Source organism: Rhodococcus sp. I2R (assembly GCF_020889545.1).
Classification (GTDB): domain Bacteria; phylum Actinomycetota; class Actinomycetes; order Mycobacteriales; family Mycobacteriaceae; genus Rhodococcoides.
This window is the reverse complement of record NZ_JAHUTG010000016.1, coordinates 57,672-105,151: the sequence shown is the minus strand read 5'-3', so window position 1 is coordinate 105,151 and position 47,480 is coordinate 57,672. Positions and strand designations below refer to the sequence as shown.

The 47,480-nt window shown below is 62.4% G+C and carries 43 protein-coding genes and 1 pseudogene (1 of these 44 only partly in view); 17 read left to right on the top strand and 27 right to left on the bottom strand.

Annotated features, from left to right (window positions below):
* Together KVY23_RS17310 and KVY23_RS17305 are read right to left on the bottom strand one after the other, a co-directional pair.
* Positions 1-558 (bottom strand): biotin carboxylase N-terminal domain-containing protein (locus tag KVY23_RS17310; RefSeq protein ID WP_308071096.1); only part of this gene is annotated, 558 nt, incomplete at its 3' end.
* A gap of 109 nt (positions 559-667) precedes the next feature.
* Entirely contained in the window at positions 668-1,609 is a 942-nt protein-coding gene (locus tag KVY23_RS17305) for a PDR/VanB family oxidoreductase (protein WP_230557583.1), read from the bottom strand.
* A gap of 165 nt (positions 1,610-1,774) precedes the next feature.
* Between KVY23_RS17305 and KVY23_RS17300 the strand changes: the two genes are divergently transcribed.
* The 3 genes from KVY23_RS17300 to KVY23_RS17290 are packed head-to-tail and all read left to right on the top strand — an operon-like array spanning position 1,775 to position 4,474.
* Complete coding sequence (locus KVY23_RS17300; RefSeq protein WP_230557582.1) at positions 1,775-3,004, top strand: acyl-CoA dehydrogenase family protein; 1,230 nt, start codon at positions 1,775-1,777, stop codon at positions 3,002-3,004.
* 31 nt (positions 3,005-3,035) lie between these two features.
* On the top strand, positions 3,036-3,572 hold the full coding sequence (locus KVY23_RS17295; protein WP_230557581.1) for a YiiD C-terminal domain-containing protein: 537 nt from the start codon (positions 3,036-3,038) through the stop codon (positions 3,570-3,572).
* Between the two features lie 5 nt (positions 3,573-3,577).
* Entirely contained in the window at positions 3,578-4,474 is an 897-nt protein-coding gene (locus KVY23_RS17290) for an alpha/beta fold hydrolase (protein ID WP_230557580.1), read from the top strand.
* Here KVY23_RS17290 and KVY23_RS17285 read toward each other — a convergent pair.
* Positions 4,462-5,811: an MFS transporter gene (locus KVY23_RS17285; RefSeq protein ID WP_268995212.1), complete on the bottom strand. Its 1,350-nt coding sequence runs from the start codon at positions 5,809-5,811 to the stop codon at positions 4,462-4,464. The genes KVY23_RS17290 and KVY23_RS17285 overlap by 13 nt on opposite strands.
* A 351-nt stretch (positions 5,812-6,162) precedes the next feature.
* On the opposite strand from KVY23_RS17285, the gene KVY23_RS17280 reads away from it, so the two are divergent.
* Genes KVY23_RS17280 through KVY23_RS17260 form a run of 5 tightly spaced genes read left to right on the top strand, consistent with a single transcriptional unit; the run spans position 6,163 to position 11,496 of the window.
* On the top strand, positions 6,163-7,338 hold the full coding sequence (locus KVY23_RS17280; RefSeq protein ID WP_230557578.1) for an ABC transporter ATP-binding protein: 1,176 nt from the start codon (positions 6,163-6,165) through the stop codon (positions 7,336-7,338).
* Positions 7,339-7,384: 46 nt separating this feature from the next.
* Positions 7,385-8,758, top strand: coding sequence for an ABC transporter substrate-binding protein (locus tag KVY23_RS17275; protein WP_230557577.1), 1,374 nt, complete (start codon positions 7,385-7,387; stop codon positions 8,756-8,758).
* Between the two features lie 55 nt (positions 8,759-8,813).
* Complete coding sequence (locus tag KVY23_RS17270) at positions 8,814-9,683, top strand: metallophosphoesterase (RefSeq protein WP_230557576.1); 870 nt, start codon at positions 8,814-8,816, stop codon at positions 9,681-9,683.
* 54 nt (positions 9,684-9,737) lie between these two features.
* Positions 9,738-10,652: a carbohydrate ABC transporter permease gene (locus KVY23_RS17265; protein ID WP_230557575.1), complete on the top strand. Its 915-nt coding sequence runs from the start codon at positions 9,738-9,740 to the stop codon at positions 10,650-10,652.
* Complete coding sequence (locus tag KVY23_RS17260; RefSeq protein ID WP_230557574.1) at positions 10,642-11,496, top strand: carbohydrate ABC transporter permease; 855 nt, start codon at positions 10,642-10,644, stop codon at positions 11,494-11,496. The genes KVY23_RS17265 and KVY23_RS17260 overlap by 11 nt, the downstream gene beginning before the upstream one ends.
* 201 nt (positions 11,497-11,697) lie before the next feature.
* Here the strand turns inward: KVY23_RS17260 and KVY23_RS17255 are convergent, their stop codons facing one another.
* From KVY23_RS17255 to KVY23_RS17220, 8 genes are all read right to left on the bottom strand, one after another.
* On the bottom strand, positions 11,698-13,248 hold the full coding sequence (locus KVY23_RS17255) for a PfaD family polyunsaturated fatty acid/polyketide biosynthesis protein (RefSeq protein WP_075837262.1): 1,551 nt from the start codon (positions 13,246-13,248) through the stop codon (positions 11,698-11,700).
* A complete protein-coding gene (locus KVY23_RS17250; RefSeq protein WP_230557573.1) occupies positions 13,245-15,239 on the bottom strand; it encodes a beta-ketoacyl synthase in 1,995 nt (664 codons plus the stop codon). Before KVY23_RS17250 ends, KVY23_RS17255 begins: the two co-directional genes overlap by 4 nt.
* Positions 15,236-21,679, bottom strand: coding sequence for a type I polyketide synthase (locus tag KVY23_RS17245; protein WP_230557572.1), 6,444 nt, complete (start codon positions 21,677-21,679; stop codon positions 15,236-15,238). The genes KVY23_RS17250 and KVY23_RS17245 overlap by 4 nt, the downstream gene beginning before the upstream one ends.
* 45 nt (positions 21,680-21,724) lie before the next feature.
* Positions 21,725-22,330 (bottom strand): SGNH/GDSL hydrolase family protein, encoded by a 606-nt coding sequence (locus KVY23_RS17240; RefSeq protein WP_230557571.1) that lies wholly within the window; start codon positions 22,328-22,330, stop codon positions 21,725-21,727.
* The gene (locus KVY23_RS17235; protein WP_206510159.1) at positions 22,327-23,562 is read right to left on the bottom strand and encodes an NAD(P)/FAD-dependent oxidoreductase; all 1,236 of its coding nucleotides are present in this window, start codon (positions 23,560-23,562) and stop codon (positions 22,327-22,329) included. The genes KVY23_RS17240 and KVY23_RS17235 overlap by 4 nt, the downstream gene beginning before the upstream one ends.
* Positions 23,563-23,715: 153 nt before the next feature.
* Positions 23,716-25,404 carry a long-chain fatty acid--CoA ligase gene (locus tag KVY23_RS17230; RefSeq protein ID WP_230557570.1) on the bottom strand — a complete coding sequence of 563 codons (1,689 nt, stop codon included), beginning with the start codon at positions 25,402-25,404 and terminating at the stop codon, positions 23,716-23,718.
* A gap of 81 nt (positions 25,405-25,485) precedes the next feature.
* Entirely contained in the window at positions 25,486-26,418 is a 933-nt protein-coding gene (locus tag KVY23_RS17225; RefSeq protein ID WP_206510157.1) for a LysR family transcriptional regulator, read from the bottom strand.
* 123 nt (positions 26,419-26,541) lie between these two features.
* Entirely contained in the window at positions 26,542-26,976 is a 435-nt protein-coding gene (locus tag KVY23_RS17220) for a VOC family protein (RefSeq protein ID WP_230557569.1), read from the bottom strand.
* A 78-nt stretch (positions 26,977-27,054) separates the two neighbouring features.
* On the opposite strand from KVY23_RS17220, the gene KVY23_RS17215 reads away from it, so the two are divergent.
* Entirely contained in the window at positions 27,055-28,071 is a 1,017-nt protein-coding gene (locus KVY23_RS17215; RefSeq protein WP_230557568.1) for a magnesium and cobalt transport protein CorA, read from the top strand.
* A gap of 11 nt (positions 28,072-28,082) precedes the next feature.
* Here KVY23_RS17215 and KVY23_RS17210 read toward each other — a convergent pair whose 3' ends face one another.
* The 7 genes and pseudogenes from KVY23_RS17210 to mrf form a co-directional block, all read right to left on the bottom strand.
* Entirely contained in the window at positions 28,083-28,232 is a 150-nt protein-coding gene (locus KVY23_RS17210; RefSeq protein ID WP_230557567.1) for an RtcB family protein, read from the bottom strand.
* Between the two features lie 4 nt (positions 28,233-28,236).
* Positions 28,237-28,518 (bottom strand): annotated as a pseudogene (locus tag KVY23_RS17205) (RtcB family protein); the annotation flags it as partial.
* Positions 28,519-28,552: 34 nt separating this feature from the next.
* A complete protein-coding gene (locus tag KVY23_RS17200) occupies positions 28,553-29,692 on the bottom strand; it encodes a lipase family protein (protein WP_230557566.1) in 1,140 nt (379 codons plus the stop codon).
* A gap of 45 nt (positions 29,693-29,737) precedes the next feature.
* Positions 29,738-30,802 carry a VIT1/CCC1 family protein gene (locus tag KVY23_RS17195; RefSeq protein ID WP_075837269.1) on the bottom strand — a complete coding sequence of 355 codons (1,065 nt, stop codon included), beginning with the start codon at positions 30,800-30,802 and terminating at the stop codon, positions 29,738-29,740.
* A gap of 239 nt (positions 30,803-31,041) precedes the next feature.
* On the bottom strand, positions 31,042-31,209 hold the full coding sequence (gene rpmF / locus KVY23_RS17190) for a 50S ribosomal protein L32 (RefSeq protein ID WP_075837270.1): 168 nt from the start codon (positions 31,207-31,209) through the stop codon (positions 31,042-31,044).
* Between the two features lie 4 nt (positions 31,210-31,213).
* Positions 31,214-31,474: a type B 50S ribosomal protein L31 gene (locus tag KVY23_RS17185; RefSeq protein ID WP_075837271.1), complete on the bottom strand. Its 261-nt coding sequence runs from the start codon at positions 31,472-31,474 to the stop codon at positions 31,214-31,216.
* Positions 31,471-32,721 (bottom strand): ribosome hibernation factor-recruiting GTPase MRF, encoded by a 1,251-nt coding sequence (gene mrf, locus KVY23_RS17180; protein ID WP_371829828.1) that lies wholly within the window; start codon positions 32,719-32,721, stop codon positions 31,471-31,473. The genes KVY23_RS17185 and mrf overlap by 4 nt, the downstream gene beginning before the upstream one ends.
* 118 nt (positions 32,722-32,839) lie before the next feature.
* Here mrf and rpmB point away from each other — a divergent pair, with 118 nt between their 5' ends.
* The 6 genes from rpmB (at position 32,840) to KVY23_RS17150 (ending at position 35,793) form a co-directional block, all read left to right on the top strand.
* Entirely contained in the window at positions 32,840-33,076 is a 237-nt protein-coding gene (rpmB, locus tag KVY23_RS17175) for a 50S ribosomal protein L28 (RefSeq protein ID WP_075837272.1), read from the top strand.
* Complete coding sequence (gene rpmG / locus KVY23_RS17170) at positions 33,073-33,243, top strand: 50S ribosomal protein L33 (protein ID WP_187346656.1); 171 nt, start codon at positions 33,073-33,075, stop codon at positions 33,241-33,243. The genes rpmB and rpmG overlap by 4 nt, the downstream gene beginning before the upstream one ends.
* Positions 33,244-33,549, top strand: coding sequence for a 30S ribosomal protein S14 (gene rpsN / locus KVY23_RS17165; RefSeq protein WP_075837274.1), 306 nt, complete (start codon positions 33,244-33,246; stop codon positions 33,547-33,549).
* A gap of 15 nt (positions 33,550-33,564) precedes the next feature.
* Complete coding sequence (rpsR, locus tag KVY23_RS17160) at positions 33,565-33,819, top strand: 30S ribosomal protein S18 (RefSeq protein WP_008719028.1); 255 nt, start codon at positions 33,565-33,567, stop codon at positions 33,817-33,819.
* Between the two features lie 110 nt (positions 33,820-33,929).
* Positions 33,930-34,853, top strand: coding sequence for an AEC family transporter (locus KVY23_RS17155; RefSeq protein WP_206510153.1), 924 nt, complete (start codon positions 33,930-33,932; stop codon positions 34,851-34,853).
* A gap of 196 nt (positions 34,854-35,049) precedes the next feature.
* Positions 35,050-35,793 carry a GntR family transcriptional regulator gene (locus KVY23_RS17150; RefSeq protein ID WP_206510152.1) on the top strand — a complete coding sequence of 248 codons (744 nt, stop codon included), beginning with the start codon at positions 35,050-35,052 and terminating at the stop codon, positions 35,791-35,793.
* 74 nt (positions 35,794-35,867) lie between these two features.
* Here the strand turns inward: KVY23_RS17150 and KVY23_RS17145 are convergent, their stop codons facing one another.
* The 9 genes from KVY23_RS17145 to KVY23_RS17105 form a co-directional block, all read right to left on the bottom strand.
* Positions 35,868-37,523: an ABC transporter substrate-binding protein gene (locus tag KVY23_RS17145; RefSeq protein WP_230557564.1), complete on the bottom strand. Its 1,656-nt coding sequence runs from the start codon at positions 37,521-37,523 to the stop codon at positions 35,868-35,870.
* A gap of 67 nt (positions 37,524-37,590) precedes the next feature.
* Positions 37,591-38,496, bottom strand: a complete 906-nt coding sequence (locus tag KVY23_RS17140) for an ABC transporter permease (RefSeq protein WP_230557563.1) — start codon at positions 38,494-38,496, stop codon at positions 37,591-37,593.
* A gap of 1 nt (position 38,497) precedes the next feature.
* A complete protein-coding gene (locus tag KVY23_RS17135) occupies positions 38,498-39,544 on the bottom strand; it encodes an ABC transporter permease (protein WP_230557562.1) in 1,047 nt (348 codons plus the stop codon).
* Complete coding sequence (locus KVY23_RS17130; RefSeq protein WP_206510149.1) at positions 39,541-40,329, bottom strand: ABC transporter ATP-binding protein; 789 nt, start codon at positions 40,327-40,329, stop codon at positions 39,541-39,543. The genes KVY23_RS17135 and KVY23_RS17130 overlap by 4 nt, the downstream gene beginning before the upstream one ends.
* Positions 40,326-41,222 (bottom strand): ABC transporter ATP-binding protein, encoded by an 897-nt coding sequence (locus KVY23_RS17125; protein WP_075837279.1) that lies wholly within the window; start codon positions 41,220-41,222, stop codon positions 40,326-40,328. Before KVY23_RS17125 ends, KVY23_RS17130 begins: the two co-directional genes overlap by 4 nt.
* Positions 41,223-41,330: 108 nt before the next feature.
* A complete protein-coding gene (locus tag KVY23_RS17120) occupies positions 41,331-42,638 on the bottom strand; it encodes an NtaA/DmoA family FMN-dependent monooxygenase (RefSeq protein ID WP_075837280.1) in 1,308 nt (435 codons plus the stop codon).
* Between the two features lie 23 nt (positions 42,639-42,661).
* The gene (locus KVY23_RS17115; RefSeq protein ID WP_075837376.1) at positions 42,662-43,966 is read right to left on the bottom strand and encodes an NtaA/DmoA family FMN-dependent monooxygenase; all 1,305 of its coding nucleotides are present in this window, start codon (positions 43,964-43,966) and stop codon (positions 42,662-42,664) included.
* 78 nt (positions 43,967-44,044) lie between these two features.
* Complete coding sequence (locus KVY23_RS17110) at positions 44,045-45,277, bottom strand: MFS transporter (protein ID WP_075837281.1); 1,233 nt, start codon at positions 45,275-45,277, stop codon at positions 44,045-44,047.
* Between the two features lie 34 nt (positions 45,278-45,311).
* Positions 45,312-46,616 (bottom strand): NtaA/DmoA family FMN-dependent monooxygenase, encoded by a 1,305-nt coding sequence (locus KVY23_RS17105; protein WP_075837377.1) that lies wholly within the window; start codon positions 46,614-46,616, stop codon positions 45,312-45,314.
* A 274-nt stretch (positions 46,617-46,890) separates the two neighbouring features.
* On the opposite strand from KVY23_RS17105, the gene KVY23_RS17100 reads away from it, so the two are divergent.
* Both KVY23_RS17100 and KVY23_RS17095 read left to right on the top strand, forming a co-directional pair.
* Positions 46,891-47,364 carry a hypothetical protein gene (locus KVY23_RS17100; protein ID WP_230557561.1) on the top strand — a complete coding sequence of 158 codons (474 nt, stop codon included), beginning with the start codon at positions 46,891-46,893 and terminating at the stop codon, positions 47,362-47,364.
* Positions 47,365-47,377: 13 nt separating this feature from the next.
* Positions 47,378-47,480, top strand: partial view of a DUF1707 domain-containing protein gene (locus KVY23_RS17095; protein WP_075837283.1) — the start only. It continues 467 nt past the right edge of the window; only the first 103 of its 570 coding nucleotides appear in the window; its start codon is at positions 47,378-47,380; its stop codon lies off the right edge, out of view.

Genomic DNA, 47,480 nt, shown 5'->3' with positions numbered 1-47,480 from the left:
AGCGAGTTCGAGTTCGTCCTCGGCGAAGACCTTGCGGATTCCTCTCCCGCCGCCGCCGGAGCGGGCCTTGATGATCAACGGATACCCGATCGCCGCCGCGTGACGGCGGGCATCGGAGCGGGTGTGCACCGGACCACCGGACCACGGTGCGACCGGGACACCGACCTTCTCCGCCAAAAGCTTCGCCTCGACCTTGTCCCCCAACAGACGCATCGCATCAGCGCAAGGCCCGATGAAGGTGATGTTCAACCGGGCCACCAGATCGGCGAACGCCGGATCCTCCGCCACGAAACCCCAGCCCACCCACACCGCGTCCGCACCGGACTCGACCAACGCACGCTCGAGCTCACCATGATCGAGATACGCCGAACCCACCTCCGGCTTACGCAACACCACCGCCTCATCCGCAGCACGCACGAACATCGCCCGCCGCTCGGAATCGGTATGCAACGCCACCGTCCGGATACCGTAGTCGTACTCGGCGTTGAGTTCCTTCACAGCCCTGATCAGGCGAACCGCCGCCTCACCCCTGTTGACTACTGCAATCCGCTTGAACACCGTGGCTCCTCGATAGGTATAAGTTCTACGGTCGATACGCTTCGGGCGCTCGCAGGGTGTGACCGATCTGAAATGGTCAGCAAAGTCGAACGCAAGGAAAGAGGAAAGCTCAAAGATCAAGCAAGAGAACGGACGATGCCGAGGCGCGAGAGACGCACACCATCATCGACTCCCCACGAGCGCGTTCCTCGTCGGAGAGCACGGAGTCACGATGAATCGGAACGCCATCGAGAACTTTGATCTCGCAAGTGGAACAGGTGCCCTCTCGGCATGACGTCGACACCGACACACCCGATCGCTCCAGCGCGTCTGCCAACGTCTGTTCGGACTCGACGCGAATCACTTTGCCAGTGCTCGCGATCCGAACGTCGAACGGGACATCCGGCCCGTCGAATGCGTTCGCTCGGGGAGCGAATCGTTCGACATGCAAGCTGCCCTCGGCGATACTCTCGACCGCCGCAAGTAGCGGTTCCGGTCCACAGCAGTAGATCTCCGTCTGCGGACCCACTCCGGTCACGATCTCCGCCAGCGGAAGGAGTCCGACCTCGTCCTGCGGGAGAATGGCCACGCGATCCCCGTACGCTGACAGTTCCTCGGTGAACCCCATTGTCGCGCGGGACCGTCCGCCATAGAACAAGCGCCAGTCAGCACCGGCCCGCTCCACCGCTGCGATCATCGGGATCAGTGGGGTGATTCCAATACCCCCGGCAACGAACGCATACCGTGCAGCTTCGACAAGCGGAAAGTTGTTGCGCGGCATCGACACCGACAGCGTAGCGCCGGGATGCGCGTGCTCGTGCAAGAACCTCGAACCACCCCGGCCGCCTTGCTCGTTCAGTACGCCGATTCGCCACCGCTGCCTGCTCTCCGGCGATCCGCACAGGGAGTACTGCCGAACCTCGTCGACGCCGACTCCGACATCGATATGCGCTCCTGCGTGCCACTCGGGAAGAACGCCTCCCTCAGGAAGCTCGAGCTCGAGCGAGACTACGTCGGTGGCCTCGAGCGTTCGTTCGACGACGATCACAGTGAATCGGCCGGCTTCCAACATAGGTCTCGAACTCCTTCGATTGCTCACAGCAGCAAGTAGTGGATGCAGCTCGAGTCTGATGCGGTCGCCGCGCATGTCGCACAGCGACTCTCTTCATCCGATTCAAACGATCGGCATCAGCTATCACGGCGGCCCTCGAGGACAGGCCCAACGAGACTCGGGGCCATGAGCACTCTCGAGAGCGGAACAATACCCCGAAGCGAACTTCCAGAACCCGAAGCCGCACCCAGCATCGACCGTCCCGCGGCCGCTCACCTGGCCACCAAGACCTCGGCGTTCATTGCCGAACATGTAATCCCGGTTGAACGGGAGGTTATCGTCGACGGACGGATCGTGGACGATGCCCTGCGACTCGACCTGCAGCGCAAAGCGAAGGCTGCGGGAGTTTTCGGCCCCCTGTCCGAAACTCGATACGGTGGACTCGGACTCGACATGCGGGCGCAGGCACTCGTCCTCGAGGCCGCAGGCGCAAGCCTCCTCGGCCCCCTCTCCGTGAACGGTTCCGCACCGGACGACGGGAACATCCACCTGCTGCGAGATGCCGGCACGACCGAACAGAAAGAGCGCTACCTCGCGCCACTCGCGGCCGGCGAGACTCGATCTGCGATCGCTATGACAGAGCCGGCTCCTGGGACCGGATCGGACCCATCGATGCTCCAAACCACAGCGCGGCAAACCGATTCCGGGTGGGTCATCACAGGCGACAAGCACTTCACCACCGGAGCTGACGGCGCAGATTTCATCATCGTCGTTGCTGCCACACCTGCTGGCCCAACGATGTTCCTGGTCGACCACGACAACCCGGGCTTCCAGGTCGGCCGTCGTATGCCCACTCTCGACCACAGCATCCCTGGGGGTCACTGTGAAGTCACCTTCACGGACTGCGAGGTTGCTGCCGACGCCGTGCTCGGAGAGGTTGGCAAGGGCATGCTCTACGCCGGCGTTCGGCTCGCGCCGTCTCGTCTGGTGTTCTGCATGAACTGGCTGGGTCTTGCCGTGCGGGCACACGAAATGGCAGCACGCCACATCGTCGGCCGATCATCGTTCGGCGTTCCGATCGCCGATCACGGAATGGCGCAGGCACACGTTGCCGACAGTGAGATCGATATCGAAGCATCCAGGGGCCTCATTCGCTGGGCCGCCGAGATCATCGATACTCAAGGGGCTGACTCCTCGAATGCGCGTCACAGCGCATCGATTGCCAAGACCTTCGTATCCGAGGCAGTGTGGCGGATCCTCGACCGATCAGTGCAGTTGCACGGCGGTCTCGGCGTGTGCGAAGACCACCTTGTCGCGAGATTTCTGGTGGAAGCACGCGCATTTCGGATCTACGAGGGGCCATCGGAGGTCCTCCGCTGGTCGATCGCACGGCGAGTATTGCGCCCGTTCCGCTGACGTTCAGCCAACACAAGAAAAGGAGCACACCATGTCCCTGTCCACTGCCGACCGAAACGTCGGAAGGTTCGCAGCCGCGTTCGGCGCCATCGATTACGATTCCCCCGACTACGAGCTACTCCGATCCGTCGCCGATACGCTGGTTCCGTTCGGCGCTCATATCGGTACGTCCATCACCGAAATAAGCCCGGACCGCGCCGTCGTCGAGATTCCCAACGCTCCACATGTGGTCAACCACATGGGCACCGTGCACGCGGGGGCGCTGTTCACAGCAGCTGACATCGCAGGAGCTGCTGCCGTTGCCGGCGCAGCTGCCACCGGCCTGCACCTCATCGACAGTCTCGTGGTGCGCGGGGCGACCGCGTCCTACCGAAAGCCAGCCAGCGGGCACATCCGAGCAATTGCGACGGTCGACGAGCGCGAGTTGAGGGCGATTCTCGGGGCCACATCCAACCAACGATTCGAACTCACCGGCAAGGTCACGGTCTTGAACGACGAGGACACAACCGTCGCCAAGTTCACGTTCGACTACGTGTGCGACGTCGTCGTCACCGACGGGCAGGGGTGAGCAAGATGTCTGCAACCTCGGGAACCCGTCGTCCGTCGGAGTACTCCACGCTCGAGGCGCTGCCTGTCACCGTCTCGGGAGACATCAACTTCACCGTCCGAATTCTGCGGGCTGTCGATCCGTCGGCACCGGTCGTGTTGATTCTTCCTGCCATGGTCATGAAGGCGAAGCACTACATGCACCTTGCCAAAGCATTTCATGGTCAGGGTTTTTCGGTGGCACTGTGCGATCTGCGCGGGCAGGGCGAGAGCAAGCCCCCACTGCTCGAGCAGCCGAACTTCGGCTACCGCGAGATGATAGAGACCGACCTCCCGGCAATCAATGCGGTGATTCGAGAGACATTCGTAGACAGCGACATTCATCTGTTCGGCCACAGCCTCGGCGGGCAACTCGCGCTGCTCTATTCAGCTGCCGAACCTGGGGCTGTCGATAGCGTCACTGTGATCGGCACCGGAACGGTCTACTGGCGCGCTTTCGGTATGCGTCGCTGGTTCGAGGCACTACGCGACATTCAGTGGATCGGACTCGTTGCACGATTCAAAGGGCATTGGCCGGGGGGAGTTCTCATCCCCGGAGCCATGGCAGGGCGCGTCATGGTCGATTGGTCTCGACATTCGCTGACCAGCCGGTACCGTCCAGCTGGCTCGTCTCGCAACTACGACCGCCTGCTTGCGGCGATGACGACACCTGTTTTCGCAATATCGCTGGAAGAGGACCTCCTCGGGCCCAAGTCGAACGTCGACTTCCTCGAATCCAGGATGACTTCGTCACCGGTCACACGCTGGCACATCGACGGAGATTCTCCGGTAACCCATCGCGACCACTTCGAATGGATCAAGGACTCCGGGGCAATCGCAGCGGTCGCATCCGACTGGATCCGGACCGGCGACTACGTCGCTTGACCTCGACGCTCCTTCGCCTTTGACGGTCGAAGCGCTACAACGGTCATGATGACCCCTGCCAATGCTCCCAACGCAGCGATTGCGAATGTCGCGGACATCGACGTCACCTCGCTACCCACGCGAGGTGACGCGATGGCCGCGATGGCGACCCCGAACACAGCGCCGAACTGTCTGAAGGTGTTCATTGCGCCAGATGCGGCGCCCACCCACTCCGTCGGTACTGCGTTCACCATCGCGGCGATGGCTACCACGCCACCGGACAACGGGATTCCGATGCCGAGCAGTGCGAGCGCTACGCCGTACACCGCGAACGGCATCCCCGCCGGAATAGACATCAGCCCGAGCAGTCCGACACAGATCGAACCGAGCCCCACCAGCATCGTCGCCCTGATTCCGAGGCGACCGGCGACGTACGATGCCCCGAGCGAGCCGGCCCCGATGGCACCGAAGAGCGGAAGGAACTGCAGTCCTGTCTCCATCGGACTCAGTCCCAAGGCGCCTTGTAGATGCAGAGTCAGTATGAACAGCACGCCGTAGAGGCCGAAAAGCCCGAAGAAATTGACAGCGCAGGCAACGAACACTTCGGGGATGCGCAACAACCCGGGGGGCAGCATCGGCGTCTCGGTGCGACGTTCCCACCAGACGAAAAGCATGAGCGCTGCGGCGGCCACCGCCGTAGCGAACAGGACGAAGGGGTGCGTCCAACCCTGATGCGGACCCTCTACGAGTGCCAGCGTCGCCCCGGCACCGACCGCAACGAAGAAGACTTGTCCGATCACGTCGACTTTTCCTCTGCGCGCGACTGATTCGACGCGACTCGACATGCGCAGCGCGATCCAGGCGCCCAGCGCAATCGGGGCGTTTATCCAGAACAGTGACTGCCATCCCGCAGAGGACACCAACACCCCACCGACCAGAGGCCCGAGGGCGAGCGCGACTCCCGCGGTTCCGCCCCAAATCCCTATGGCCTTGGCACGGGCACGTGGGTCGGGGAAATTCTCTGTCAACGCAGCGATGGACAGCGGAACTACAACCGCAGCGCACGCACCTTGCAGTCCACGTCCAGCGATCAGCACATCCATCGTCGGTGCGATGGCACACGCAACCGACGCGAGGCCGAATGCAGCGGTCCCGCCCAACAGAATTCTGCGCGTACCGAACCGCGCGCCCAGCAACCCACCCGACAAGAGCAAGCAAGCGAACGCCAAGGTGTACGAGTCCAAAATCCACTGGGCAGCAGTATCGCCGCCGCCGAGGCGATCAGTGATTGTCGGAATTGCCACTGGCGCGATACTGGTATCGAGGTAGATGATGAATGTGATTGCGCAGATTCCCATGAGGAGGGTGCGCTGTCGAGATCTATCTGAATATTGGGTTCTTCCGTCGCGTGTAGTGCTATCCGAAGTCACTCGAACATCGTAGGTTCAAGCTACTCAGCTCAATAGCTGATAAACGCTTTCAGGGCACTTGATAGCAGATTTCTATACTCGCAGATGGCGGCGGCAAAGAGTCGACCAGCCGTGGCCGGAAGATCTCGATCGCAACTACGCCGAATCCTATCGAAGCAGATCAGAGCGTCCGAGCATTGTGTCTTCCGGTGATGCGGGGAATCGGTGTTCACCTGGACGACATGACCGGGTGTTGTCATATTCCGTACTGATCACACGCACGGCTTGGGAGATAAACTGGTGAGTCGCATAAATATCACTTCGGTGTCGAAGAAATTCGGGGACACGCATGCGATTGCCGACCTCACCCTCGATATCGCGGATGGCGAATTCATGGTCCTCTTGGGACCGAGTGGGTGCGGCAAATCTACGCTTCTTCGCATGGTGGCGGGGTTGACTCAGCCATCGACCGGCCGAATTATGCTGGATCGAACAGATATAACGTCAGCCCCTCCACGTCAGCGCAATCTCGCAATGGTCTTCCAGAGTTATGCGCTCTACCCCCACCTGACGGTTGCGAAGAACATAGCGTTCCCGCTCCGCACTCAAAAGAAATCACGAAAGTCCATAGCGGAGAGCGTCTCCTCGGTCGCAACGATGCTCGGTCTCACCGAACTGTTGGGTCGCCGACCCGCCGAGCTGTCAGGAGGCCAACGGCAGCGAGTTGCGTTGGCTAGAGCAATGGTTCGTGAACCTGGCGCATTTCTCATGGACGAACCACTGTCGAATCTCGATGCGAAGCTGCGCAGCGCAACCCGCAGCGAACTCATCGAGTTGCATCGCAAGCTCGGCACCACCTTCCTCTACGTCACCCACGATCAGGTCGAAGCCATGACCATGGCTACGCGCATAGCACTGATGAACGCCGGTCGTATCGAGCAGGTGGGTACGCCCGCCGAACTCTATGACACCCCTCGATCGACGTTCGTCGCAGGCTTTCTGGGTGCGCCGCCGATGAACCTGATGGACGCCGACGTGGTGCACCGCGGTCACGAGCTGTACGCGGAAGCGACGGACTTCTCGGCAGCCCTGGGCATCGCGAACCAGAGCGTAGTCGATCGCCGCGCAGTAATCTTCGGTGTCCGACCAGAGCGTGTTCGACTTCGTCCCAATGCGATCGACTGCGCTGAGAGTGACGGTGCTGCCGGCATTACCGGCACAGTCGCGACCGTGGAGTATCTGGGCGGCGAGGAGCTCGTGCACGTCGCAGTGGGTCCGAACACCCTGTGCGCGAAGGTCACCAGCCCCAGTGGTGTCAAGGCCGGCGATCGGGTCCAGCTCGAGCTGGATCCTTCCGACATTCACCTGTTCGACCGAGATACCCGCCGTCGGTTGGTCTGGCAACACGACGACGAGGTCACCGAGTTCGACCAAGACTTGCACGTGAATGCAAACACACCTGTGTTCACGGCTTGAAGCTGTCCATCCCTCTTACCGTCCAACCTCTCTCAGGAGCAAAACAGTGAGCAAAACCTTTCTGGGTGTGAGTGCCCTCATCACGAGCGCACTCCTCCTTACCGCATGTGGGGGTCTCGGCAGCACAACCACGGAGGAGACGTCTGCTTCCGCGGCGGTGCCGGAACTGGCCGATGATCAGTCGGTGTCGATCGTGTTCGAGAGCTACAACTATGGCCTCGCCGGTGCGTGGACCGACACGTTCAACACGCTCATCGACGAGTTCCACGAGCAGCACCCGAATATCGAGGTCATCGCGCAGAAGCCGCAGGGCAACAGCCCGAACCCGGCGACGGACACGGTATCGAGCATTCAGAACCAGACGGTCGCGGGTACGCCCCCGGACGTTGCGCAGCTCGGCTTCAGCGACTTGGACTTCACGATCAACCAGCTCGGCGCCAAGTCGCTCGACGACCTCTTCGGCAAAGACGAAGTACAGAAGAACTTCGACGGAACGGAGCACGCATACGCTCCCAAGGCGCGCGTTCTCGCCGATTGGAACGGGGCCACATACGGAATCCCGTTCGTGTTCTCCACACCTGTGTTCTATTACAATGCAACTCTTTTCGAGCAGGCCGGGCTCGACCCGGATTCCCCGCCCGAGACGTGGGAGCAGGTCGCCGACGCGGCGAAGGCGATCGCCGAGCGCACCGGCAAGGGCGGCGTCTACCTCGATTGCCTCACCAAGTCCGCGAAGGACTGGTGCTACCAGAGCCTGGTCCGGTCGAACGGGGGGCGCGTGATCTCCGAGGATCGGAAGACGCTCGAGTTCGCGGATGAAGCAGCGGTCGAAGCGACAACCATGGCCCAGCAGCTTGTGGCCGACGGGGCGACACCGGTGTTGAGCCAGAAGCAGGGCTACGAGGCGTTCGCCCGCGGTGACATGGGCATGCTTCTCGAGACCAGTGCAATCCAGGGGATGTTCGTCAAGGGTGCCACCGGCAACTGGGATCTGCGCTCCACCACGATGCCGTCGTTCGGAGACAAGCCGGTCGTCCCGACCAATTCGGGTGCCTCGCTGTTCACCTTCGCATCCGATCCAGCCAAGCAGCGCGCGTCGTGGGAGTTGATGAAGTTCCTCACCAGCGAGGAGTCCTACATCACGATCTCCCAGGGGATCGGCTACCTCCCGCTGCGCACCGGACTCGTCGACGATCCTGACGGCCTTGCGGACTGGGCAGCGAGCAGCCCGTTGAACGAACCGAACCTCGAGCAGCTCGAGAACATGGAGCCGTGGGTGTCGATGCCTGGCAACAACTATCTGCAGATCCGCGACGGAATGATGGACGCCGTCGAGTCGATTGTCTACCAGGGTGCGGACCCCAGCTCCACGCTGAAGGCAGCACAGGACCAGGGCACAGAGCTTCTTCCGACCTCGTAGCCGGGCCTCACAGCCCGACCGACCAATCCGACGCCCGCCCACGAAAGGACGCGAAATGCCCGGACCAGACTTCACAGTCGTTCACATCACCGACACCCACATCGGCCGCGAAGGCGAAAAGGTGCACGGTATCGTCGACACGCTCGACAACCTGCAGACAGTGCTCGATCGTCTGGTTTCGTCCGGGCACCGCGTCGACGCGCTCGTTTTATCCGGTGACCTTACCGACAACGGCGATCCGGACGCCTACCGCCGACTGCGCGAGGCAATCGCGCCTGCCGCAGACGAACTCGGTGCCGAGGTCGTTTACGCGATGGGCAATCACGACGACAGGGAGAGCTTCGCACACGCGCTGCTCGACCTGTCGCCGTCGGATCTTCCCGTCGATGCGCACCGGCCGATCGACACCGTTGTTCACCTGCGGGGCGTCCGTATCGTCGTCTTGGACAGCACCACTGCAGGACGGCACGACGGGCGGCTCGAGCCAGGCCAGCTGAAGTGGCTGACCGAGGTACTGGCCGAACCGGCGCCCAACGGGACGCTTCTGGTCCTGCACCATCCACCGATCCCGTCACCGGTGACATCGGTCGATTCGCTCAAGCTGCAGAACTCCGAACACCTCGAGGCCGTGCTTCTCGGGACGGACGTACGCATGGTCCTCTGCGGACACTCCCACCACACCTGTTCGGGCTCGATCGCGGGCATTCCGGTGTGGGTGGGGCCGGCGATGTCCTACCGAGTCGATCCGGTCCCGCCGGTCGGTCGCCATCGCGGCGTGGTCGGATTCGGTTTCACCCGTGTAGACATGTTCGGCTCGTCCGTCGTCGCCACTGCGGTAGAGGCCACGCCGGCGCCTGCGGTGTACGACGAATCGATGCAGGACGTCCTCGACAAGCTGGCCGCACTGTCACTCCGGGCGGGGTAAGCGGTGTTCGTCACGGCTCTGGACCATCCCCAGCCTTCGTCCGAGACCGTAGGAATGCCTGCAGAACCTGTTCTCACGCTGCGGGAACCGGTTCTCGAACGTCTTCTTCGTTCGGCTCAGCCCTACCTGTACCTGGCGCCGGCCATATTCTTCCTCGTCGTGTGGACGTATCGCCCACTCGTGCAGGCCGCCCAGTTGTCGACATACTCGTGGAATCTTCTTCCCACGTCACCGATGACGGCAGTGGGCGCGGACAACTACCGCCGGTTGCTCGAACTACCGGCCGTCGGAGACTCCATCTGGCGCACAGTTGTTCTGATCCTCGCTCTGTTGCCGTTCTCGATAGTCCTCCCGGTCGTGGTCGCCTTCTCGACCCGTGGTGTGCGCGGCCGTTCGCGGGTGGTGTATCAAGCCATCATCTTCGCGCCGTTTCTCATCGCGCCTGTCGCGGGGGCCGCGGTGTGGCAGTGGTTGCTCGATCCGAGCGCCGGGATGGTCAACCGTGTCCTGGGTTCGGACCGCAACTGGATCCAGGACACGAGCACGGCCCACTTGGTGATCATCATCATCACCGGATGGCATTTCCTCGGATTCGCGGTGCTCGTGGTCTCCGCCGGAATGGCTGGTGTGAACAGCGACTATTCCGAGGCGGCGCAGATGGACGGTGCGTCGCGGTGGCAGATCGATCGCTGGATCACGTTTCCGCTGCTCTCCCCCACGTTGGTCTTTCTCACCCTCATGACCGTGCTGCTCAGCGCGCAGTGGACGTTCCCCTTGATCGACACGCTGACCCAGGGTGGACCGTCCCAATCCACGACGAACATCTACTACCTGCTTTGGGACTACGGATTCAACAGCTTCGACGCTGGACTGAGCGCCGCGGCGGGCATCGTGTTGTTCGTGGGATTCGGCGCAGTGGCCGGCATGCTGGTCTGGCTATCGGAACGGGTGACCTTTCATGACAACTGACGCCCAGGAGGAATCCGGGACGGCGGTCCGGCAGACCGGGACGGTGATACAGCGCATTCGGGGACATGCAGTTCTGATCGTGATCGCCTTCCTCTGCGCGGTCCCGATCTACTGGCTGTTCGCGACATCGCTGCGCAGGCCAGAGGACATCTACTCGCTGTCACCGTTCCCGTGGCCCCTGTCGATCGAGAACTACACCGATGCCGCCGCCAAGGTGGACATCCTCGGCCTTCTGTTGAACACTCTCGGGGTCGCGGTCGCCTCTGCGACAGCGCAGCTACTCATTGCACTGCTCGCCTCGTACGCGTTCGCCATGTACACCTTTCGGTTTCAGAAGGTCCTGTACCTCGCGTTCGTCGGAACGTGGCTGGTGCCGTTCCAGGTCACCATGCTGCCCAATTATGTTCTGCTGTACCAACTGGGGCTGATCAACACACTCGCTGGTGTGGTGGTACCGACACTCTCCTCGGTTCTCGCCGTGTTGATGCTGCGCCAGCACATGACCAGCTTCCCCAAGGAACTGTTGGCGGCCGCGCGGATGGATGGAAGGTCGTCGTGGTCGATCCTGTGGACGGTCGTGGTGCCGAATCTGCGTCCGGCGCTGGCAGCGTTATCCATCCTTCTTTTCATCAACTCGTGGAACGAGTACTTCTGGCCCGCAGTGGTGCTACAACGCAGCAACTCGGTTCTCCAGCTGGGATTGCGAAGCTTCATGGGAACAGAGGGCGATGACTGGGGCCCGATGATGGCGGTGGCCGGCATGGCATGCTTGCCGGTCTTCGTGCTCTACATCGTGCTGCAACGCCACATCGTCAACGCGTTCGTACGATCCGGCCTCAAGTAAAGACACAAGCACGGAGTTCGGGCAGGCTGCTCATCGCTCAGCGGTGTTCAGCCTGCCCGAACTTGTCTTTGCGCCCTGATCTGCACGGCCGTGCAGATCAGGGCCGTGCGCCCTACACGCGCACTGTCGAATCTTGGATGCAGAAAGTCCGGGTGGCTTTGCAGCACACCCGGACTCCCACACCTTGCCTGCCTACGGCACCTACTGTCGCAACTCCGGTATGTAGTGGCTGGCATGCGCCGGCAAGCGCAGTCCAGAGCTACGCAGCGCCGCCACGCGCGTGGCGTAGGCACCGCCGAACATCAGATTGTGTGCGATGTCCGCGACGTGGCGGTTGGTCGGGGCGGCGAGATAGGTTCCCGCCACCCAGCTGTTGAAGGCGCCCATCGCCGGACCGCACCATATTTGATAGTCGGCAGTTCGGTCGGACTCTCCGCGAATGCTCCACCCGGACGACAGCCCTAGGTACCAACGAAAGATCAGCGCCATCTTGCGCTTGGGATCCCGCTCGGCACCAGCTAGCTGACCTGGATCACGTTCGGTGAAGTAGTCGACGCATCCTGTCCACACCTCGTCCAACGACCGCCCGAAGATGGAGCGCTCCAGATCCGAGCGACGCTCGGGGGGTATGGACTCGATGCCGTCGTACTCACGATAGGCCTCGTACAACCGATGCGCGCGTGCGGCGAACATCGTTCCGCGACGCAGAACTTGCACCTGAACACCGAGTTCGAACATGTCCGATGACGGGGCCATGGTGCAATCGGCGACTCCGGACGACGCCAGAAGCGCCTTCGTGGTCTCGGACTGATCGGCCTCCACCGAGGACTGGTTGATCGACCCAGTCACCACGTACGCAGCGCCCATAGCGAACGCAGCGGCGACCGCCTGCGGGGTGCCGATACCTCCCGCCGCACCAATCCGCACTTCGGTGGGGCCCTGCCATTCACGAGCCATTCTGTCGCGCTGCGCGATCAAGTCCGGCAACAGCACCGTCAAGGGCCGGCGGTCCGTATGACCTCCAGAATCGGCTTCGGCGGTGATGTCGTCGGCCATCGGAATGCTCTCGGCCCAACGTGCTTGATCGGCGGTGATCTCCCCCGTCTCGACCAACGCCCGAACCATTGCCGCGGGCGCCGGGCGAAGGAACAGCTCGGCCACTTCGGCGCGCGAAACTTTGGCGATCACGCGGTGCCGTGGGTGCACTCGACCATCACTGCCGAGCGTCAGTCCACCGACTCGGTAGCGAACCAGTTCTGGGCTGAGATTCATGAACGCCGATGCTTCGATACAGGTGACTCCGTGCCGCAGGCATGCATCGACGATAGCCTTCTCGAGCGCGGGTTCCGTCGGACTGTGGATGAGGTTGCATGCGAACGGGATATCGCCCAGCGCCTGACGAATAGTGGTCAACGCCGCATCGATCCGCGTTGGAACCACTCCTGCGGCGCCATAGGACGCGAGGTATCCGGCTCGCGCCAGCGCGATGACCATGTCCGGGGACGCAATCCCATTGGCCATCGCGCCCGCGGCATAGCAGTAGCGAACCCCGTGGAACTTGCGAAACAGGCTGTCGCCCAATTGTGTCGGCGGCAGTGGTGCGACAGCGCTGAGGACGCGAGCGCCCACAACGGCCGCAGGGTCCGACGTCGCACCGATACCGTCCGCATCAGCAACGATCCAGCATGGCGAATCGAGATCGAGCAGGATCGAACGCACGTCGCTCACTGCACGTGCCAGCGCGCGCGTCATCCGAGAACCTGCCCGTCGCGCAGTTCGACGGCGAGGTCGATCAACTCGTAGATCCGTAGACCGGGCTTCCACAGGGATGCGTCGACGGTGACGACCACGGAACCAGGCCGCCGCTCCACCGTCTTGATGTGGACTTCCAACTCGCACTGACGGTCGGTGGGCAGGAACTGGCCACGATACTTCCACGTCAGCTCGATATCGGCTGGAATCAGGAAGCGCGGATCGGCCATTCCCGAATCCATTCGGGAGTTCAACATCCACTCCTGCACGGCCTGAATCGCCGTTTCGACACCGAGCGATCCGGGGATCACCGGGTCGAGGTGGAAGTGTCGGGCGAAGAACCAGTCGTCCGGATCGATACGACGGAGCGCGTGCAGGTATCCCTGATCGTGATCACCGCCACCGTCTACGACTTCGATCAGATCGAGCAGCGCCAACGTACCGCGCGAACACAACCGCGATCCCGGGGCGCTCCTTCGCGCAGCAACGTCGATCGTGCGGACCGAGCTCGGCTTGTGCGTCTGCAGCCAAGTCGGCCGGTTCTTGCCGGCGTCGAGCCCTGTTTGATTGCCGAGCGCTTCATCGCTGAAGTAGCCGAACATGGTCTCACCGCGATAGAACGGTTCACCGTCCACCGACAGGGTGTAGTCGAACGTCTGCAGAGACGAGCCCGGAAGCAGCGTCGTGGACAGCAACCGTGACGACTGCTCGATGGTCTTGTCGCGAAGGTCCACCTGGCGAAGTACGGTGGCGGTGCCGCCGAGGTTGCGCAGGCTGAGCGTCTCGTCGGGCGCGATGAGTGTCGGTCCGACGTACAGCCCCATGAGCAGCGCCGCCTGCAAAGACGTCTCCATGTACACGAAATGCGGGACCGAGTAGTTGGCACTGTCGGCGTAGTACCACGAATCGGCCGGCGAATCGTATTCGGTGTCGTAGGAGGCTGTGCGATCCAGAACTCCGCGGGCACCGTCGAACCGTGTGACGCGATCGACCAGAAGCAAACCACCGGTGGGCAGCCGTGTCGCCCGACGCCCGGTGAAACCGGCGAACTCAGGACCGAGTGCCGTGCCCTGGTCACCGCGCGCAAGGTGCGCCATGTGGAACTCGTTGAGCAGCACTCGATCTCCGGCGTGACCGATTCGTCCGGTCCAGGTATCGAACGCACCGCCGATTCCCGGACCGACCGGGGAACCTGGTTTTTCGGTGACAGTGACAGTGACGCTGATGCTGCGCCCGTCTCCTGCGATCACTTCCGCTGTGACATGCGGGCGCGGCACGAGTTCGATTTGGGTCACCACGACGTCGAGCTCGGTAGAACCGGAATCGAGACGCGCCGGTTCCGCTGCCGTGAGAGTCACATCGGCCATACACAGATGCAACCCGGCGAACAGGACGAACGTCTCGACTGCCTGCACTGCCGCTGACGTGGCGTCACCATCGAACTGCGCGCGCAGCCGTCCGCGGTTCAACGTACCGCCGCGTAGATCGATGTCGGTGACCGACGTCAACGCAAGCGGTGACGCCGCTGCGATCCGAACATTCGGGTTGGCTCCTGCCTGGTCGTATCGCGCTCCGAACACACCAGCGATTTCGCCCCGCGCCAACGATTCCAGTGCATCACGATCCAGCGACCGGCGACCCGCGCGGACCAGCGGCTTGAATGCACCTTCAACTGCTGCGACCGCTCCTGTCGAGGGCGGGCGCACCGGTGCGGTCGCAACGCGAGCCGCCCGCAGAAGCGCGTACTGGACGTTCGTATGGGAATCGAGATGCGCGCGATGGGCCTCGGTCACCGCAATTCGCAGCTCGTGTAACTGATTCAGTCTTCCCGTGCTCGCCGCTCCCCTGACGCCCGTTGACGGAACGCGCGATGGCGCACTCGCTGTGGCCTCGGGTGCCAGAGGCGTTGAAACCACAGAGGCGCCGAGGGGGTCGAACGGCTCGCCGTCGAATGCGAGTGCCGCATTGTCTCGTGTGAATTGAACGTTCATGATTTGATCCAATGCCTCACTGATTCGCGGAACATGTCGGACAACTGGGGTGTCGTGACCACAGACACATCTGCGTATTTCTGCAGAATGGTGCCGTCAGGGCCGATCGCGGTGGCATCGAGCGTCACGTCGACCGCGCCGGCACGCGGATTGTCGACGACCACAGCGTAGGGCGACCCCATCGGCAGCGGTGCGTAGTAGTCGATTCGGCCGATACCGAGTGGAAGGCATGCCGAATTCAGCAACCGATGTCCAAGTACAGGTGGCCCCTGGAGAATGACGTCGGCAAGCACGGGGTTGTGCAGCGCTCCCGCATAGGCACCGAGCGCGAAAGGCTCGCCGCCGAGTTCGCATTCGATGACCAGCTCGGTGTCCGAGTCCGCGAGAATCCGACGCATTCCGTGTAGCAGTGGGGCGTGGAATTGGCGGGCATCACGGTACAACTCGTCAGCGGGTACACCGCCTCCGAACCGAGGCGGACGAACCCGCGGCATCTCCGAGGGGTATCGACCGAGGTCCATCGTTGCCACGTAGTGGGACAGCGACTTCGAGTCACCTTTCGCGCTGTCCACTCGGCTGGTGACGACTACTCGCACTGCCTGTTCGTCGTCGGGAGTGACTCGGATATCGATCGATTCGATCGGGTGGTCGAACACGATTCCCTTGTGCACGTGAAAGTCCCGTACCGATATGACATACCGACCCGGGTAGGCGCGCTCGACGACGTTGATCATGGCACCGAGACCGAAGGTGGCAGGAAGCACCGCATGCTCCCCGATCCGATGCGCCTGCACCAGCGGGTTTTCGCTCAGATCACCGAGGGTCCGGGTAGCAACGAACGGTTCCCCGAGTGATTGCGGACCGTCGCTCAGTGACTCGGCCTCTCCGATCAGCACCACGACGTCATCGCGCTGAGTCGGTGTGAACTGCTCGACGAATGCACGCGCACCGACATCGGGATCCAGCAAAGACACACCACGTTCGATGAAGTGCTTGCGCAGCTCCGGTGTCACCATCCCGCCGTCCCACGCGCCCCAATCGATCGCCGTGACGTGGCGATCCGGTCGGGAGGTGACATGTGCGGCAGCGAAGCGGGTGAGTGCTTCGTTGGCTGCGGCGTAATCGGATTGCCCTGAGTTGCCGTACAGACCGGCGACCGAGGTGAAGAGCAGAATCTTGCGGAGCGGCGAGGTCTCGTTCTCCGAATCGAGGGCCTCCAGGACGGCTCCGAGCCCGTTGATCTTCGGGGCAAGGACCCGATTGATGTCCGCGACTGTCTTGGCTGCGATCGGCGAGTCGGCGAGTACGCCGGCACCGTGCACCAGGACGGTGATCTCGGACGCAAGCGACTCCAGTGCCTCCCGGACCGCGTCGACGTCGGTGACGTCGACCGCGATGTACCGCGCTCGTTCACCGAGTTCGCCCAGCGTTTCGGCGATCTCGCGGCCGGCTCGGACGGCCGCGCATGCACGTCCGATGTCGCGCGGGGTGGCCCCCGAGCCTGCCATCGCAGAGAGCGCCGCCTTCTGCAGGCCGGCGTCGTCGACGCCAACCGCCCAGGACGGTTCGGGATCGGGTTCGGTGCGCCCGAGGAGAACGAATCGTGATTCGGTCTGCCGTCCGAGCTCGCGAGCGCAGATCGCTGTCACTCCACGTGCGCCTCCCGTCACGAGGACCACATCCGATTCGGTCAACTCGGTGTCTTCCAGCGGGAGTGTCGGGTCGACAGCGCTGGACTTCGACGAAGAGCCATGGAGGCTGGGAACGAGCGTCCAACGGTCGCCGTGTTCCCCGACGGCCACTTCCAAGGTGTCGGTCGCGGAGTCGGCGATTTCGGTCAGCAAAGCTTCCACCACGGCATCGATGTCTGCTGCGGGATGGACATCGAGACTCCGGCAGAACAGACCGGGCCGTTCAGCGGCAAGGGTTTTCACAACACCACCGACACCGCCGATCAGGGCGGATACCGGATCCACGGTCCCGGCGAAGCCGAACGCACCGTCGAGCCGCGTCAACGTCACGAACGCCGACCGAACCGCCTCGGAGCGTTCCAGACTGGGAGAGCAGTGCTTGGCAGCGAGCAAGGCAGCGGTCAACCGGTCACTCGCCGCGGACCACTCGGTGGTAGCACCCGCAATGACCAAGGCCAGCGTCACCTCGTTCTCGAACGCAGACTTCAGAGTCTTCTCGATCTCATCTGCGCTGCCGGCAAGGGAAAGACGGCTGACGGTCCATCCACGATCGGCGAGCAGACGCGACACCTGATCGGCATCGGCATCGCCGCCCGCGAGGTCGACGATGACTGCGGTCGAGCCGGTCGGGAACAGCCCACCCACGAGGTCCACGGCCGGGAGTGCAACGAGTTCGACGGTATGCCGCGGCGCCTGAGCCGCGGCTTCAGCTTTTGGGTGGACATCACTCCCCACACCGAGTGCTTCGACGATCTGGTCGAGCGTGCGCAACGTACCCAACTGCTCGGGCCCGAGACTCGGCAGCGACGGGAACCGCTCCTGCACCGCACCGAGCACCTGCACGCGCTTGATCGAATCGACCCCGAGATCAGCCTCGAGATCCATCGATGGATCCACCATCTCCACGGGGTAGCCCGTCTTGTCCGCAACGACCTCCAGAAGTGCTGCGAGGAGTAATTCAGCTGATGTCCCGGTAGGTGTGTCCGGCGGACTGTCGGACTCCGACTGTTCGGTCTCGGCGACGGATCCGGACGACGACTGCGCTAGTAGGTCGACGATCTGGTCGAGCGTGCGCAACGTACCCAGCTGCTCGGGTCCGAGACTCGGCAGCGACGGGAACCGCTCCTGCACCGCACCGAGCACCTGCACGCGCTTGATCGAATCGACCCCGAGATCAGCCTCGAGATCCATCGATGGATCCACCATCTCCACGGGGTAGCCAGTCTTGTCCGCGACGACGTCCTGCAGTGCGCGACGCAGTTGTGCGGCGGTGACGCCAGCCGCTTCCTCGGACACCGACACAACCGTCGGAATCGGGGCGACGACGGGTTCCGGTGTCGGCGCTATCTCGACAGCCGGTGCCACGTGTGGCTCCTGTGTGGCGGGCGCGATCGCTGCCTGTACCGGAGTCGCGGGGATCGAGCGCGCAGCCGTCGGTGCTTCAACCCCGACGACCGAGCGTCGTACAGGATTCGTTTCGCCGACGCTGCCCCCGATTTCCAACTCAGCGATGCGGCCGAGCACCTCCGTCGCTCGGGTATGACTGTGACTGATTGCCACTCCGTGGTCCTTGACCGCCTCGATCGCGCGGAGCATGCTGGCGTCGATGTGGTCGGCGCTCAACGCCTCCGCGAGGTGCTGGGCCAGGTCGAGCTGACCATCGAGGTAGCGATCGTGCGTGCCGAGGTGTGCCGCAAGGGCGGACAGCTCACCGGTGGACCGATCTTCGATTCGGCCATCGTTCAGTTGACTGTTGTTCAGTGGACTATGGGAATCATGCTGAGGCACGGTCGTCTCCGAGTATCGAATTGGCGGCGGGGCGGGCGTGGACGGAACAGCGACGGAAGGGACCCGTGTAGTTGTCGGAGTGACGCTTCCGACCGATTCGGCGGGAACGACTGCGGAAACCCGGTATCCGTCGGCCAAGGCGTCCGCGTAGGACTTCCGGCGGCTATCGGGCACGTACTCAGGCGCCGAGAGCGAGATCGTCATGCCGCTTCCCGCGCGTACCAGCGGAGCCGTCGAGGTGTATCGGTTGACGTCGGACAGTGAGAGACCGAGCACGATGAGTTGCGTGACAGCTCGTTTGAGCGAGAGGTCACTGTTCCCGAGGGGGCCGGTGTCCGTGGCAATCGCGACAACATCGTCGCCCAGGGTCCGGTTCACCAGCGAGGTGAGTACCTTCTTCGGTCCGAACTCGACGAACACGTTGCACCCGTCGGCGCGCATGGCTTCGAGGGCTGCCACGAATTCGACCGGCTTCATCAGCTGTTCCACCAGGGTGGCGTTGTTCTCGGCCGGATTCGAGCCATACTCGCGACCGGGTGTGTTCGCGTAGATGGGAGCAGAGGGTGTACCTACTCCGATCGATTCGACGGCCGGTGCGAACGCTTCTACCGCGTGTGCGACGTACGGGGTGTGGAACGCTGCGGACACCGGGAGTTCACGAGTGGCGAATCCGCGCTCTGCTGCACGCGAGACGACATCGTCGATCGCCGAGCGACCGCCGCCGACCACCACCTGGTCCGGCGCGTTGTGGTTGCAGATCCATACGTCATCGAGGTCTTCGATCATGGCGTCGACATCGGCGCGGTGAGCAGCAACTGCGAGCATCGTCCCGCTGTCCCCGGCGGACCTCGGTGCCATCGCGGTGCCGCGAGCACGGGCGAGAGTGAAGTAGTCGGCTGTCGCGAGTGCACCCGACGCCCAGAGAGCAGTCAGCTCACCGAAACTGTGCCCAGCGAGCGCATCTGCGGTGAACCCGAGTTCTTGCAGGAACCGATACTGACCGACCGATAGCGCACCGATTGCCGGCTGCGCGAACTCGGTCTGACGCAGCGTCGCCTCGTGCTCGGTACGTAGAGCGTCGTCGAACACCGGTGGTGGGAAAACAACTCTGCCCAATCGCTGAGCGGAGCCCGTGAAGGCGACGTTCGCGAGATCGAACGCCTCGGCTACCAAGGGCGTGTTGAGTACGGCTTCGATACCCATATCGACGTACTGACTTCCCTGACCGGCGAATAGAGCTCCGACCTTGATCGTCGACATCGCCGCTGAACGGAAGAACACGCCCTCTGGATGACTCCACTGTTCGGCGTCGGGGTTACGGGTCAGCTGCTCCACGGCAACCTCGCGCAGGTAGGCCTCGTTTTCGTCGTCGACTGCGACGAACCCGAGCCGCGCATGGGCGTTGTCGATCTCGCCGCCGCCGATCGATTCCTCGGAACGAACAGCCTCGATCAGCGAATCGATGTCAGCGGCGTGCCACACGTGAACCTTGGGAGTGCAATGCATCGGTCGCAAATCCGTACGGGGCGCGTCGTCTTCTTCGAGGACGACGTGGAAATTCGTGCCACCGAATCCCATCGCAGACACCGCAGCACGGCGCACTGGTCGTTGGGGATCACGAATCCACGGACGGGTAGCAGTGTTCACATAGAGCGCGGAATCGGACCCGATTCCGGGATTCGGGGCATCGACGTTGATCGTTCCCGGCAGCACCTTGTGATACAGCCCGAGAGCAAGCTTCATGAGGCTCGCGGTACCGGCCGCACCCTTTGTGTGGCCGATCTGCGACTTCACGCTGCCGACGCCGGCATAACTGGTCTCGTCGCCGGCATCGCGCAGCAGACCACTGAGCGCTTCGATCTCCGTGCGGTCTCCGACCGCGGTCCCGGTGGCATGCGCTTCGAACAGTTCTACTGAAGCAGGCGAGCATTCGGCATCGGCATAGGCGCGGTCGAGTGCGATTCGCTGGCCCTCGGCACGGGGCGCGTAGATGCTCTTGGACCGGCCGTCGCTCGATGAACCGAGACCCTTGATGACGGCGTAGATGCGGTTGCCGTCGCGCTTTGCATCGGAAAGTCGGCGTAGCGCAACCATGCTGATGCCCTCACCGAGCAGCGTGCCATCGGCTGCCGCTGAGAAGGGGCTGATCTGGCCGCTCGGCGACAACGCGCCGACCTTGCTGAAGCACATGTAGATGAAGATCGAGTTCTCGGTGTCGACGCCGCCGGTGATCATCGTGTCCGCACGTCCGTCCAGCAGTTCCGCAATAGCCGTGCGCAACGCCGCGAGCGAGGCAGCACATGCGGCGTCGACCGTGCAGTTGATTCCGGAAAGCCCGAATCGGTTGGCGATGCGTCCCGCGACGACGTTGGCGAGCAGACCGGGGAAAGAGTTCTCCTCCCAGGGAGCGAAGGCTGCTGTGAACTTGTCGGCGATGGCGTTGGCGTCCTCGATCGACAGACCGCAGCTGCGTGCCGCTTCTTTCAGGATCGGAGTCGAAAGTCGCGCAGCAAGCGGATGCATCAAGGGCACCGGCCCCGTCGTGCCGATTACGACGCCGGTGCGCGAGGGGTCGTACCACGACGACCCCGTCGCACCGGCGTCGGACAACAGATCACGTGCGACACCCAGACTGAGCGTTTGCATGGTCGAGGTCACTTCGAGCTGATTGGGCGGCAACCCGAACTCGAGTGGATCGAAATCGACGTCCGGCAGGAACGCACCCCGACGGGAGTAGGTCTTGTCCGGGGTCGTCTTGTCGGCGTCGTAGTAGTCGTCGAGGCTCCACCGTGATTCCGGCACTTCCTCGGTGCAATCGACACCATCGACGATGTTCTGCCAATACTCCCGGTGGCTCGTAGCTTTCGGGAACAATCCGGACATGCCGACGATCGCGATCGGATTGCGAGCGAGTCGGCGGTCTTCGAAGATGTCGGATCCGGTGGTGGATTCGGCGGTCACGATGGTCCTCTCGGGTTCTTGTGCGAAGTGACGTGACTGTGCAGCTCAGGCTGCGAGGGTGGTTGCTGTGCTGTTGGAGACCAGCTCCGCCGCCGAGAGCGCGAACTCACGGTGACCGGTCCGACTGGGATGCAAACCATCCGAGGTCCACATATCGGCGTGCGACCACTGCGGCGATGCAGCGATGTCGAGCAGGAGGGTTCCCGTGCTGCGGGTTACCTCGGCGAGTGCCACGTTCGCTTCGGTGAATCGCTCACGGAGCAATGCCTTGAATCGCTCGGGCACTGGTAGACGTGCCGGGATATCCGGGTAGGTGGCTGTGAACACCGTCGCTCCCCCCGTACGCAACTCGCCGAAGATCGCATGCAGATTGTCCTCGAACCGGCGTCGCTCGTAGTCGCTGACAAGGTCGTTGACTCCGACGACGACGCCGTACAGCGGCGACCGTCCTGCAACAGCATCCGGAATCTGCGTCTCGAGCACGTCGGACGTCGTGGCCCCATGGGTTCCGAAGTTGCGAATTCCTCGGCCACGCATGCCCATTTGACCGGCGAATCGCGGAACCCAACCTCGGTAGCCCCCGCCGTCGATCGGATCTCCCCGGCCTTCGACGAAGCTGTCACCGACAACAGTCAGGCTCGCGAGGCTCATGCCGATGTGAGGTGTCGGTCGCCCAGCGGCAGATTCACTGCGGCGTACAGTTCAGCGAGATTGTCGGGCGCAAAGAAGACCTCGCCCGGGATTCCGCCGGCGATCAAACCGAAGAACTTCTTGGTGTACTCAGGGCTCTTGCTTGCCGCGCGGAAGACCGAATCGTAGTACGGCGTGAGCGAGAGCTCGGAGATGCTGGTGGTCAATTCGTATGTCCCAGCGCTCTGCTCGTCGCGAGTGTTCTGATAGTCCTCGAGCGCGTCGATCATCGGACGCGTACCGCTCAGACCCTCGTGTACGCGCTCGGACAACAGCTCCGCGTACTTGAACGCGTCGGTGATACCCCATCCGGTGAACGGATCCTTGTGGTAGCCGGCATCTCCAACCAATGCCCAGCCCGGGCCGTACGAACGTCGGTAGTAGTTGTCCGGGTACAGCATCGGACGGAACGGCTCTTCTCGAACAGCGCGATCGCGCAGCTCTTCACCGTACTTGGGATCGATAGCATCGACGATTTCCTGGACACCGGCATCGGGGTCGCCGCGGAATTCACTGAACCTGTCACGCTTGCGCATGACAGCGACCAGGCTCAGCCCGTCGTTGGTGGGCCACGATGCGAACTGCTGCTCGCCGAATCCTGTGCGGTGGTGCATTCCCCAGTCGATACCCGAGTAGTACGAGTAGTAGATGAAGCAGCCTCCGGGTGAGGTGCGATAGACGTCCGCGCCTACCTTCTTCGCGACGATGGAGTTGGCACCATCCGCGCCGATCACGATCGAGCTGCGGAATTCCAGTTCCGGTCCGTTACCCTCGCGTCCCCGAATACCCGCCACTGCGCCGTTGCTCATGACGAGCTCGTCGACGGTGAAGTTCTCGATGACTTCGACGCCTGCTTCGCGGGCCGCGTCGACGAGGATCGAGTCCAAAACCGTACGCCGAGGGCAATACACAGCGTCGATTCCGTCGATCGGATCGGCCATACCATCGAGCGCAATGTCGGTGTACGAGAAGTTCAAGTGGCGGATCGGAGGGCAGCCACTGGCAATCACCTTGTCCAACAACCCCCAGTCCTTCAGACGCGAGAGTCCGGCCTGGTGCACATAATGGGTCGAGATCACATCACTCGGGAAGGCTGCACGGTCGACAGCGAGAACCCGATACCCTTTCCGTGCCAACAACATTGCCGCTGGCGATCCTGCCACCCTGGCACCCACAACGATGACGTCGTACATCTACGATCCACTCCTCTACATCGGATTCACGAGTCGATATTCGGGCTTGCGGAATCCAGTGTTTCGTCCAGAGCAACAAACCTCCGCGCGAAGAAGGATTCGGCATCAGTCGATCGGTGTCCGCTATTACCCCCGCCGGAGTTCCGCAGATTGTTAACCCAGCGTTCCCGGTGATGACATTTCATAGATGCTTTCGATCTCGACGCGGAACTCCTCGCCGATCGCAGCGCGCTTGAGTTTGAGGGATGGAGTGAGCAATCCATTGTCTACGGTGAAGTCGCGGGGAAGAATTCGGAATTCACGAATTGACTCGGCGCGAGAGACGAGAGAGTTCGCATCGTCGACTGCGTTCTGCAGCTCGGACTCCAGGTACGCGTTGTCCAGCCCGGCCGCGGACGGGTCCAGAGTGATCAGCGCGGACACGAAGGGGCGACCCTCTCCCACGACTATTGCGTTGCCGACCAGGGGATGCAGACGAATTCGATCTTCGAGCGGCGTCGGCGAGACATTCTTTCCGCCCGATGTGACGAGTATCTCTTTCTTGCGTCCCGTGACGCGAAGGTATCCGTCGTCGAGTACTCCGATATCTCCGGTGTGCAGCCACCCTTCGGCGTCGACCGGTGAGCGATCCGCTGCGCTGCCCCAGTACCCGATCGTCACGTTCGCGCCACGGACCAATATCTCTCCGTCGGAAGCGATCGCAACCGTCGTTCCGGGAATGGGGCGCCCGACGGTACCGAGCCGATTGGTCGTCGGTTCGTTCACCGTGACCGCCGTCGCTGATTCTGTCATTCCATAGCAATTGAGAACATCGACGCCGAAACCGGCGTAGAAACCTGCGGTCGAATCGTCGAGGGAAGCCCCTCCGGAGATCACCGAAGTCAGTCGGTCGCCGAGCAGACCGAGTACCGGTCGCGGCGGCTCGGCGGTTGCGGCTTGCACACGCGCATGCAGGAGCGCGAGCCCGTCAGAAACCGCAGCCTGCTCCGCGCCCGGGGCGAGATGCGGGCGTGCCGCCTTCCGAATCTTCTCGAGGGCGTACGGGACCAGAGCCAGGAACGTCGGCCGGATAGCCGGCAGAGACGGAACCATGTCGGGAATCCCAGGTATCAACCATGTGTGAGTGCCACCGATCAGGGTTGCGAACATGATGGTCTGGCCGAACACATGCGCCAAGGGAAGTCCCAATGCCGTGACCGCCTGCTCCTCCGCATCACCGCCGAACATGGCGCCGGTTCGCAGAACAGTGTTCGCCGATGCGGCGTACATGTTGCGATGGCTGATCATGCAGCCTTTGGCAGCCCCCGTGGTCCCGCTGGTATAGACGATCATCGCGAGGTCCCGGCTGCGGACTGCGGCCATCCGAGTGGCTGGATCGTGGCGCCCCCCGCTCTGAGACCACTCTCCGACGGTGTCGAAGGACCACACGACGTCGGCGCCTGCGTCCATCAGCCTGCCCGCGTCCGCGTCGGACTCGGCTGCGAAGCGTGTGGCACCCGAGTCCGAGACGATGTGCTGGATCTGTTGCGCAGAGGAAGTGGGATACACCGGAACCACGACGGCGCCAACCGACAGCACCGCCAGATCGAGCACGACCCACTCGAGACTCGTTCGCCCGAGGATGGCTACCCGTTCCCCTGCGGACACTCCGCTATCGAGGAGCGCCGACGCGAGCGAGCGCACGCGCTCAGCGAGGTCATTGCAGGTCAACGAGCTCAGTGCGTTTGCAGCGCGTAGCGACGGCCTGTCGGGCGTCCGCTCCGCCTTTTCGAAAACAACTGACGCAAGGCTCGAATTCTCGTTCAAATCGACGCCGGGACCTTCGAATGACTGTGTATTCATGTAAATAGATTCAAGACGGTTCCGTCGATTACGGCAATGACGAACCTTCTTGCGTGCCAGTCGAAATTCCTATTCAAACAATCATCCGACAGCTTTTGTGTCGACCATCGGATTCATTTCGTTGCACGGTTCGAGACATTCGAGAAATGAGGCAACAGCCGGATTGATCTCTGCCGCACGCCACACGACGTAAAGATCGATCACAGGGACGGGGTCGAGCAGCTTCACGGGCACCGAGTTGGCTCCGACGGCTCCCATTCCTGCCGATGTGGCGCGAGGAAGCGAGGCGAACCCCACCAACGGTTTCACCGACACCATGTGCGCCGTCGCGCCAGGATCGTCAGCAGTCTGTGCAATCTTCAGCGCGATCTTGTTGTCCGCCGCCGCAGCGAGGATCGAGTCGTACATCGCCGGGCACTGCTCTCGCTCGAACAGCACGCAGGACTGGTTGGCCAGTTCCGCGAACGGCACACCCGGCCGTCCAGCCCACGGATGCCCTTTGCCGACCACTGCGACCAGCGGAACTCGATGCAGAAGGCGTCGGTGACGGAACTCGGAAGTATGCGGATGTCCGTAGACAAGTGCGATATCGAGCTCACCGGTGGACAGTGCGGATACCTGCGGGCCGGTACGCTTCTCCCACAGAGAGACGACGACATCCGGGTGCTCGTTGCTCATCTTCGCCAACGCGTACGGCAGTACATGTCTACTGGCAGGGAAGTTGTACCCGACACTGAGCGTTCCGGATCTGCCTGCCGCGGCCGATTTTGCAATCTGTGCAGCCTTCTCCAGTTGCTGCACTATCAAACGTGCCTGCGATTCGAACTCCTTACCCGCAGACGTCAGTTTGACTTCGTGCGAGCTGCGAGCAACCAACAACACACCGAGGGACTTTTCCAGTTTCTGAAGCTGGGCACTCAGGGACGGTTGAGTCAAATGAAGCCGAGCGGCCGCTCGGCCGAAGTGCAGTTCCTCTGCGATCGTTATGAATGCCGTAAGGTGCCTGAACTCCATGGTGATCTCCCCAATAGTTCCTGTGTGCCACAGTACCGCCGGGAGAAAACAGGGTGTGAACAGAACGAGACTGCCCTCTGCTGGTCCGGTGTCAGCTAAGTCGCCGAGAAGTTCGAAACCTGCTCACACCTCACTCAGCACGACCTTGCCGTCACCGTCGATGCTCCAGCCCGGGTTGTGGCAAATTTCCCAGACGAGACCGTTCGGGTCGGCGAAGTGACCGTGATACCCGCCGAACGCAGCACGCTGGGGTTCCTTGATCACCGTCGCCCCGGCCGTGATCGCGGCGTCGAACACGGCCCGCACCTCTTCCGGGCCATCGACGTTGCGTGAGAGAGTCAGCCCGCTCACCATCGCCGGGCCGCCATCGCGTCCGAGATCCTCGGTGAACTTCTGCGCATCGAACAATCCGAGGACCTGTCCGGGCGCCGATTGGAAGAAGATTATCTCGCCTGGCACGTCGAGGAGCGTCGTCCAGCCCAGCCCGTCTCGATAGAAGGCGCGGGCCGCGTCGAGGTCCGGGGTTGCCAGCGTCAGGAAATGAATGCGTTGGTCCACCCACCCATCATGACGGCGAAGGAGCCGGTCTGGCAGGCTTTCATAGTCGAAGACTTCGGAGAGTAGAGGTGGGTGCGTATGCCGCTCGTCGACAATGCCGTCTACGTCGACGGAAAACGTACCGATGACCCACAGGACCTCGAGCACACTTTCGAGGTGCTCCGCGATCGCCACGGCATGGCCTGGATCGGTCTCTACCGACCCTCGGTCGACGAACTCAACTCCGTTGCTGCACAGTTCGCGCTGCACCGCCTCGATGTCGAGGATGCGATCGCGGCCCACCAGCGGCCGAAACTGGAACGTTACGGCGACCAGCTTTTCATCGTCCTCCGCCCCGCGCGATATGTCGACAAGACCGAGAAGGTGGAGTTCAGCGAACTGCACGTCTTCCTCGGACCGGACTTCGTCATCACTATCCGTCACACCGAAGAACCCGAGCTCAGCGGGGTACGAGACCGACTCGAGGCTGCGCCCGAGATTCTGGAACTCGGCACCCACTCCGTTCTGTACGCCATTCTCGACCAAGTGGTCAGGGAGTACGAGCCCGTCGTCGACGGGTTGCAGAACGACATCGACGAGATCGAAGATCAATTGTTCTCGCTCGACCCCGCTGTCTCACGCCGCATCCATACACTCGCGCGGGAAGTGATGGAGTTCCAGCGCTCCACCGGACCGCTCGTGCAGATGATCGAATCGTTGAGGCGCGGCGAGGACAAGCACGAAGTCGAACTTGCGCTGCAGCGCAACCTCCGCGACGTTCTCGACCACTGCATCCACATCGCGGAACGAGTCGAGGCGTTGCGCGCGAACCTGCAGAATGCGCTCTCGGTGAATGCGACATTGGTGGCGCAGCAGCAAAACGAGGAAATGCGCGCGTTGACGCAGGTCAGCATCGACCAGAACGAGCAGGTCAAGCGAATCTCGTCCTGGGGCGGCATCCTGTTCGCCCCGTCCCTGGTCGCCGGGATCTATGGGATGAACTTCCGGCACATGCCCGAGCTGCGATGGTACCTCGGCTACCCGATGGCACTGCTCGTGATGGCGATCTGTTCCAGTGTGCTCTACATCGTATTCAAGCATCAGAAGTGGCTCTGACCCGTCGGCTGTCAGGTGCCCTTGAGGTTGAGGATCTGCCGCAGCTCGTGGTCGATCGTCACGAGGTCCACGGCGTCGGCCATGACGACATCGATGCTCTTGTAGGCATCGGGGATCTCGTCGACGAACTCTTCGCCGTCGCGAAATTCGATGCCGACCATGCGGTTTCGCAGATCCTCCACCGTGTACCGCTTTCTTCGTGAAACCGGTGTGCACACCGATCATTCCGCAGCCGATGTCCACGCCCACGGCAGCCGGGATCACAGCACCGCGCGTCGGAATGACCGTACCGACAGCACTGCCCTTACCGCTGTGCGCGTCGGGCATCAATGCCACGTGGGGATGCACGAACGGCATGGACGCGGTCTGCCGCGCCTGCGCGAGTGCCTGGTCGTCGAGATGAGATGCCCAATTGAGCAGCCGCGGGCCCACCTTTGTCGGGGGCATGAGATTTCCCTTCAGCCCCCTCCACGAGGAGGCGCTATTGGAACAGTCGTTGCACGAACGGAATCGAATCCGCCTGCGATTGCAGTAGCGCGCCGCTGTGGTCCGTCGGATAGGTATGCAGCGTCACGTCTTGCCCGTTCAGCTTCATCTGGGCGACCAGCGACAATGCCGAGATCACAGGCACATCGGTGTCGTAGAGCCCCTGGCCGATGAACACCGGACGGTCGTATCCGTCGACAGGGATACCCATGTAGTCGTTCAGCAGCCCGTAGAGGTTGGGAATCTCGCTCAGCGGCTTGGCGAACAGGTCACCGGTGACGATGCCGTCGAACTCTTTCTCCGCCTCGGCCACACACAATGTCTCTGCTCTGTCTACGATCCGTTTGCCTTCTTCGGTGAGGTACGAGTCGACATCGATCTCGGGGTGGGCCGTCCGGAAGCCCGACACGATGTACAGCGCGTACGTCGTCAGGCCCTCGTTGATCGGGACCGGCAGATAGCCGGGACCGGCTGGGAGCAGCGCCAATTCGATGTTCGCCGGCACCCCTGTCCCGACGGCTCCGCGGTAGTCGAGCTCAGGCCCGCCGAATTCCGTCGCGTAGCGCGCGGTGGTGATGGCCGCTCCACCGCCCTGCGACTGCCCGACGACAACCCACTTGTTGGACAGCGAATCATCGATGGCGCGTGATGCTTTGACCGAGTCGACGACGTTGTGCGCGGTGGTCTTTCCGTCGAGGTAGGGCATCAGTCCCGGCGTGCCGAGCCCGACGTAGTCCGAGGCCGCAATGGCGTAGCCCTGGCCGAGCCACCCAGCGAGGTACTGACGATCCCGCTCGGGATACGTGGGTCCGATGAGCGAGGGCGCGCAGTGGTCGTCCAAACCGGAGGTCCCGTGGGCCCACCCGATCACCGGCCAACCGCCCTCGGGCGCTGTGCCTTCGGGAACGAAATAGGCCCCGGTGCTCAACGCAGGTCGACCGTCGGAACCGATGGTCCAGTACGTGATCCGCTTGGCCTCGGCGGTGCCGGGCAGCCACAGTTGGGGCGCGAGTTCCTCGACGGCGACGACCGTCCCCGGCGTGGTGTCCACCTCGTCGGCTGCAGCAACCGGCGCGCCCAGAACCGATGCACACAGCAGGAGCGCGAGAACGAGCGAGCGGTGACGAATCGACATGCTCGACACAGTAACGCAGCGTAAGGACAGGCGGGTATGGGTTTTTCAGACGCTGGCGCCGAAAATCACGCCCAACAGATATGTCGCGCCGGCAGCACCGTAACCGATCGCCAGCTGACGCAAGGCGCGTTTGATCGGCGGGCCGCCGCTGAGCAGCCCCACCACCGTGCCCGTTCCGATCAGGGCGATACCGACGAGCACCGCGGCGACGACGAGTGCAGCAAGACCCTCCATGCCTGCGAGATACGGCAGCACAGGAATGATGGCACCGGAGGCGAAGAAGCAGAAGCTCGCTGTCGCTGCGCCGATCCCGGTGCCGACCGAATCGTGCGCGCCGACCTCGGCGTCCATTGCGTCGTCGGAGGTGAGGTGCTCGAGCACCTCGGAGGCTCTCTCCTCGGCATCGCGTGCGGACATGCCGCGAGCCCGATACACCAGCGCCAGCTCGTTCGCGTCGACGTCGAGGTGTTGAAGGGCCTCCCGAGCCGAACCTGCCGGTGATGAGGCGTCGAGCAGCTCGCGTTGCGATCGCACCGATACGTATTCACCGGCCCCCATCGACAACGCCCCGGCGAGCAGACCGGCAAGACCGGTGATCAACACGACCTGGTTGGAGACGCCGCTGGCGCTGATGCCGAGCACCAGCGCCAGGTTGCTTACCAGGCCGTCGTTGGCGCCGAAGATCGCGGCGCGAAAGTTGCCGGAGAGCCTGATCCGGCCGCGGGTGGCGAGGCCGCGTACCACCTCGGCATGGATTTGCTCGTCGGCGATCATCGCCTCGGTGGCGCCTGCATCCACCGAATACGGTGAGCGGGATTCTGCGCGCTGCGCGAGTGCCAAGACGAACACCGAACCGAATCGCCGGGCGAGCACACCGAGCATTCGAGTCCGCAGACTCCCCTTGAGCGGCATGCCCACCCGATCGCCGAGCAGCCGTCGCCAATGTTCTTCGTGGCGGCCCTCCGCGTCGGCGAGGGCCAGCAGGATGTCTCGCTCTTCGCCCCTGCGACGACCGGCCAGATCGCGATAGACCGCGGCCTCGGCTCGTTCGTCGGCGAGGTAGCGCCGCCAGCGTTTGACGTCCGAGGCCGACGGGGCCGTTTCGCTCATCGACTCAACCTACCGCCGCGCCTCCCCTATGTGCGTGGAAGTACATAGCGGGCGGGCTGTTTCAAAATGACAATCGGGCCGAAAGATCGCGATTGTTGGCCGATCGGCGGAGAGTGATTTGAACCCTCAGACCGTCTCCGTCGATCTGAGACCGTTAGTTAGCGGTCCTCAGAACCGGATCGCTGCAAAACGGAACAGCCCGCGGGCTATGTACTTCCACGCACATGCGGCGGAGCCGCTCAGCTGGGGTCGTACGCGCCCGTCTGCACGGCCTTGACCAGTCGGCGCGGCACGCGGAACTCCTGCCCGCCGACTCTGACGGTCACCAGATCCGGTGCAACGGCTTTCCACTGCGCCCGACGGCTACGGGTATTGGAACGCGACATCTTCCGCTTCGGAACAGCCATGACTCTACGATTCCTTCCGGGCGCGGCGCCCGTAGCGCTTCTCGAACTTTTCCACGCGTCCCTGCGTATCCATGATGCGGCTGGCGCCGGTCCAGAACGGATGCGATTCGCTGGTGACGTCGACGATCACGAGCGGGTAGGTATTGCCGTCCTCCCATTCGATCTCGCGGGTCGCGGTGATGGTGGAACGGGTGAGGAACTTGGTTCCGGTGCCCGCATCCTGGAAGACCACCGGGTGGTAGTCGGGATGGATTCCTGCCTTCATTCTGTTGCCTCTCTTTTCACGTCGGAGTACGGAGATTCCGTTGTCTCGCAGGGATCTTCGTGCCATTGACCGAACGGGTCGGTCCAGTTCGCCCAGGCATCGCGGTCGCGCATTTCGTCGTCGGATACCAGCGCCCACTGCAGCGTGCGGTCGATCTCGGACGGGTCGGCGGCGTGGACGAGGATGACGAGGGAGGTGTCGCGGTCGCCGAACTCGTCGTCCCAACGCAGGGCCGCCATCGCGCGGCGCGCGGTGTCGACGCCGTCCTGTTCCTCGGGTGCCATTGCGGCCAGCCACTTTCCGGCGCTCGCCACCCGCAGTCCGCCACCGGCCGATTCGATCCACAGCGCTTCGTCGGGCTGCGTCGCCACCCATACGCGTCCACGGGTGGTCACGACGCCGTCGAGTAGTACATCGATGGCCTCGTGCAGTCGCTCTGGATGGAACGGCCGGACGGCGGTGAATTCGACGATGCTCACGCCACAGTCCGAGGTCAGCGGTGGCTGGCCGCGTAGCAGCGGGGAGTGCGCGTCGGTGATCTCCCCGCGTCGGGCGTCGAACGGGATCGCGGCGATCAGCGCCTCCGCATCGACCCGGTCGGTCGGCGACGCCCAAGCTGTCGGGGCCCCGGGCGCGAGCCGGGCGAGTACGGCAGCGAGTTTGGCCCGCTCCCAGCTTTCGACGTCCGGACCTGCCGTCACGACGAGGGCGTCGGCGTAGTCGACCTGCCCCACCACCAACTGGGCGACGGTTCGATCGTCGTCACCACTGGCCACGATCCCTCGGTCGGCGAGCGCGTCGTCACCGGTCGCATCTGCGAGCCAGGTCGCCGCGTCGAGGCAGTCGACGACGGCCTCGATGCGGACGTCGCGCGAGGCGGAACCGTCGACCTGGCCGACGACTCCGGCGACGACCACGTTCTCGATCGCCCAGCACAGCGCCTCCGGTTCGAGCGCCGGATCCATCGCGATCACGATCCGCTGGACCGAACTGCGGGCCGCGAGCTTGCGCAGGAGGGGAAGCAGGTCCTCGCGCAGTGTGCACGAGACACAGCCGTGCGCGAGTTCGAGGATCGTTTCCCGCGGGGCCTCCTCTGCCATGTGGAGGGTTCTGCGGACTACACCCTCGTACACCTGGCCGAGATCGTGCCGCAGGGACACCGTGCCCGGGGTTCGAAGCGAGTCGACCACCGCATCCATGGCGCCCGACCAGCCGGACACGAGTACGAGCGGCGTGCGGCCGTCCACGGGGAGATTCACGAGCACCCTTCTTTCGACAACGATTGTCATTCCTTCCGAAAGCACGCTACATTCGAAACAGCGCTTTGTCGAAAACGATTGTCATGTCAGCAAGAGAGGAGCCCGCATGTCCGCGCACTGCCAGGTGACGGGGAGAAAGCCGGGATTCGGTAAGTCCGTCTCGCACTCCCACGTCAGGACCAGCCGACGCTGGGATCCGAACATCCAGAAGAAGACGTACTTCGTGCCCAGCCTCGGACGCCGCGTCACGTTGACGCTGTCCGCAAAAGGAATCAAGACCATCGACCGCGACGGCATCGACGCCATCGTCGCCAAGCTGGTCGCCAGAGGGGAGAAGCTCTGATGGGCAAGAGCACCGACGTTCGCCCGATCATCAAACTCAAGTCGACCGCCGGCACCGGGTACACGTACGTGACCAGGAAGAACCGTCGCAACGACCCAGACCGTCTGGTTATGAAGAAGTACGACCCCGTCGTGCGCAAGCACGTAGATTTCCGAGAAGAGCGGTAAATGGCCAAGAAGTCGAAGATCGCGAAGAACGAGCAGCGCAAACTCGTCGTCGCACGCTGGGCCGAGCGCCGGAGCGAGCTGAAAGAGACCATCCGCAAGCCCTCGACGCCCGATTCCGAGCGCGCGGCGGCGCAGGCGGCACTGCAGCGTCTACCGCGCGACGCCAGTCCGGTACGATTGCGCAATCGAGACGCCGCGGATGGACGTCCGCGTGGCCACCTCCGGAAATTCGGACTCTCTCGCGTGAAAATGCGCGAGATGGCTCACCGGGGCGAGCTCCCAGGCGTCCACAAGTCGAGCTGGTAAGGAACAGGAACGAAGATGGCAGTAAAGAGAGCACCGTCGAAGAAGGTTCGCGCCGAGGCCGGTCGTCGGCCGAAGAAGAACCCGTTGAACGCCGCCAAGGTCACCACGGTGGACTACAAGGACATCAACCTTCTTCGTCAGTTCATTTCCGACCGCGGCAAGATCCGCAGCCGCCGCGTCACCGGACTCACCCCGCAGCAGCAGCGCCAGGTCGCCGTTGCCGTGAAGAACGCTCGGGAAATGGCACTCTTGCCGTTCACCAGCCGCTAGAACTCTCCAACCAAGAAGGCCACGCATATCGAATGCGTGGCCTTTTTGGGTGCGGACTAGAGTAAGTCGGTCGCTGTCGTCCACCCGAAGAATCGAGAACCTGAGGCTTCATGACCGGTGTTCTCGAAGGCTTCACGGTCATCTTCGTCGTCATCGCCCTCGGTTACCTGCTCGCCCGCTTCGAGGTCCTCGGCGAGCACGGCCAGTTCGTCCTGAGCCGCCTCGTCTTCTTCGTCGCGACGCCTGCCCTGCTGTTCGTCACCCTCGGCACCTCCGACCTCTCGGTCATCCTGTCCCCGATACTCGTCATCGCAGGCACGACAGCACTGATGGTCGGCGCGATCCACTTCCTCATCGCCAAGCTCCTGCTCGATCGAGCTGTGCCCGAGGCGACCATCGGCGGACTCGCCGCGTCCTACGTCAACGCCGCCAACCTCGGCATCCCCATCGCCGTCTACGTTCTCGGCGACGCCACCTTCGTCGCACCCCTGCTGCTGTTCCAGATCATGATTTACTCGCCTATCGCCCTGACCATTCTGGACCTGTCGACCCAGGGCAAGAAAGCATCGATCCGCAATATCGTCGTCACCCCGTTCACCAACCCGATCGTGCTCGCCGGGGCAGCGGGGCTGGCACTGTCCATCAGCGGACTCACCCTGCCCGACGCACTGATGCAGCCCTTCGAACTCGTCGGAGGCGCTGCCGTCCCCGGCGCGTTGCTCGCGTTCGGACTCTCGCTGTACGGCACGCGGGTGCTGCAGAGAGGTGTCAGCCCACGCCGCGACGTCGCACTCGCCTCGACCCTCAAGATGGTGCTGCAACCGCTGCTCGGATTCTCCATGGCTCTCGCAATGGGTCTGGAAGGGCAGCAGTTGTTCGCCATCACCGTGATCTCCGCGCTCCCGACGGCGCAGAACGTGTTCGTCTTCGCCAGCCGCTACAACCGAGGAGTCGTACTCGCCCGTGACACCGCATTCGTCACCACCCTCGTCTCGGTCCCGGTGATCGCAGCGGTGTCACTGTTGCTCGCCTGAAACCGGTCGGTGTGTTAAGACTTCATTGCGCAGCTCCGTTGATTCGATGGGAAAGCGGCAGCTGCTCGAGCTCCTGACGACCGAAGCAATGGCATCATGCGCGTGACGCGCCGGTAACACTGCAGTGTTGCAATTGCAATTGGCAACGCCGCCCAACCGAGAACACGCCGCGCCAATGCAGCTCGAGGAGCTCGACATGCATCAACCGACAGCGACCGCTACAACACGTCATCCCAGATCTGTGGGCGGCTCAGCGGGCAGTCGCCAGAAGTCGACACGAATTGTGCACCAGCTGCTCCGCTCATCCATCAAGAGCGGAGTACTTCAGACCGGTGACATGCTCAGCGAGGAGCATTTGATCACCAACCTCGACTCGACACGGTCGTCGATTCGCACGGCGCTGCAGATGCTCGCGGACGAGGGATTGGTCAGCAGGCAGCGAAAAATGGGCACCGTCGTGCGAAGTCGGCCTGTTCAACTTCGCATGCACGACGTCATCGCTACCGGTTCGTCCACCCCGATCGAGTACGAACGCATCAACGAGCACACGATCCCCACCACAGGGCTGATCCGGGAGCGGCTCGAGACCGAGCTAGAGCGCGTCAGGATGCTCGAATTCATCATGCGCGTCGACGGCACGCCGATAGGTACGCTGACAGCGTTTCAAATCGATCCGAATGCTCTTGCACCAGTACACCTGGAAGCAGCGGCGTCCATCTCGGAAGTGTTCGAAGCCGAGTACGACGCGCCGTTCGGCAAGATGGACTGCTGGATCGACGCCGTACCCGCAGACGAGCGGACCGCGCGCATGTTGAACGTCCCCACCAACGCCATACTGCTCGTGCGAGACCAAGTACTCATGGATGCACACGGTTACGTACACGAGTTCGGCTACGCCCACTACCGAGCCGACATGGTCTCGTTCTATTCATCCCCGTGAAACGGCCAGTGCGTGGAAAACCCGACTCAGCTGGGTTTTCCACGCACTGCCCCCTATGACGCCGTCCGGACGTGCTACTCGAAAGAGAAGTTCGAGTAGTCGATCCAGTTGTCCGATCTCTGCGCGAATCCGGACAAGTTGCTCGCCAATGCAACACTGGGTTGAACCTGCGCGATGAAGACGATCGGAGACTGTTCCAGGTAGATCGTCTCCGCGACGTTCCACGCCTGGCCCGCTTCGTCGGACAAGGCGTCCGGCAACGCATTTCCAGCCGCCAATGCGTCGTAGAACGGCTCGAACTCCCAGTCGGCGAAGTTGTTGCTGGAATCCTGCGCTGTGTAGACCAGTAGCTCGTACGGAGGCGTCAGCGTGATCGCATAGTCTCGCAGGAGGAATGCCTGAGAGGTGTGATTGCTGCGCTGGTCCGCGAACTGCGAAGCGGGCATCTGCTCGATCTGCACATCGAATCCGCCCTCACGAGCAGCGGTTTGAATCTGAAGCGCTGCTTCCCGAGTATCCGGATCGGCCGCGCTGACAGCCAACGCGAACGAAACTCCGTCCGGAAATCCCGCTTCCGCCAGCAACTCTCGTGAGCGAGCCGGATCGTACGTGTAGTCAGGTTGCCCCTCGTTGGTGTAACCAGGCGCATCCTGCAACAGGAATCCCGATCCCTGACGAATTGCGAGCCCACGATAGACGCTTTCGATGATCTGTTCGTACGGTGTCGCGTACGACATCGCCTGCCGGACGAGTGGGTTGTCGAACGGTGCCTTGTTGGTCACCAGGGGCATCATCAAGAACGTGTTGGGGTTGTCCACCTCGGGGATGAAGACGTTCGGATCATCCTGGAGTGCAGCGGAATCCGCCGGGGTGATGGATTCCGCCAGCTGGGCATCGCCATTGCGTACCGCATTGGCCCTCGTCCCCGGGTCGGCAACGATCTGAACGTTGACGGTCTCGATCGGCGCCTTCCCCAGAATCCAGTCCTCACGCGCCTGCATCACCACCTGCACACCGGGCGTATACGAGGTGACCTCGTACGGCCCGAATCCATAGTTGGGATTCTCGGTGGTCCACGTAACGGCGTAGGGATCCTCCGGGGTGACGTGTTCCTGGAGCAACGTGCTGTCGAAGATCTGTCCGCACAGATCCGACATCAGCGCAAGAAACGTTGCACCCAGACCGGCTTGCGGGATGGTGAAAGACACCGTCCGATCGTCTATCTTCTTTATCTGCTCGACAGGGTCGGTGATCGAAGGCGCCATGACTCCGGGAACCACGGACGTCGCGGTGTTGAACTTGCGCTCGAACGACCAAATCACATCGTCGGCGCTCAGGGTGTTGCCGGCCGCGCTGACTGCTTCTTTCAGCGTGAAGGTATAGGTCAGACCGTCCTCGCTGACCTCGTAGCCCTCGGCGAGGTAGGGCTCGTACGTGTACAGATCCTGCTGCTGCGCCCCTTCCTGTGCGCTGTCGACGTACGGTTTGCGGACGAGAGTCGCATGCAGGTTGTTGGCCTGCTCGTACCCTCCGAACCCGTTGTCGAGAGACCAGGTGATTCCGGTGTCGGGGGAAACGATGCTCAGGGTTTCTCCGGTGTCGCCTCCGTCGGCGGTGTTGTTGGACGCCGACGAACAACCGGTCACAGCCAGCGAAGCGGCAAGAGCCACACCGGCGAGCCGTAGCCGCGACCTCTTCCAGATCGGACTTCGAGGTGAATTGGGCATCATGAAGGGACTCTCCTAGGCTGAGATGGGGTATCGAATGCCGAAATTGATCCAATACAGTTGCGTCGGTTCAGCTTTCACGGTCGAACAACTGCCGACCGACAGCGCTGACAGCGAACACGGTCACCGCAATGGCGACCGCGGGGAACAGCGCGGACCACCAGCGTCCGGCTGCCGCCGAGGACGCACCTGTCGAGATCATCGTTCCCCACTCCGGTGTGGGTGGTTGAAGACCGACTCCGAGGAACCCGAGGCCAGCGGTCAGAACGATTGCCGAACCGAACACCAACGATGCGTTCTCGAGAGCAGGCCAACTGGAATTGGGCAGTACGTGGCGGGTGATCAGCGCCCATTCTCGCTCACCGGAGATCCTGGCCGCATCGAGAAATGCCTCTCCCCGTACTCGAAGCACCTCGGTACGGACCAATCTGGCCTGATTCGGCAACAACACAACGGTCAGGGCAACTGTGATCGACAGGACCGACGATCCGAAAAACGCAATCAACACCAGTCCGATGACAATTGCAGGTACGGCCTGGACGAGATCCAAAGCACGCGAGGACGCCCGAGCGACGAGCCCGACGGGTCCTCGCCTCGATTCGTTCATCCCGATCGTCAATCCGAGGACGATTCCCATACCGGTGGCCGCCACCGTCGTGAGCAATCCGATCATCAGGTTGTTCCTGGCAGCGGCGACTGTCCGCGAGAACACGTCGAGACCAGCGGAGTCGGTGCCGAACCAGTGCGCTCCGCTGGGCGCAATGTCTGGCAGCGCGACGACATCCCTGGTGCTGTAGGGCACGAAGAACGGTCCGAGGAGCGCGATTACCAGAATCAACGCCGCGGGCAACAGACCGAGCAACATCGATCTCGACAAGGTGCGGCGCTGCACCGGTGGCGTTGCATCGGGACCGAGCTCGACTGTCTTGGGGTGCCCACTCTGCTCGGATGACGCCGGATCCAGGGAGAGCGTCATGTCAGCTACCTTCCGCTTGCACGCCGGGACGCCGTCTCGGATCGAGCAGCATGTTCACGATGTCGACGAAGAAGAACACCACCAGTGAAACAGCGGCGACGATGATCAGAAATCCCTGCAGTGCCACGAAATCCGATCGAGTCACCGCCTGTACTGCGTACTCACCCATACCCGGCATCGCAAACAACTGCTCCACGATCACCGCTCCGCCGAGCATGAATCCGAAGATCGTGCCGAACATTGCCACCGTCGACGGGAGCGCCCGTCTGGCGATGCTGAGCAGCACCATTGTGTTCGAAGCACCGGACGCTATTCGAAACTTCGTCGCTTGCGCGTCCTTCGACTGTTCGAGAGATCTGATGAACAGCTTCAACAACATCGGCGCGTACGCGATCACGAGAACCGCGACCGGTAGCCACAGATGAGCGACCATCGACTGCATCAGGATCAGGTCGCTGGAAAGCAGCGCGTCCACGAACGGTAGGCCAGTCACTCTCGGAGGTGCATTCAGAAGCGAGTCGTAGCGTCCGATCGGCGCCGGTGACCACTGCAGTACCGAGTAGAAGAGGAAGATTCCGGCTACCCCGAGACAGAAATCAGGGACTGCGCCCGCGGCTCTGGCGTACGCCGCCACAACCCGCGAGAACGGGTTGCGAGGTTTGGTGACCACAAAGTATCCCAATGCCAGCGTCAGCACCGATGACACAACCATCGCCATCAACGCCAGCTCCAGCGTCTCGGGTAAGCGCCGCGTCATCTCGTCGAGCACCCCGGCTCCGTTGATGATCGAGTTGCCGAAGTCGAGCGTGAGAATGTTGCCCAGGAACGTGGTCAGCTGGGAGAACACGCTCCCTGTCAGACCCAGTGATTCGCGCGCAGCATCGTACTGTTCCGGCGTCATGGTCTGGCCGCCGGAAATTGTGCGTACCGGGTCCCCGGGGATCATGCGGACCACGAAGAAGACCGCTATCGCGAACAAGAAGACGTGCACTGGCAGGAACGCCAGCCTGCGCATCCACCAGCCGTTGTTGCGCACCAATGTCCTCACGCCGCCGCCCCCGACGTCGTCCGATAAGCGCCGACCAGGCGTCGCGTGTAGGGATGCTCACTGGCGAATATGACCTGCTGCACCGAACCCTGTTCGACTATTCGGCCCTGGTACATGACGATCAGCTCATCGCAGATGAACGCCGTCGCCGGCAATCCGTGCGATACGAACACCAAACCGGCATCGCTCTTCTCGCAGTGCTCCTTGAGGAGGTTGAGCACTGCGCCCTGCACCGATACGTCCAATGCAGAAACCGCTTCGTCGCAGACGATGAGCTTGGGGCCGACCACCAGCGCACGTGCTATCGAAAAGCGTTGCCGCTGACCGCCGGATACCTGATGGGGCTTCCGATCTGCCAGCATCGGATCGATGCTGAGCGAGGCCAGCATCTCGTTCACCTTCTCATCGGCGTCTCTTGTGGACATCTCCAGCAGCTCGAGCAGTGGCCGACGAATGCCATCTCGCAAGGTTCGACGTGGATCGAAGGACGAGGACGTATCCTGGGCGACGAGTTGCACATTGCGGCGAAACTCCCGCAGATCGCCCCTCTTCAACGACGCCATCTCACGTCCCCGGTACGTCACCGATCCAGAGCTGGCGGACTCGAGTCCCATCAGCATCCGCACCAGTGTCGACTTGCCGGATCCGGATTCACCGACGATGCCGAGCCGGCTCGTCGAATCGACCAGTAACGACACATCCTCCACTGCAACGTGTTCGGCACCAGACCTGCCGGCGAATACTTTTCGTACATCGGTGAACTGAATGGTTGCTTCGTCGTTCATGTTCTCACTCCCACATAGGTGTTCATGGTGGGGAGACGTTCGAGCAGAGCCGAATCGAGCGTCGGGATGCACGCCAGTAGACCCTGGGTGTAGGGATCTTGCGCAGCCTCGGCAATCGTCGCCGAGGGCAGTTCCTCGACCACCCGTCCGGACTTCATCACCACGGTTCGGTGCGTGAACTCACTGCACAGTGCGATGTCGTGGCTCACCACCAGCATCGCGGTATCGAATTCCTCTGCCAGCGAGACCATCAGCTGCATCAGCTCCCGTGAGAGTGTCGCATCGAGCGCACTGGTCGGTTCGTCGGCGATCAACAGCGCCGGCTTCGCGCACAGTGCCAACGCGATCATCACGCGCTGACGCATGCCACCGGACAGTTCGTACGGCCGCGACCGCAACACGCGATCTGTGTCGTGCAGACCGACCTTGTTCAACCACACTGCAGCCTCGGCGTCGGCGGCCCTTCTCGACAACTTCGCATTGTTGCGTATTACCGAGCGCATTTGACTGCCGATCTTCCACACCGGGTCCAATGAGGTCATTGCATCCTGGAAGACCACAGCGATCCCTGGAATTCGAACAGGGAGAACCGACTTCGGTCTGGAATTCAAATCGGTTGTGCCGAATGTCATTCTCTCGACACTCACCTGCGCTGCTGGATCGAGAAAACCGGCAATTGCCATAGCGGAGTTCGTTTTTCCCGAACCGGATTCGCCGACGATGGCAACCCTCTCACCGGGGTCCATGGTCAGCGAGAAACTCTCGACGGCAGTGAACAGGCCAGTGGGCGTCGGGTACACAACGGTGAGGTCGGCCACTTCGAGCAGGGCAGATGCTCCGTGCGCCTCGTCACCGGACTCGACCGCCACGCGTTCCCTTGTGAGTATGGACATCCGAACTCGATTCCTTCGATGCGAAATTGGCGTACACAAAACCTAACGAAGCAGTGTTTCTATAACCGGAATGCATGTAACCGGCCGATTACGCCGGATTCGTCCGGTTCAGAAGTCCATCAAATTCTCACGGAACGTTTTGTGAGCGTATCCGTCCCGAATGAGCCCACGCCTACGCAACTCGGGGGCCAACCCGTCGCACACCTCGGCAATGGAACGGCGTGTGACGTCGGGGTACATCAGGAACCCGTCGCCGCCGGCCTCCTCCATCGCGTCCTGCATCTGCGAGGCCACACTGTCGGCGGTGCCGATGAAGTCCATGCCGTAATTGCTCGGTCCCGTGGCGAGATCACGCAGCGTGATCTCCGCGGATCCTTCCAGCCATGCCTTGGCTGTAGTGGTCTCCCCATTGCCTAGTTCCTGCGGCACAGGTCCGTCCAGGTCGAATTTCGAGTAGTCGACCACTCCGCCCGAGACGTACGAGAGGTACCACAACCGCTTCTCGATGTTTCGCGGATCCGATTTCGACTGGTCGAACCGATCGAAGCGCGCTTGCGCCTCCGCCTGGGTATCGGCCAGGTAGGGCACCGTCATGAACAGGATCTTCAAGTCCTGAGGCTTCCGGCCGTGGGCCAGGAGACGTTGATCCATATCCTTGCGGAGCGCCTTCATCTGATCCGGGGACTTCGCCAGCGCCAACATGGTGTCGGCATGCTTGGCTGCGAGTTCACGGCCCGGTGTCGAGTTTCCGGCCTGTGCCACCACCGGTCTGCGCTGGGGACCGGGAATGGTGTTCAGCGGGCCTCGGCAACGAAAGTACTTTCCCTCGAAGTCGACTGTGTGCACCTTGGTGTGGTCGGCATACCGAGGAGTCTGTTGATCGTGTACCAGCGCGTCCGGTTCCCAGGACTCCCACAGAAGGCTGACCAGTTCCATCCATTCCTCGGCCATCGCGTAACGCTCAGCGTGATCGAAATGCTTGTCGTACCCGAAATTCTGGGCGACCCGATGCGTCACCGATGTCACGACGTTGACGCCGACACGGCCGCGTGTCAGATGGTCGAGCGTGGCCATCGATCGCGCCGCCAGGAAAGGCGGGTACTGAATGGTCGACATCGTCGCCACCACACCGATGTGCTCGGAGGCCGATGTCAGCAGTGGCACGAGTGGAACCGGATCGTTCTTCGGTGCCATGAGTCCGTACTTCAGTGTCGTCTCCATCGATCCGCCGTAGGTGTCCTCGACCATGGACGTGTCCTCGATGAACAGCAGGTCGAACCCAGCACGCTCGAGCGAGGTGGTCAGATCGACATACAAGCCCGGTTGAGTCCAGTCCGTCATGGACCGCCCAGCCCAATCGCCATACCACGGCTGCATACCGAAACCGTTTCCCAGAAACCATCCGAGTCTGAACACTGTTGTCTCCTTTGTAGATTCGGTCAGAACGAGCGAAGGTTGTCGCGAAAATGCGGGTGTGAATATCCGTTGCGCAACAGTCCTCTTCGACGTAGCGCTGGGCAGAGTCCCTCGGTGATCTCACGGATGTACTCGCGCGAGGTGGGCTGAGACAGGAACATGAAACCGTCACCGCCGACATAGTCCATCGCCTCGTCCATCTGCTCGGCGATGCTGTCGGGCGTACCGACGAGCTCCATGCTGTGCACCCGCATAGCCGAGGCCGCATCCTTGATGGACCGTCCGCCGAAAGCTTCCTTCCAGCCCTCGAACGTGCCTTGATGACCATTGGTGCTCACGTCGTCGGGGATCGGCAGATCCGGATCGAGAACCGAGAAGTCGATTTCCATGATGGCTGCGAAGTGGACCATCTGCGCCTCGAAGTTCCGCTGCTTGTCGGCCAGGAACGCAGCCTTCTTCGCCTCTGCCTCCGCCATGGTCTTTCCGATGACTGGTTGCACCACGAAGAACACTTTGACGTCATCCGGATTTCGACCGAACGACTCCGCTCGCGCGCGAATGTCGTCGCGGTAAGCCTTCATCCCATCGAGACCATTGGGAATGCAGAGCAGCATATCGGCATTCTTGGCCGCGAATGCCCGCCCTCTGGGGGACGCTCCTGCCTGACAGATAACCGGCTTGTGTTGCGGACTACGCGGCGTATTGAGCGGACCACGAACCGAAAAGTACTCGCCCTTATGGTGAATCGGTGCGACCTTGGTGTGATCTGCGTAGTAACCCGACACCGGGTCGGCGAGTATCGCTTTCTCTTCCCAGGAATTCCATAGTGCCGTGACAACCTCGACGAACTCTTCGGCGATGTCGTATCGCTTGTCGTGCAACGGAAGTTTGTCCATACCGAAGTTCTGAGCAGCACGGTCCTCACTGGAGGTGACGATGTTCCACCCCACCCGGCCGCGAGTTACGTGGTCGAGAGTCGAGAAAGCCCGCGCCAAGAGATAAGGCGGGTAGAACGTCGTCGAGGCAGTGGCGACGATGCCGATGTGCTCGGTCGCGTATGCCAACATCGACACCACCGGAACAGGGTCGAGCTTCGGCGCGTAGATCGCGTGCTTGAGTTCGAGTTCCGCTGTGCCCGCGTAAATATCGGACACCATGAGCGAATCCTCCAACATCATGAAATCGAATCCGGCGCGCTCCATGTCCTGCACCATGTCGACGTAGTACCGAGCATCGGTCCACGTCAGTGCGTCCTCGGACCAACCGGTACGCCACTCGGGCGTGGTGAGATTTCCGAACCAACCGAGCCTGAACGGTTGTGCACCCATGAACGAGCCTCCAAACATGTCGAGCGCCGACCAACCGGCCGTGCCTGTGTACGAATGCAATGAAATCGGTACCGCGTGTCACATCCGAGACACCGGCGTACCGGGTTGATTAAGCGGGTTCGCAGCTGAAGCAAGCCTTGCTTGAACTGCAGAAACGCGCTGCCCGATCCGCATGTCCGCCGCGGCGAGCATCGCCAGGACTCCGCACGAGAGGCCGTAGAAGCCCACAATCGCGATCGTGCCGTTTCGAATGCCCCAGAACGAGGCGGTCGCGCCGGCTCCCAACGCGAAAACTCCTGCAACGGAGTAACACACACAGGAGTATGCTGATGCGGTCCGCCCCTGTGCCACCGCACCGAGGCCGCGTGAGAGCACACGCAAGCCGGTCGCGAACGATGGCGCCTGGCCCAGTCCGGACAGCAGGCATCCAGCAAGAACAACCCACAGGTTGCCGTAGGCAATCCCTGCGGCAACGACAATCGCCCCGGCCGTCAGAATCGACAGTCCAATCCACAACGGAACCACGACACCTCGACTGTTCAAGGTCAACTGAGTCACTGCCGCGGCAACCAAACAGACGATGCCGGACAGTGCTGCCACCGACAACGACTCGACGCGAGCAGCCTCGACGAGCGCCACCGGAAGGGTTCCTACCGCGAGTGCTCCTGCAATCCAACCGCTGGCTCCGCCCGCATACGCGGTCACAGTGGTCGACCAACGTCGACGCGGACCGGAGTCCACGTCCGTTTGCGGAACCCGCAGCGCAAGCCGAAGCGCCGCACGCCGTCGCACGAGTGCCACCATCAACGCCGCTGATGCAGCAAGGCACAGGCCAAGGTGCACGTAGTAGATCGTCCGCCCCGGCATCGGTGCCCATGCGACGACGCAAACCGAGAGAATCAATCCGAGGCACCCACCCAGAATCGACACCGAGGCGATCATGGCGCGGCCCCGCTCACCACCTCCTACCAGCATCAACGCAGCGGCCGGCCCGGTCGCGAGAGCGACGGCCGCACCGGTGACGACCCGACCGACGTACAACAGAGTCGGGTCGTCGTCGATCGCGAGGAACATCAGATCTGCACTGGCACCGAGCCCGACCGCGAACGGAAGCAACATTCGGGCGAAGCGTGTCAGTCGAGTTCTGGCCAGCAACGCCAGGACTGCGACGAGACCGACGAAGTATGCGCTGAAGGCGAAGGCCACGTTCAGCGGTGACATTCCGAGTTCGGCCCGATAGCCGGGAAGCAACGGAGTCGGTGCGTTGGACCCGAGTATGACCACGAAGAACGCAAAGGCCGAGGCCGGCATGAGCAACCGTGAGGCGAAATCTACGCGTCGATCCTTAGAAGGAGCGCAGGTTGTCACGAAAGGTCCTGTGTCCGAATCCTGTTCGAATCAGGCCGCGGCGACGAAGCTCCGGACAAAGACCTTCGGTGATATCCGAGATGTAAGACCTGCTAGGGGGCTGAGAGAGAAACATGAAGCCGTCGCCACCGACGTACTCCATGGCCTCGTCCATCTTGTCCGCAATCGTCGTAGGACTGCCGATCAGTTCCAGACTCGCGATACGCATCGCGGAGGCTGCGTCTCGAATCGATCGATCACCGAACACCTTTTTCCAGATCGCGAACTGCCCCTGATGCCCGTTCGTGGTGACGTCCTCGGGAATCGGTAGATCGGGGTCCAGTACCGAGAAGTCTATTTCCATGGTTGCCGCGAAATTGCACATCTGAAACTCGAAGTTGTGCTGTCCATCCGCCAGGAACTCTTCGTACTTGGCCTGCGCCTCGGCATCGGTCCGCCCAACTATCGGTGCCACCACGAAGAACACCTTCACCTCGTCCGGATCACGGCCAGCCTCTGCAGCGCGCTCACGAATATCGTCTCGGTAGTTCTTCATCTCCTCGAGCCCGTTCGGAATCGTCAGCAGCATGTCGGCATTGCGTGCGGCGAAATCTCGTCCCTTCGGGGAGGACCCCGCCTGACAGATGACCGGCTTACCTTGGGGGCCGCGCGGAGTGTTGAGCGGTCCACGAACATCGAAGAACTCGCCACGGTGATGAATGGGATTCACCTGCGTATGGTCGGCGTAATAGCCGCTCTCCGGGTCCGCCACTATTGCTTTTTCGGTCCACGACTCCCAAAGCTTGGTTGTCACCTCGAGAAACTCTGCGGCAACGTCGTACCGGCGATCGTGCTCCGGAATCTCGTCCATCCCGAAATTCTGAGCGGCACGATCCTCACTAGAGGTGACCACGTTCCAGCCCACGCGACCGCGCGTCACATGGTCGAGGGTCGCGAAGGCGCGGGCCAGCAAGTACGGCGGATAGAACGTCGTCGACGCGGTCGCGACTATTCCGATGTGCTCGGTAGCGTAGGCAAGCATGGAGACCACCGGCACCGGATCCAGCTTGGGCGCGTACACGGCATGTTTGAGCTCGAGTTCGGCGGTTCCCGCATAGATGTCGGGCACCATCAGGGAATCTTCGAGCATCATGAAGTCGAACCCGGCGCGCTCCATCGCGCGGACCATATCGACGTAGAACCGTGCGTCCGTCCACGTCGTGGCGTCCTCGGACCACCCGCTGCGCCAGTTCGGTGCAGTCAGGTTTCCGAACCATCCCAACCTGAAGGGTGCCGCGGTCATCGCGTTCCGCCGGAACTGAGGGACCAACCGAGATGAATCATCGCGCTCCTGTCGATTCTCGAGGACGGCCTCGATCGGCCGCAGACCACAGTTCAGTCGCAACTCGAGTCCAAACGATGTCCGACGGTTGACGCATCCATTGCGCACCTTCTTCTCGCTACGACGAGGCCCCGACGATGCCTCGAGCTGCACTGTCTCGACCGCGAGTCGCCGGCGCGACCTTCTCAACGCCGACCCAAAGGTTCTCCTCAGCTCTTGGCGCTACTTTGGAGCAATGAGGTTTCTCGCTGCAGGACTGATGCTCTGCGTCCTGCTCATCGGCTGCACCAGCGGGACGGCCGAGGATGGCGGCGAGAGCACCGATACCGCGAACTCCGATGTCGACACAGTGCGGACCTCCAGCGCACCCCCCGCCCCAGTCGAAGTACCGGTCGGCGACGTCGGCACGATGTTCGTCTCGACCTCCGACCTGGTGCGCGCCATCCCGACTCCGTTCGAATCCTGGAGCCACATCTCCCCCAACACCATCGCCATCCACTTCGTCACCGGCACGCCCGAGTGCTACGGCGCCGAGGCCCACGTCACCGAGACCGACTCCGAGGTGATCATCGCGCTGCACACCGGCACCCTTCCCGAGGCCGCCGACAAGGCCTGCATCATGGTGGCTGTCTACGGAACGATGCAGATGACACTGAAATCGCCGCTCGGAGATCGCACGATCGTCAACGCAGCGTGGGGTAATCCCTAGTAGCCTTACTGGGGTGAGCGAACAGCTACCCGAACCGCAACGCGCCAGTGTTCGAGCCGCCGACGCAGACCGCAACCTCGTCGCGAAGTTGCTCGACAACGCCCTGGCCGATGGCC

Coding starts and splice junctions, on each gene's coding strand:
- KVY23_RS17305 (WP_230557583.1), bottom strand. CDS start 1,609: ATGTTGGAAGCCGGCCGATTCACTGTGATCGTCGTCGAACGAACGCTC.
- KVY23_RS17300 (WP_230557582.1), top strand. CDS start 1,775: ATGAGCACTCTCGAGAGCGGAACAATACCCCGAAGCGAACTTCCAGAA.
- KVY23_RS17295 (WP_230557581.1), top strand. CDS start 3,036: ATGTCCCTGTCCACTGCCGACCGAAACGTCGGAAGGTTCGCAGCCGCG.
- KVY23_RS17290 (WP_230557580.1), top strand. CDS start 3,578: ATGTCTGCAACCTCGGGAACCCGTCGTCCGTCGGAGTACTCCACGCTC.
- KVY23_RS17285 (WP_268995212.1), bottom strand. CDS start 5,811: ATGGGAATCTGCGCAATCACATTCATCATCTACCTCGATACCAGTATC.
- KVY23_RS17270 (WP_230557576.1), top strand. CDS start 8,814: ATGCCCGGACCAGACTTCACAGTCGTTCACATCACCGACACCCACATC.
- KVY23_RS17265 (WP_230557575.1), top strand. CDS start 9,738: ATGCCTGCAGAACCTGTTCTCACGCTGCGGGAACCGGTTCTCGAACGT.
- KVY23_RS17260 (WP_230557574.1), top strand. CDS start 10,642: ATGACAACTGACGCCCAGGAGGAATCCGGGACGGCGGTCCGGCAGACC.
- KVY23_RS17255 (WP_075837262.1), bottom strand. CDS start 13,248: ATGACGCGCGCGCTGGCACGTGCAGTGAGCGACGTGCGTTCGATCCTG.
- KVY23_RS17250 (WP_230557573.1), bottom strand. CDS start 15,239: ATGAACGTTCAATTCACACGAGACAATGCGGCACTCGCATTCGACGGC.
- KVY23_RS17240 (WP_230557571.1), bottom strand. CDS start 22,330: ATGAGCCTCGCGAGCCTGACTGTTGTCGGTGACAGCTTCGTCGAAGGC.
- KVY23_RS17235 (WP_206510159.1), bottom strand. CDS start 23,562: ATGTACGACGTCATCGTTGTGGGTGCCAGGGTGGCAGGATCGCCAGCG.
- KVY23_RS17230 (WP_230557570.1), bottom strand. CDS start 25,404: ATGAATACACAGTCATTCGAAGGTCCCGGCGTCGATTTGAACGAGAAT.
- KVY23_RS17225 (WP_206510157.1), bottom strand. CDS start 26,418: ATGGAGTTCAGGCACCTTACGGCATTCATAACGATCGCAGAGGAACTG.
- KVY23_RS17215 (WP_230557568.1), top strand. CDS start 27,055: ATGCCGCTCGTCGACAATGCCGTCTACGTCGACGGAAAACGTACCGAT.
- KVY23_RS17210 (WP_230557567.1), bottom strand. CDS start 28,232: ATGGTCGGCATCGAATTTCGCGACGGCGAAGAGTTCGTCGACGAGATC.
- KVY23_RS17200 (WP_230557566.1), bottom strand. CDS start 29,692: ATGTCGATTCGTCACCGCTCGCTCGTTCTCGCGCTCCTGCTGTGTGCA.
- KVY23_RS17195 (WP_075837269.1), bottom strand. CDS start 30,802: ATGAGCGAAACGGCCCCGTCGGCCTCGGACGTCAAACGCTGGCGGCGC.
- rpmF (WP_075837270.1), bottom strand. CDS start 31,209: ATGGCTGTTCCGAAGCGGAAGATGTCGCGTTCCAATACCCGTAGCCGT.
- KVY23_RS17185 (WP_075837271.1), bottom strand. CDS start 31,474: ATGAAGGCAGGAATCCATCCCGACTACCACCCGGTGGTCTTCCAGGAT.
- rpmB (WP_075837272.1), top strand. CDS start 32,840: ATGTCCGCGCACTGCCAGGTGACGGGGAGAAAGCCGGGATTCGGTAAG.
- rpsN (WP_075837274.1), top strand. CDS start 33,244: ATGGCCAAGAAGTCGAAGATCGCGAAGAACGAGCAGCGCAAACTCGTC.
- rpsR (WP_008719028.1), top strand. CDS start 33,565: ATGGCAGTAAAGAGAGCACCGTCGAAGAAGGTTCGCGCCGAGGCCGGT.
- KVY23_RS17155 (WP_206510153.1), top strand. CDS start 33,930: ATGACCGGTGTTCTCGAAGGCTTCACGGTCATCTTCGTCGTCATCGCC.
- KVY23_RS17150 (WP_206510152.1), top strand. CDS start 35,050: ATGCATCAACCGACAGCGACCGCTACAACACGTCATCCCAGATCTGTG.
- KVY23_RS17145 (WP_230557564.1), bottom strand. CDS start 37,523: ATGATGCCCAATTCACCTCGAAGTCCGATCTGGAAGAGGTCGCGGCTA.
- KVY23_RS17140 (WP_230557563.1), bottom strand. CDS start 38,496: ATGACGCTCTCCCTGGATCCGGCGTCATCCGAGCAGAGTGGGCACCCC.
- KVY23_RS17130 (WP_206510149.1), bottom strand. CDS start 40,329: ATGAACGACGAAGCAACCATTCAGTTCACCGATGTACGAAAAGTATTC.
- KVY23_RS17125 (WP_075837279.1), bottom strand. CDS start 41,222: ATGTCCATACTCACAAGGGAACGCGTGGCGGTCGAGTCCGGTGACGAG.
- KVY23_RS17115 (WP_075837376.1), bottom strand. CDS start 43,966: ATGGGTGCACAACCGTTCAGGCTCGGTTGGTTCGGAAATCTCACCACG.
- KVY23_RS17110 (WP_075837281.1), bottom strand. CDS start 45,277: ATGCCGGCCTCGGCCTTTGCGTTCTTCGTGGTCATACTCGGGTCCAAC.
- KVY23_RS17105 (WP_075837377.1), bottom strand. CDS start 46,616: ATGACCGCGGCACCCTTCAGGTTGGGATGGTTCGGAAACCTGACTGCA.
- KVY23_RS17100 (WP_230557561.1), top strand. CDS start 46,891: ATGAGGTTTCTCGCTGCAGGACTGATGCTCTGCGTCCTGCTCATCGGC.